Annotated in this window: 48 protein-coding genes and 3 tRNA genes (1 of these 51 only partly in view); 34 read left to right on the forward strand and 17 right to left on the reverse strand. The window is 56.0% G+C overall.

Annotation, left to right across the window (positions count from 1 at the left end; genetic code table 11):
• Positions 1-145 precede the first annotated feature (145 nt).
• The 8 genes from ACFQUU_RS04385 to ACFQUU_RS04420 all read left to right on the forward strand — a co-directional run bounded on the left by ACFQUU_RS04385 (position 146) and on the right by ACFQUU_RS04420 (position 9,023).
• Positions 146-1,522: a sigma-54-dependent transcriptional regulator gene (locus tag ACFQUU_RS04385; RefSeq protein WP_382243190.1), complete on the forward strand. Its 1,377-nt coding sequence runs from the start codon at positions 146-148 to the stop codon at positions 1,520-1,522.
• A 339-nt stretch (positions 1,523-1,861) separates the two neighbouring features.
• Positions 1,862-2,572 (forward strand): TonB family protein, encoded by a 711-nt coding sequence (locus ACFQUU_RS04390; RefSeq protein ID WP_382243193.1) that lies wholly within the window; start codon positions 1,862-1,864, stop codon positions 2,570-2,572.
• Between the two features lie 46 nt (positions 2,573-2,618).
• The gene (locus ACFQUU_RS04395) at positions 2,619-3,344 is read left to right on the forward strand and encodes a MotA/TolQ/ExbB proton channel family protein (RefSeq protein WP_382243196.1); all 726 of its coding nucleotides are present in this window, start codon (positions 2,619-2,621) and stop codon (positions 3,342-3,344) included.
• On the forward strand, positions 3,341-3,757 hold the full coding sequence (locus ACFQUU_RS04400) for an ExbD/TolR family protein (RefSeq protein ID WP_382243199.1): 417 nt from the start codon (positions 3,341-3,343) through the stop codon (positions 3,755-3,757). Before ACFQUU_RS04395 ends, ACFQUU_RS04400 begins: the two co-directional genes overlap by 4 nt.
• A gap of 42 nt (positions 3,758-3,799) precedes the next feature.
• Entirely contained in the window at positions 3,800-4,840 is a 1,041-nt protein-coding gene (locus ACFQUU_RS04405; protein WP_382243202.1) for an extracellular solute-binding protein, read from the forward strand.
• A 100-nt stretch (positions 4,841-4,940) separates the two neighbouring features.
• Positions 4,941-7,211, forward strand: coding sequence for a TonB-dependent receptor (locus ACFQUU_RS04410; protein WP_382243205.1), 2,271 nt, complete (start codon positions 4,941-4,943; stop codon positions 7,209-7,211).
• Between the two features lie 10 nt (positions 7,212-7,221).
• Positions 7,222-7,911 carry a Fe2+-dependent dioxygenase gene (locus tag ACFQUU_RS04415; RefSeq protein ID WP_382243208.1) on the forward strand — a complete coding sequence of 230 codons (690 nt, stop codon included), beginning with the start codon at positions 7,222-7,224 and terminating at the stop codon, positions 7,909-7,911.
• Entirely contained in the window at positions 7,908-9,023 is a 1,116-nt protein-coding gene (locus ACFQUU_RS04420; RefSeq protein WP_382243210.1) for an alpha-hydroxy acid oxidase, read from the forward strand. The genes ACFQUU_RS04415 and ACFQUU_RS04420 overlap by 4 nt, the downstream gene beginning before the upstream one ends.
• Before the next feature lie 20 nt (positions 9,024-9,043).
• Here the strand turns inward: ACFQUU_RS04420 and ACFQUU_RS04425 are convergent, their stop codons facing one another.
• From ACFQUU_RS04425 to imuA, 4 genes are all read right to left on the reverse strand, one after another.
• Entirely contained in the window at positions 9,044-9,760 is a 717-nt protein-coding gene (locus tag ACFQUU_RS04425) for a HugZ family protein (protein WP_382243213.1), read from the reverse strand.
• 47 nt (positions 9,761-9,807) lie between these two features.
• Positions 9,808-12,972 (reverse strand): error-prone DNA polymerase, encoded by a 3,165-nt coding sequence (locus tag ACFQUU_RS04430; RefSeq protein WP_382243216.1) that lies wholly within the window; start codon positions 12,970-12,972, stop codon positions 9,808-9,810.
• Positions 12,973-13,112: 140 nt separating this feature from the next.
• A complete protein-coding gene (locus ACFQUU_RS04435; RefSeq protein WP_382243218.1) occupies positions 13,113-14,579 on the reverse strand; it encodes a Y-family DNA polymerase in 1,467 nt (488 codons plus the stop codon).
• Positions 14,580-14,600: 21 nt separating this feature from the next.
• A complete protein-coding gene (gene imuA / locus ACFQUU_RS04440) occupies positions 14,601-15,377 on the reverse strand; it encodes a translesion DNA synthesis-associated protein ImuA (RefSeq protein ID WP_382243221.1) in 777 nt (258 codons plus the stop codon).
• A 141-nt stretch (positions 15,378-15,518) separates the two neighbouring features.
• Between imuA and ACFQUU_RS04445 the strand changes: the two genes are divergently transcribed.
• The 3 genes from ACFQUU_RS04445 (at position 15,519) to ACFQUU_RS04455 (ending at position 19,034) form a co-directional block, all read left to right on the forward strand.
• Positions 15,519-16,403 carry an endonuclease gene (locus ACFQUU_RS04445; protein WP_382243224.1) on the forward strand — a complete coding sequence of 295 codons (885 nt, stop codon included), beginning with the start codon at positions 15,519-15,521 and terminating at the stop codon, positions 16,401-16,403.
• An 82-nt stretch (positions 16,404-16,485) separates the two neighbouring features.
• The gene (locus ACFQUU_RS04450) at positions 16,486-17,091 is read left to right on the forward strand and encodes a hypothetical protein (RefSeq protein WP_382243227.1); all 606 of its coding nucleotides are present in this window, start codon (positions 16,486-16,488) and stop codon (positions 17,089-17,091) included.
• A 230-nt stretch (positions 17,092-17,321) separates the two neighbouring features.
• Positions 17,322-19,034 carry a diguanylate cyclase gene (locus tag ACFQUU_RS04455; protein ID WP_382243230.1) on the forward strand — a complete coding sequence of 571 codons (1,713 nt, stop codon included), beginning with the start codon at positions 17,322-17,324 and terminating at the stop codon, positions 19,032-19,034.
• A gap of 87 nt (positions 19,035-19,121) precedes the next feature.
• Here the strand turns inward: ACFQUU_RS04455 and ACFQUU_RS04460 are convergent, their stop codons facing one another.
• The gene (locus ACFQUU_RS04460) at positions 19,122-20,858 is read right to left on the reverse strand and encodes a RecQ family ATP-dependent DNA helicase (RefSeq protein WP_382243233.1); all 1,737 of its coding nucleotides are present in this window, start codon (positions 20,856-20,858) and stop codon (positions 19,122-19,124) included.
• A gap of 330 nt (positions 20,859-21,188) precedes the next feature.
• On the opposite strand from ACFQUU_RS04460, the gene ACFQUU_RS04465 reads away from it, so the two are divergent.
• On the forward strand, positions 21,189-21,392 hold the full coding sequence (locus tag ACFQUU_RS04465; RefSeq protein WP_057289375.1) for a cold-shock protein: 204 nt from the start codon (positions 21,189-21,191) through the stop codon (positions 21,390-21,392).
• Positions 21,393-21,671: 279 nt separating this feature from the next.
• Here the strand turns inward: ACFQUU_RS04465 and ACFQUU_RS04470 are convergent, their stop codons facing one another.
• On the reverse strand, positions 21,672-22,577 hold the full coding sequence (locus ACFQUU_RS04470; protein ID WP_382243236.1) for a LysR family transcriptional regulator: 906 nt from the start codon (positions 22,575-22,577) through the stop codon (positions 21,672-21,674).
• A 111-nt stretch (positions 22,578-22,688) separates the two neighbouring features.
• On the opposite strand from ACFQUU_RS04470, the gene ACFQUU_RS04475 reads away from it, so the two are divergent.
• The 3 genes from ACFQUU_RS04475 to ACFQUU_RS04485 all read left to right on the forward strand — a co-directional run bounded on the left by ACFQUU_RS04475 (position 22,689) and on the right by ACFQUU_RS04485 (position 24,634).
• A complete protein-coding gene (locus tag ACFQUU_RS04475) occupies positions 22,689-23,369 on the forward strand; it encodes a haloacid dehalogenase type II (RefSeq protein ID WP_382243390.1) in 681 nt (226 codons plus the stop codon).
• A 90-nt stretch (positions 23,370-23,459) separates the two neighbouring features.
• Entirely contained in the window at positions 23,460-24,218 is a 759-nt protein-coding gene (locus ACFQUU_RS04480; RefSeq protein WP_382243239.1) for a sulfite exporter TauE/SafE family protein, read from the forward strand.
• A gap of 44 nt (positions 24,219-24,262) precedes the next feature.
• Positions 24,263-24,634, forward strand: coding sequence for a hypothetical protein (locus ACFQUU_RS04485; protein ID WP_382243241.1), 372 nt, complete (start codon positions 24,263-24,265; stop codon positions 24,632-24,634).
• Between the two features lie 49 nt (positions 24,635-24,683).
• Here ACFQUU_RS04485 and ACFQUU_RS04490 read toward each other — a convergent pair whose 3' ends face one another.
• On the reverse strand, positions 24,684-25,283 hold the full coding sequence (locus tag ACFQUU_RS04490) for a MarC family protein (RefSeq protein WP_382243244.1): 600 nt from the start codon (positions 25,281-25,283) through the stop codon (positions 24,684-24,686).
• A gap of 97 nt (positions 25,284-25,380) precedes the next feature.
• Here ACFQUU_RS04490 and ACFQUU_RS04495 point away from each other — a divergent pair, with 97 nt between their 5' ends.
• Positions 25,381-27,636: a molybdopterin cofactor-binding domain-containing protein gene (locus ACFQUU_RS04495; RefSeq protein WP_382243246.1), complete on the forward strand. Its 2,256-nt coding sequence runs from the start codon at positions 25,381-25,383 to the stop codon at positions 27,634-27,636.
• Between the two features lie 66 nt (positions 27,637-27,702).
• On the opposite strand, the gene ACFQUU_RS04500 is transcribed toward ACFQUU_RS04495, so the two are convergent.
• Positions 27,703-28,137, reverse strand: coding sequence for a thioredoxin family protein (locus ACFQUU_RS04500; RefSeq protein WP_382243249.1), 435 nt, complete (start codon positions 28,135-28,137; stop codon positions 27,703-27,705).
• 91 nt (positions 28,138-28,228) lie between these two features.
• Positions 28,229-28,426 carry a YjfB family protein gene (locus tag ACFQUU_RS04505; protein WP_382243252.1) on the reverse strand — a complete coding sequence of 66 codons (198 nt, stop codon included), beginning with the start codon at positions 28,424-28,426 and terminating at the stop codon, positions 28,229-28,231.
• Positions 28,427-28,504: 78 nt separating this feature from the next.
• Between ACFQUU_RS04505 and tsaB the strand changes: the two genes are divergently transcribed.
• Genes tsaB through ACFQUU_RS04525 form a run of 4 tightly spaced genes read left to right on the forward strand, consistent with a single transcriptional unit; the run spans position 28,505 to position 31,488 of the window.
• On the forward strand, positions 28,505-29,203 hold the full coding sequence (gene tsaB, locus ACFQUU_RS04510; protein WP_382243255.1) for a tRNA (adenosine(37)-N6)-threonylcarbamoyltransferase complex dimerization subunit type 1 TsaB: 699 nt from the start codon (positions 28,505-28,507) through the stop codon (positions 29,201-29,203).
• Complete coding sequence (gene rimI / locus ACFQUU_RS04515) at positions 29,200-29,691, forward strand: ribosomal protein S18-alanine N-acetyltransferase (protein WP_382243258.1); 492 nt, start codon at positions 29,200-29,202, stop codon at positions 29,689-29,691. The genes tsaB and rimI overlap by 4 nt, the downstream gene beginning before the upstream one ends.
• Positions 29,688-30,530 carry a uracil-DNA glycosylase family protein gene (locus ACFQUU_RS04520; RefSeq protein ID WP_382243261.1) on the forward strand — a complete coding sequence of 281 codons (843 nt, stop codon included), beginning with the start codon at positions 29,688-29,690 and terminating at the stop codon, positions 30,528-30,530. The genes rimI and ACFQUU_RS04520 overlap by 4 nt, the downstream gene beginning before the upstream one ends.
• Positions 30,514-31,488, forward strand: coding sequence for a DUF1853 family protein (locus ACFQUU_RS04525; protein WP_382243263.1), 975 nt, complete (start codon positions 30,514-30,516; stop codon positions 31,486-31,488). Before ACFQUU_RS04520 ends, ACFQUU_RS04525 begins: the two co-directional genes overlap by 17 nt.
• Positions 31,489-31,698: 210 nt before the next feature.
• Here ACFQUU_RS04525 and lplT read toward each other — a convergent pair whose 3' ends face one another.
• Positions 31,699-32,961 carry a lysophospholipid transporter LplT gene (lplT, locus tag ACFQUU_RS04530; protein WP_382243265.1) on the reverse strand — a complete coding sequence of 421 codons (1,263 nt, stop codon included), beginning with the start codon at positions 32,959-32,961 and terminating at the stop codon, positions 31,699-31,701.
• A 157-nt stretch (positions 32,962-33,118) separates the two neighbouring features.
• Here lplT and alr point away from each other — a divergent pair, with 157 nt between their 5' ends.
• A complete protein-coding gene (alr, locus tag ACFQUU_RS04535) occupies positions 33,119-34,195 on the forward strand; it encodes an alanine racemase (RefSeq protein ID WP_382243268.1) in 1,077 nt (358 codons plus the stop codon).
• Between the two features lie 27 nt (positions 34,196-34,222).
• The gene (gene radA, locus ACFQUU_RS04540) at positions 34,223-35,593 is read left to right on the forward strand and encodes a DNA repair protein RadA (protein WP_057289363.1); all 1,371 of its coding nucleotides are present in this window, start codon (positions 34,223-34,225) and stop codon (positions 35,591-35,593) included.
• Positions 35,594-35,706: 113 nt separating this feature from the next.
• Here the strand turns inward: radA and hpnE are convergent, their stop codons facing one another.
• Genes hpnE through hpnC form a run of 3 tightly spaced genes read right to left on the reverse strand, consistent with a single transcriptional unit; the run spans position 35,707 to position 38,725 of the window.
• Positions 35,707-37,011, reverse strand: coding sequence for a hydroxysqualene dehydroxylase HpnE (hpnE, locus tag ACFQUU_RS04545; protein ID WP_382243273.1), 1,305 nt, complete (start codon positions 37,009-37,011; stop codon positions 35,707-35,709).
• Positions 37,011-37,844, reverse strand: coding sequence for a presqualene diphosphate synthase HpnD (hpnD, locus tag ACFQUU_RS04550; protein WP_382243276.1), 834 nt, complete (start codon positions 37,842-37,844; stop codon positions 37,011-37,013). Before hpnD ends, hpnE begins: the two co-directional genes overlap by 1 nt.
• Positions 37,845-37,882: 38 nt before the next feature.
• Entirely contained in the window at positions 37,883-38,725 is an 843-nt protein-coding gene (hpnC, locus tag ACFQUU_RS04555; RefSeq protein ID WP_382243279.1) for a squalene synthase HpnC, read from the reverse strand.
• Positions 38,726-38,872: 147 nt separating this feature from the next.
• Between hpnC and ACFQUU_RS04560 the strand changes: the two genes are divergently transcribed.
• The 11 genes from ACFQUU_RS04560 to ACFQUU_RS04610 all read left to right on the forward strand — a co-directional run bounded on the left by ACFQUU_RS04560 (position 38,873) and on the right by ACFQUU_RS04610 (position 52,799).
• Positions 38,873-40,078: an efflux RND transporter periplasmic adaptor subunit gene (locus ACFQUU_RS04560; protein ID WP_382243282.1), complete on the forward strand. Its 1,206-nt coding sequence runs from the start codon at positions 38,873-38,875 to the stop codon at positions 40,076-40,078.
• Positions 40,075-43,179: an efflux RND transporter permease subunit gene (locus ACFQUU_RS04565; RefSeq protein WP_382243285.1), complete on the forward strand. Its 3,105-nt coding sequence runs from the start codon at positions 40,075-40,077 to the stop codon at positions 43,177-43,179. The genes ACFQUU_RS04560 and ACFQUU_RS04565 overlap by 4 nt, the downstream gene beginning before the upstream one ends.
• A 204-nt stretch (positions 43,180-43,383) precedes the next feature.
• Positions 43,384-43,470: transfer RNA gene (locus ACFQUU_RS04570), tRNA-Leu, on the forward strand.
• A gap of 28 nt (positions 43,471-43,498) precedes the next feature.
• Entirely contained in the window at positions 43,499-44,848 is a 1,350-nt protein-coding gene (tig, locus tag ACFQUU_RS04575; protein WP_382243288.1) for a trigger factor, read from the forward strand.
• Between the two features lie 73 nt (positions 44,849-44,921).
• Positions 44,922-45,548, forward strand: coding sequence for an ATP-dependent Clp endopeptidase proteolytic subunit ClpP (gene clpP, locus ACFQUU_RS04580; RefSeq protein ID WP_382243291.1), 627 nt, complete (start codon positions 44,922-44,924; stop codon positions 45,546-45,548).
• A gap of 163 nt (positions 45,549-45,711) precedes the next feature.
• Positions 45,712-46,980: an ATP-dependent Clp protease ATP-binding subunit ClpX gene (gene clpX / locus ACFQUU_RS04585; RefSeq protein WP_057289356.1), complete on the forward strand. Its 1,269-nt coding sequence runs from the start codon at positions 45,712-45,714 to the stop codon at positions 46,978-46,980.
• A 246-nt stretch (positions 46,981-47,226) separates the two neighbouring features.
• The gene (lon, locus tag ACFQUU_RS04590) at positions 47,227-49,641 is read left to right on the forward strand and encodes an endopeptidase La (RefSeq protein WP_057289355.1); all 2,415 of its coding nucleotides are present in this window, start codon (positions 47,227-47,229) and stop codon (positions 49,639-49,641) included.
• 263 nt (positions 49,642-49,904) lie between these two features.
• Positions 49,905-50,195: an HU family DNA-binding protein gene (locus ACFQUU_RS04595; RefSeq protein WP_382243393.1), complete on the forward strand. Its 291-nt coding sequence runs from the start codon at positions 49,905-49,907 to the stop codon at positions 50,193-50,195.
• A gap of 333 nt (positions 50,196-50,528) precedes the next feature.
• Positions 50,529-50,604, forward strand: a tRNA-Val gene (locus tag ACFQUU_RS04600).
• Positions 50,605-50,631: 27 nt separating this feature from the next.
• A tRNA-Asp gene (locus ACFQUU_RS04605) sits at positions 50,632-50,708 on the forward strand.
• A 162-nt stretch (positions 50,709-50,870) separates the two neighbouring features.
• Positions 50,871-52,799: a SurA N-terminal domain-containing protein gene (locus ACFQUU_RS04610; protein WP_382243295.1), complete on the forward strand. Its 1,929-nt coding sequence runs from the start codon at positions 50,871-50,873 to the stop codon at positions 52,797-52,799.
• Between the two features lie 92 nt (positions 52,800-52,891).
• Here ACFQUU_RS04610 and ACFQUU_RS04615 read toward each other — a convergent pair whose 3' ends face one another.
• Positions 52,892-53,500, reverse strand: a complete 609-nt coding sequence (locus ACFQUU_RS04615; protein WP_382243396.1) for an arylesterase — start codon at positions 53,498-53,500, stop codon at positions 52,892-52,894.
• Positions 53,501-53,540: 40 nt separating this feature from the next.
• Here ACFQUU_RS04615 and ACFQUU_RS04620 point away from each other — a divergent pair, with 40 nt between their 5' ends.
• On the forward strand, positions 53,541-54,224 hold the full coding sequence (locus ACFQUU_RS04620; protein ID WP_382243298.1) for an ABC transporter ATP-binding protein: 684 nt from the start codon (positions 53,541-53,543) through the stop codon (positions 54,222-54,224).
• Here the strand turns inward: ACFQUU_RS04620 and ACFQUU_RS04625 are convergent.
• The 3 genes from ACFQUU_RS04625 to ACFQUU_RS04635 form a co-directional block, all read right to left on the reverse strand.
• Positions 54,196-55,149, reverse strand: a complete 954-nt coding sequence (locus tag ACFQUU_RS04625; RefSeq protein ID WP_382243301.1) for a DMT family transporter — start codon at positions 55,147-55,149, stop codon at positions 54,196-54,198. The two genes, ACFQUU_RS04620 and ACFQUU_RS04625, sit on opposite strands and share 29 nt — an antisense overlap.
• Positions 55,124-56,659 carry an NAD(P)H-hydrate dehydratase gene (locus tag ACFQUU_RS04630; RefSeq protein ID WP_382243303.1) on the reverse strand — a complete coding sequence of 512 codons (1,536 nt, stop codon included), beginning with the start codon at positions 56,657-56,659 and terminating at the stop codon, positions 55,124-55,126. Before ACFQUU_RS04630 ends, ACFQUU_RS04625 begins: the two co-directional genes overlap by 26 nt.
• 149 nt (positions 56,660-56,808) lie before the next feature.
• On the reverse strand, positions 56,809-57,671 hold the 3' portion of the coding sequence (locus tag ACFQUU_RS04635; RefSeq protein WP_382243306.1) for an NAD(P)/FAD-dependent oxidoreductase. Its footprint extends 274 nt past the window's final position; the window shows 863 of its 1,137 coding nt (coding positions 275-1,137); its start codon lies off the right edge, out of view; its stop codon occupies positions 56,809-56,811.

Here is a 57,671-nt window from a genome sequence, read left to right on the forward strand (position 1 = left end):
GAAATTACCGATTCCGAGAAATTGGGGTCATGCGGTGTAAGCTTGCGATATTGTTCCGGCATCAGCATTTGTGCGCTGATATCTGGGCACCGCCTTAAATTTGACGCTGAACTGGTAATACATGACACAGCAGAATGAAAACTTAATGAAGTCCCTGAATGTCCTGGTAGTCGACGATGAGCCGGCAATCAGGCAAATTCTGGCGATACGACTGGCTAAAGCAGGATGTGCGGTGGTGCAGGCGGCGAATGCCGGCGAAGCGCTTGAACAGCTTTCCACCGGACATTTCGATGTTGCAATCAGCGATATACAAATGCCGGATTTTGATGGCATAGAGTTGGTGCGGCGCGCGCGTGCAGCAGGAGTCGATACCAACTTCATCATGATGACCGCCTATGGGTCGGTCGATTCGGCGATCGAGGCGATCAAGGCCGGAGCGTCCGATTACATGATCAAGCCTGTCCGTCACGATGAGGTTCTGCACAGGGTCATCAAGATCGCGGATCTGCAGCGCCTGAGCAGTGAAAACAAAGTCTTGCGCAAGCTGGTGCTCAAATCGCGTGAAGCGGTGTTCGGCTTTGCCTCGGATTCAATGCGCGGGCTCGACCGACTGATTGCGAAAGTCGCGCCGACCGATAGCACCGTGCTGGTCACCGGAGAAAGTGGTACAGGCAAAGGTGTGATCGCCAGGCAAATTCACCAGCAGAGTGACCGTGCGGACGGGCCCTTCATTCCAGTCAACTGTGGCGCCATTCCTGAAAACCTGATGGAAAGCGAATTGTTTGGCCACGTCAAAGGTTCTTTCACGGGGGCCGATAAAGCACGGAAGGGCCTGTTTCTTGAGGCAGATAAGGGTACGATCTTCCTGGACGAAATCGGCGAGCTGCCGCTGGTGCTGCAAGTCAAGCTCCTGCACATCATCGAAGAGAAGACAGTGCGTCCCGTCGGCAGCGAACAGACGCGTCGCGTCGATGTCCGCATCATCGCCGCCACCAACCGTAACCTGGAGCGCATGGTCGCAGAGGGCAGGTTTCGTGAGGATTTGTATTTCAGGCTCACGGTTTTTCATCTGCATATTCCACCGCTGCGAGAGCGCCGGCAAGATATTCTGGGTCTGGTCCGTTTTCTCATGCAGCGGAGTTCGCGGCGCCTGAACTATGGTCCGGAGCCGGTACTCGATCCCGACGTGGAAAACATTCTTGCGTCCTATGAATGGCCGGGCAACGTCCGTGAACTCGAAAATGTCGTCGACCGTGCGCTCATTCTTGCTGAAAACGGGCGCATTACCCGCGCCGACCTGCCGCCGCAAATTGTCCGAACCGCTGCTCAGCCTGACACCGTTGTAGTCGGGCAGGGCGGAGAGGGCTTGCGCGAGCAGGTTAGGCGGTTCGAATGCAAAATCATCTCGCAGGCGATTACCGAGGCTGGCGGTGATCGTCGGGCCGCGGCGCAAAAACTTGGCATTGGGCTGTCCAGCCTGTATCGCAAGCTGGAAGAGTTCGACGCTGCCGGATTGCTGTAGAAACACGGTCAACCCTCTTCATCCTGGCAGGGGACGCAGCCTGCCTGATTCCTTCATGAATGCTGGCGGCCACATTCGTTTGGCCGCTTACTTTCGCGTTCTCTCCCTACTACCGCCTTTTTCTGCGCCGCTAGTCACAGAAAAAGCCAAGTTTTTGACTGAAAGGAAACAAATCGGCGTAATCGATACTACATTGCTTTCCTTTTCGAATGAGAATCGTTATCATTATCGTTAATATTGAGTCCGTTAATGTAATGCAGCAAGATCTGTAGTGAGTTGACTGGCTGAGCGGCGCAGATCCGATGGTCGACAGCGTTCAGCTTGAGAAAAATAATCCTTATGAATCAAACCCTTAATTCGCGAGCCAGCGTACTGACACTGATCGTCGGTGTACATGCTGCTGCCCTCTGGTTAATCGTCGCCGGATTACACCAGCAGAAGCTGGTTCCTCCGTCGCCTCTGCCAGCGGTCATGGTCGAGATGCTGCCAGCAGAGCGACCCGTCGTAAAAGAAGTAATCGAGACAAAACCGCAGCCTGAGCCGGTAAAGGAAATTCCCAAAGTACAGCCGAAGAAGGCGCAACCCAAACCGCAGCCGAAAAAGCCGTCACCGAAAACCACGACAAGTGACAAAGCCCTGACGGCGCCAAAGAGCGAGGCTGAACCAGTCCAGCAGGCATCCTCTGCGCCGGTCGAGCCCAGTCCGCCGCCGCCGGCCCCAGTGGCCGCTGCGCCGCGTGATGTAGCGCCAGCCCCCGCACCGGTACCGATCACGCCGCCGAGATTCAACGCCGCGTATCTCAATAATCCTGCGCCGACCTATCCACCAATGCTGCGAAGGGCGGGCGAGGAGGGCAGAGTCGTGCTGCGTGTCTTCGTGACGGCAGAAGGAACGGCGGGAGAGGTGCATGTATTGCGTCCAAGCAGCTCTCCGCTGTTTGATGAGGCGGCGCTGGCCGCCGTACGTAAATACCGGTTCGTTCCCGCTCGTCGGGGAGATACGGCAGTCGCGGAATGGGTACAGGTGCCCATCGAATTCAAATTGAATTAATCAGTAATCAAGACATTGAACCAGATATTTTTGCGAAAGAGCTTTCATGAATAATCCATACGGCATTGCCAACCTTTGGCAGCAAGGCGATTCCATCACCCGTGCTGTCGCCATCGTTTTATTGATCATGTCCGTTTTGTCCTGGTATGTCATGGCCTTGAAGGCCTGGAGCCTGATCCGCTTGCGCCGCCAGGCGACTGTCGCAGCTGAAAGTTTCTGGCATAGCAAAAGCCTGGAAGAGGGTATGAATATGCTGGCTCCGGACAGAAACAGCAATCCGTTTCGCGCGCTGGCCGAAGACGGCGCCAATGCGGCTTTGCACCACGAGATGAGCAAGGAGGACTTGCATGGGGCTTTGAACGTGAGCGAATGGGTGACAAGCTGCCTTCGCCGCTCCATTGAAAACATCACCGGCCGTTTGCAAAGCGGGTTGCAGGTACTTGCGTCCGTTGGCAGTACTGCGCCTTTCGTCGGACTGTTCGGCACTGTCTGGGGCATTTACCACGCCCTGGTCGGAATTGGCGTCAGTGGTCAGGCCAGTATCGACCGGGTTGCCGGACCCGTCGGCGAAGCCCTGATCATGACCGCGTTCGGCCTGATCGTCGCCATTCCGGCGGTGCTCGGTTATAACGCGCTCACCCGCAGCAACAAGGCGATCCAGTCTCAGTTGTCCAATTTCGCGCACGACCTGCATGCCTATCTGATTACCGGCGGTCGCGTCGGTCAGGCGCCGCATAACGTCGTCAGCCTGCGGAGCAAGGAGGAAGCATGAGCTTCGGCAATCCCGACAACGACGATGATGTAATGTCGGAGATCAACATGACGCCGCTGGTCGACGTCATGCTGGTCCTGCTCATCATCTTCATCATCACCATTCCGGTGATCAACCACGCGGTCAAGCTTGACCTGCCACGCGCCGCCAGTCAGCCCAACGATGTAAAGCCGCCTCATATCGATGTGTCCATCGATGCAAACGGCGTCGTCACCTGGAACGGCAATGCGGTCGACCAGCAGGCGCTGAAGGAAAACATTGCGGTCGCCTCTGCACAGTCGCCGCAGCCGGAGCTGCATCTTCGGGCAGACCGCAAGACGCCCTATGAGAATGTCGCTCAGCTGATGTCGGCAGCCCAGACTGGCGGTTTGAACAAGATCGGTTTCGTCACCGAACCTGATGCGTCTAGGTAGCCTACCCTCGTCAAATTCCACTCGCATTGGACAAGAAAATCCATGAAAGCCATACTTCGCAACGCCATAGCCGCAGCCCTTTCCCTCGTCGCCGTCGCTTCGGTGCAGGCCCAGGACAAGGTGCTGAACCTGTACTCCGCGCGTCACTACCAGACCGACGAAGAGCTCTACAGCAAGTTCACGCAACAGACCGGCATTCGCATCAACCGTATCGAAGCGGACGACGCCGCGCTGATGGAGCGCCTGCGCAACGAGGGCAAGAACAGCCCGGCCGACGTGATCCTGCTGGTCGATGCAGCCCGCCTGTGGCGCGCGCAGGTGGAAGGCCAATTCCAGCCGGTGCGTTCGAAAGTGCTGGAAGAGCGGATCCCCACCAATCTGCGCGGCGGAGACGAAGGGCAGGGCGCCCAGTGGTTCGGCCTGTCCACCCGCGCCCGCATCATCGTCTACAACAAGGTGCGCGTGAAGCGTGAAGATGTCGCCACCTATGAATCGCTGGCCGATCCGGCCAACAAGGGCAAGGTCTGCACCCGCTCCGGCGCTCACCCGTACATGCTCTCCATGATCGGCGCGATGATCGAGCGTAACGGCGAAGCGGCCACTGAAAAATGGGCGCAAGGCATGGTCGCCAATTTCGCGCGCCCGCCGCAGGGTGGCGATACCGACCAGATCAAAGGCGTAGCCTCGGGCGAGTGTGGCATTGCGGTAGCCAATTCCTACTACTATGCACGCCTGCTGCGCTCGACAAAGTCCGAAGACCGCGAAATGATGAACAAGGTCAGCTTCGTATGGCCGAACCAGGAAAGCTCCGGCACCCACATCAACGTTGCCGGCGGTGCAGTGGCCAAGTACGCGCCCCATCGTGAAGCAGCGGTGAAATTCCTTGAGTACCTGGCCAGCGATGAAGCCCAAGCCTATTTCGCCAACGGCAATAACGAATGGCCGGTGGTCTCCTCTGCGGTGGCGAAGAATCCGGTGCTGCAGCAGATGGGCAAGTTCAAGACCGAGAACATCTCCATCACGGCCGTCGGCAAGAACCAGATCGTCGCCCAGAAGATTCTGGATCGCGTTGGCTACAAATAATCATTTCCGCTTTTATTTTTCGCATCATTCATGTCGCAGCCAGCCAGTCCCTGTTGATAGCCAGCTTAACGATTAAATTTACTACCTACAGGGATACAAAATGAAGAAGAAATCTGCAAAACGCCTTGCGCCGGGGGCAGGGAAGCGCACGCGGCAAGTCCAGACCCCGGCACAGCCGGAGACGCGCCGTGCGTCCAGCCTGCCGCTCGGCGCACTGATGCTCGCAGCGTCGGTTTCCGCAACTGCGCAGAACGTCGCACAGGCGCCGGCTGCCTCAGACCAGGTGATGCCAACCGTGGAAGTGCAGGGCCAGCGCGAAACGCTGAGCAAGGAGTCGCTGCGCACGACGACCACCGGTATCGGCAAGGGCACCCAGCAACTGCGCGACATACCGCAGTCCGTGACGGTGATGACCGAGCGCCTGATCGACGACCGCAACCTCGATGATTTCCGCGAAGTGCTGCGCACCACCGCAGGCGTCACGTTCCAGGCCGGCGAAACGGGCGAAGAGGACGTACGCCTGCGCGGCTTTTCGCTAGGCCAGGCCGGCGATATCTACACTGACGGCCTGCGCGACGGCGCGCTGTACGAGCGCGATACCTTTAATAATGATCGCATCGAAGTGCTGAAGGGTTCGGCCTCGATGTTGTTCGGCAAGGGCTCCACCGGTGGCATCGTCAACCAGGTCAGCAAGATGCCGTTCCTGTTCAATCAGCACGAGGCGACCTATACCGTCGGCAGCGGCGACCTGCACCGTTTCACTGGCGACTTCAATATCAAGACAGGGGACGATGCAGCCCTGCGCCTGAATGCGATGGTGCACGATGCGGATAACTGGGGCGCCAAGCAGAAAAAGCTCGGCATTGCTCCGACCTATAGCTGGGGCATCGGGACCCGTGACGAGTTCACCGTAGGCCTCTTTCACCTTGATATCGACAGCCGTCCGACCTACAGCAATCCCTGGTTCCTTTCCGGCGGCAATCGCGGCACCATTATCGAGACGCTGCCGGCCAAGAACTTCTACGGTTTCGCCAGTGATTACCTCGATACCCGCGCCACCTACGGCACGCTGGCCCACGTGCATCGCTTTGATGACGGCAGTCAGGTCAAGACCCAGGTGCGTCATGGCCGCTACGAGCGCGACTTGTGGGCCAGCGTAATTCAGTTTGCCCCCGGCACGACGAGAGAAAACTTCAGTGACGCGACCGTCCTTCGCCGCGCCCCCAAGGGTCGTACGGCTGTCAGCGATACCACGCAACTGTCGAGCGACTACTCGGGCAAGTTTAACTTGGGCGGCCGCCAGCACGATCTGCTGGCGGGGGTCGATTTCTATCAGGAGGATGCCAAGCGGAACAACAGCTTCGCCGGTACCGCGAGCCCGCTGACGACCACGGTTGGCACGCCGAATGATGGCGACTGGCGCGCCGACACGCGCGGCAATCCGGTGTATAACGATTTCGACGCGCGCAACATCGGCCTGTATGCGCAGGACATGATCAGCATCACCGATACCTTCAAGCTGCTCGGCGGCCTGCGCTTCGACCACTTCACCGCCAAGTACAACACCGCGGCCGGTCTGAGCAATGACCGTAGTGAAAGCCTGTGGTCGCCCCGTGTTGGCGCGCTGTTCCAGCCGAGCGACTGGGCGTCGTACTACGTGTCCTACGGCACCTCCTACAACACGTCCGGTGATACCTACCAGTTCGCCCCGGCCGCACCGGCGCCCGGCTCGCAGGCTGAGCGCGACGCCAACACACCCGCTGAGAAGAGCCGCAACTTCGAACTGGGCGGCAAGTGGGAACTCTTCGAGAAGCGCACTTCGTTAGGTCTCGCCGCTTTCTACAGCGAGAAGTACAACGAGCGCAACACCGACCCGGACACCGCATCCGACCAGCAACTCCTGTCGGGCAAACGGCATGCGACGGGCCTAGAGTTCAACCTCGCTGGCCGTATCACGCCGAAGTGGGAAGTGTTCTTCAACCACACCTGGATCCCTCGTGCCAAGATCGACAAGAGCAATGTCGCTCTCAACGCCGCCGGCACCGGTGCGCAGGTGCAGGGCGACCGCCCGGGTTTGACGCCGAAGCATAGCGGCAGCCTCTGGACTACCTACCGCATCCTGCCGGAGCTGCGCCTTGGTGCCGGCCTGACCTACCGCGGCGCGCAGAACCCCGAGGGTGCACGGCACGTGACGGCGGACAGCTTTACCGTGGTTGACGCGATGGCCGAGTACACGATCAATCAGACGTGGTCCGCCAAGCTCAACATTACCAACCTGACGGACAAGCTTTATGCCGACTCCCTGTACCGCGGCTTCTATGCGCCTGGCGCGCCGCGTCGCGTGGAGCTGACGTTGAAGGCAATGTTCTAGGAAAGCACTGATGCTTCTGCACCTGAAGAACGTCCTCACTCGCAACGAACTGGAGACTGCCCGGGCACTGCTCGGGCAGGGTGCGCCGTGGGTGGACGGACGGGTCAGTGCGGGCGGCCAGGCGGTCGCCCGCAAGAACAACGAGCAGTTGGCGCAGGACAGCGACGTCTCGCGCCAGCTGCAGTCGCTGGTCTTAGCTGCGGTGCAGCGCGATCCGCTGTTTTTCTCCGCGGCCCTGCCGCGCAAAATTTTTAATCCGCTGTTCAATCGTTACAGCGGCGACAGCAATCATTACGGCGCGCATATCGATGGCGCCGTGCTTTACTCGCGCAACCCGGCACAATGGGTGCGCACTGATCTGTCCTGTACCCTGTTCCTGTCCGAACCAGACGAATACGACGGCGGCGAGCTGGTGATGCAGGACCCGCAGGGCGAACGCCGCATCAAGCTGCCGGCCGGTGACCTGGTGCTCTATCCGGGCACGACCCTGCACCAGGTGACACCCGTGACGCGGGGAACGCGCCTGGCAAGCTTCTTCTGGATCGAAAGCATGGTACGCGGCAGCGACCAGCGCCAACTACTGTTCGAGATGGACATGGCGCTACTGAAGCTGCGCGATTCCCTCGGCGAACAGGAACCGTCCGTGGTGCAGCTGACCGGCACTTATCACAACCTGTTGCGGATGTGGGCTGACACATGATCCGGATCCCCGCCGTCGAAGCGATCCCGCCAGGCATAGTCTCGCTGGCCGACCATGAGCAGCATGCGCGCAGTCGGCTCGACGACAACGCCTGGGCTTATTTCGCCGGCGGGGCGGCGGATGAGATCACATTGCGTGCCAACCGCGAGGCCTGGGACAACATCCTGCTGTCGGCGCGGGTATTGCGTCGCCTGGTCGGCGGGCATACACGGTTACAGTTGCTGGGGCGGACGCTGGCCCATCCCGTACTGCTTGCGCCGGTTGCGTTCCAGCGCATGGCGCATGCCGACGGCGAAATCGCTAGCGCTTATGCGGCCGCGATGCAGGGTGCCGGCCTGGTGTTGAGCAGCCAGGCCAGCATGCCGCTCGAGCAGGTCGCGCAGGCGATGCTGGGCGAGGCGACGCGCGGTCCCCTCTGGTTTCAGCTGTACTTCCAGCACGATCGCGGCTTCACAAGAGAGCTGGTGCAGCACGCGGAAGCTGCGGGATACGAGGCATTGGTTGTCACTGTCGATGCGCCAAGCAGTGGCGTGCGTGACAGGGAACGTCGGGTCGGTTTCAAGCTTCCCGAGGGAATTTCAGCGGTGAATCTGGCGGGCTTGCCGCCTCCGAAACCTGTCTCCCTCGCGCCGCATCAAAGCCGCATGTTTGATGCGCTGTTGACGTCGGCGCCAACCTGGGCTGACATTGAATGGCTGAAAGGCGTGACACGTCTGCCGATTCTATTAAAAGGAGTGATGCATCAAGATGATGCACGCTTTGCCGTAGTGAACGGTGCGGACGGTATTATCGTCTCCAACCATGGTGGGCGGACCCTCGATACTGTGCCCGCTACGGCACGTGTCTTGCCTTGCATCCGGGAGGCAGTGGGCAAGGCGTATCCTGTGTTGGTGGATGGCGGTATCCGGCGCGGCACGGACGTACTCAAGGCAATTGCGCTTGGGGCGAATGCCGTCTTGATCGGTCGTCCGTATGTGTACGGACTGGCGAATGCGGGCGCAATGGGTGTATCGCACGTATTGCGTTTGCTTCGGGATGAACTCGAGATTGCGATGGCCTTGTGCGGATGCGCGACCTTGGCCGATATCTCTGCCGATTCATTGTTCAACTAAAGAAGCTATTTGCAGTAGTGCTACAAGCTTGCCAGCAAGCGTTTGACCGTAGCGGCAATCTGATCCGCCGAGTGCAACATCGATGGAAATTTTTGCCGCTCCCGTTTGCCGAGGCGCTCCATGTCCATGCCATATCGGTCCAGGCCAAGCAGTCGAACGCCTGGTGGTAACTCACCCAGCAAGTCCTGGATCAATGCCGTTTCTTCCTCCAGCGGCAGCACATCCACATTCTCCCAGTCCGGTTGTTCCAGCCATCCCATTTGCGCGAACCCGCCGATGTGGCGAATCTTTTGCGGTGTCAGTCTGTAGAAGGCAAAGTCGGCAAGCGCCATGTATTGTTCAGCTTCAGGCTGGTAGCGCAGGAAGCGCGCCTGCAATTCATGTGGTGCGTTGATCATGGCGATGTGACCGAGAAGCGTCATCCGGGGATTTTCAAGGACTTGTTTTTCTGATGTATCGGCGACAAGAAAACCGACACGCGGATCGCTATGAATGTTCTTCGTGTGTTCAGCAAGGCGGCTTAGGAGAAAAACAGGGCAATGCTTCTCATCCGGCACAAAAGGCAGGGCAGTTGGAAAGGGATAATCCGGCAATTGAATGGATCGAGTTGCCAAGGTGCCGGAACGCAAACTATGCAACAGATGAAGTGCGGTTTCCAGATCGGGTTTCATTGGAGCGTGTTGCCGTTTTGGAAGAATTGGGTTTACCAGTGTACGGATTGCAACGGGGAATGCCATGAGAATCTTCAAGTTGTGGAAATCGCTTTCGAAACTACCTTGCGCATTCATGCGAAATCCCGGCTATGTGTAGTTAATTTTCCCAGCAAATGCGATAGGTCAACCAGACGGCTGGCGACCAGGTGGTGCACATTGTTTTCCGTCTGCCATATTCCATAGACGCCCAATAGTTGCGAGCCGAGCAGTTCCGCACGATAGCGTTCGATCAACCCTGGCCAGATGATGACGTTGACCAGGCCGGTTTCATCTTCAATGGTGACGAACATGGTGCCGTTGGCGGTCTGCGGCCTCTGGCGCACAGTAACAATGCCGCACCCGCGCGCAAGCTGGCGATCAGCAAAAGTATGCAGAACCTCGGCCGGCAAAAAACGCTTGGTGCTGAGCAGTGGGCGCAGCAAGGCAAGCGGATGCCGTCCGAGTGTCAGTCCGACAGAGTGATAATCGGCCACGATAGTAGCGCCTTCCGATGGCGCGGCAAGTTGAACAGGTTCTTCATGCATGCTGGCCTTCCTGAGTAGTCCCTTATCCGGTTCGCTGGCGACCGCCTGCCAGAGTGCCTGGCGGCGATGGCCGGCAAGGGGTTCGAGCGCATTAGCGTTGGCCAGCATTTGTAAATCACGACGTGTGAGTCCGGCGCGCAGTGCAAGATCCGTCATGCTGATAAATGCTTTGATTGCGCGTGCTTCTTCGATACGCCAGCCGGCTTCCTGTGACAGTCCGCGTACCATGCTGAACCCAAGGCGTACGGCGGGTTGTTGATCTGCAGCTAACCCCGTCGCCGGCTCCAGTGTGGTTTCCCAGTCGCTGTAACGGATATCCACTGGACGCACATCGACCTTGTGCCTGCGCGCGTCTTGCACGAGTTGCGATGGCGAGTAAAACCCCATGGGCTGGCTGTTGAGCAGGGCGGCAAGGAAAACCGCCGGCTCATGGCATTTGATCCAGGAGCTGGTATAAGCGAGCAAAGCAAAGCTGGCGGCATGGCTTTCGGGAAAACCATATTCGGCAAAACCTTGAATCTGGCGCACGATGGCGGAAATGAATTCGGCATCGTAACCATTCTTGCGCATTCCGGTCACCAGCTTTTCCTGAAATTTCCCGATGTCGCCCTTACGCCGCCAGGCTGCCATCGCGCGACGCAACTGGTCGGCTTCTCCGGCCGTGAACTCCGCGGCGAGGATGGCGATTTGCATCACCTGCTCCTGGAAAATGGCGACACCGAGTGTGCGTTCCAGTGCCTGCCTGACCCTTTCGCTAGGATAGGTGACAGGTTCCAGTCCCTGCCTGCGCCGTAGGTAAGGATGAACCATGCCGCCCTGAATAGGACCCGGGCGGACGATCGCAACCTGGATGACAAGGTCATAGAATTCCTTGGGGCGCAGGCGGGGCAGCATGGTCATTTGCGCGCGACTTTCGATCTGGAATACGCCGATGGTGTCCGCTCTTGAAATCATCTTGTAGGTGACCGGATCTTCTTTTGGAATGTCCGGCAGGCTGAACGGCTCACCGCGTAAATGAGTGATCAGGTCCAGCGCTCTGCGTATCATGCTGAGCATGCCGAGTGCAAGGATGTCCACCTTGAGCAATCCCAGCGCATCGATGTCGTCCTTGTCCCACTGGACCACGCTACGGTCTTTCATCGCCGCGTTTTCTATAGGGACCAGCCGTGAAAGTTTGCCGCGCGAAATGACGAAACCGCCCGGATGTTGCGACAGGTGCCGTGGAAAGCGCATCAGTTTCTCGGCCATGTCCGACCATTGCAGGGCTATCGGCGAATCGGCCTGCATGCCGCATTCGGTAAAGCGCTCCGACAACCCGGTCTTGCCGTCCCACCAGCGATGCGATTTTGCCACCTGGTCGACGATGCCAAGGTCGACACCCAGCGCCTTGCCGACATCGCGCAGGACGCTGCGTGGTTTGTAGCTGATGACCACCGCAGTGAGCGCAGCACGCAGCCTGCCGTACTTGTTATAGATGTACTGAATGATTTCTTCGCGTCGCTGATGTTCGAAATCGACATCGATGTCGGGAGGCTCGTTGCGTTCACGCGAAATGAACCGTTCAAACAGCAGGGTGCTGCGCGACGGATCAACCTCGGTGATACGCAGGCAGTAGCAGACTACGGAATTAGCGGCCGACCCTCGTCCCTGGCAAAGAATGCCGACACTGCGTGCATGGCGCACGATGTCGTAGACGGTCAGGAAATACGGCTCGTAGCACATGTCGGAAATGAGCTGCAGTTCGTATTCAAGCTGCTTTTGGATATCTGCCGGAACCCCGTCTGGAAAACGTGCCATGGCGCCGATATAGGCTTCGCTGCGGAGGTAAGCAGCCGGAGTCCATCCTGGCGGCACGAGTTCGTCCGGGTATTCGTAGCGCAACTCGTCGAGAGAAAAGCTGCATTGCCGGGCAATGTGTATGGTTTCAGCCAACGCGACTGCGGTATAAACGTTGGCCAGCCTCAGCCGTGAGCGTAAGTGCTGCTCCGCATTGGGAGACAGTTCGTAACCGCATTCGGCAATGGGTTTGCCGATACGGATGGCGGTAAGAGTGTCCTGCAGGGGTTTGCGCGAGCGTACATGCATACAGACATCACCGGTCGCCACCACGGGCAACGCGTATTCGTCAGCGACTGCAGTGACGAGCATGCGGTGCTGATCATCGCGCGGATGGTGCAGCAAGGTCAGCGCAATCCATGCACGTCCGGGAAAGGTCTTCACCATCCATGCGGCTTGGGTGGCAAGCTGTTCGGATGCAATGCCAAGGGCAGGAGTGAGGATGGCGAGGCAGTCCGGCATGCCGCGCAGATGTGCATATCCGTCTTCGGGCGATATAAAGTCGCGTGGAGTGACACGATAGCTACCTTTTTCAACGCGGGTCCGTGCAAGGGTAATCAGTTCGGTGAGGTTGCCATATCCCTCGCGGTTTTTCGCCAGGAAGATGAGCGAGAAGGCTGGGCTATTGTCCTCGTTGACCAGGCTGAACTGGCTGCCGATGATCAGGTGCAGGCCGCGTTGCTTTGCTTCAGTGTGGGCACGGACCACGCCGGCCACGGAGCATTCATCTGTCAACGCCAGTGCCGCATAACCGAGTTTTGCTGCCCGCATGACAAGCTCTTCAGGATGCGAGGCACCACGCAAAAAGCTGAAATTGGATGCACACTGCAACTCTGCGTAGGCAGGGAGATGATGTATGGAGGAAGACGTAGACACGTTAGCTGTTTCGAATACCGTGTAAAAATACTGTACAAAAATACAGTATAAACAGAAAAATGCATTTTTGCTAACGGGCTTTTACAAATAAATTTGTTGACTCATATCCTTATCCCGCGCTCCAGGATAAAAGTGCTTGGTCAGGCGAATAAGCCCTGCAAGTACCAGCAAATTTCTTCCCCGTGACGCTCACGGTAGATCCAGTAGAGCACTGCCGTCTCCCCTTGGGCGATGAAATAGTCACGCATGATCAAGCCGCCATCCCACCATCCGCATTCGATACGTTCCGGTCCCTTGATCAGGCGTAGCGGTGATCCGTAAAACGGCCGGTTGTCGCGCAGGATCAGTTCGACCGGTTGTAGTAGCAGCCAGAAGGGTCTTTCCGCCAACCGGTCCAGAGGAAGATCGACCGGATTTGCCGTGGAGGTGGGTGCCCATCCGTTGCAAATTTCAGGGCGATGGTCTGCACGGGGAGCGGGAACGAGGACGTTCTGTTCGCCAAGCCTTGCGGTCAGTAATTCAAGCAGGCGGTGAAAATCCATGGGCATGCCGCCGGGCTCGGGAAACAGCGATTCTGTAGGCGGCAGCATCGCGCTGACATGGTCTGCTTCCAGGCGCGCCGCGATGACCGGAGCTATCAGTTCGATGCGGCCAAGCCGCTCCTTCAACAGGCGGGTCAGGTGCTCTTCATGCCAGGTCGGTTCGGCGAGTGCGATGTCGATGGGCGTGGGTGGAATCGCCGTACGGCCGCGCTCATGCTCCAGCAGCAGCACGAAGCGCGCAACCGCAAGTTGCTGCGCAACCAGCCAGCCGGTCAACTGCAAAATCAGACGGCGTGCGGCAAATAATGCCGCTTCCGCATGCTCGATGCGGTCCGGTAATTCCAGTTTGGCTGAAAAGCTTTTCGGTGCCTGAACCCAGTCAAACAATTCCGGGGCTTCACCGTAGGCGCGGTCCAGCGCATCCAGCATCTGCTTGTCGCAGCGTCGCTGCAGTCCTGCCCGCGGCAGCTTGCGCATATCGGCAAAATTCATGCAACCTATCCCTTCCAGCCAGTCCAGATAAGGCCGCGCCTCCGACAGCAGCGTACAGGGCAGGGTGTCGAGAAGGTGTCTCATGCTCTCCATCCGTATTACACGGCGACGGGGCCCACGTATGCCCTCACAGCAGGATAAAAGCCAGGCGCCTTGTGCCGTCGGGGCCATCCCCACTTGCAGCGTAAAACCGAGCACACGCACACTCTCTCGCACTAGCCGGCATAGCGACAGTCGTCCGCCGAATGCACGCAGGCTGGCGGTCACATCGAGCAGCAGACTGTCTTGATGGGCGAGCGCGACTTCGGGTGTGTAACGCAACAGGGCAAGCGCGATACTGTTGAGCGCTTCCTGTTCGCGCGTGAAGTCGCGCTCATGCAAGCTTGAATCCGGGCACATGGCTTGCGCGCCGGCGCGCCGCATGCCGATACGGACGCCATCCTGCGCAGCTTGCGGGCTCATGGCAACTACATACTCGCGGTCGACAATCACATGCTTGCCAGGATCGCTCCAGCGTGGCCTGATGGCCTCGAGTGGTAATAGCGGTAGATGTACGCTTATCCAAGAGCGCATAAGGGGATCGCCGCCGCTCAGTCAGGAATTAAGGGGGTAGGTAGAGGTTTCCACCGGAGCGGATGCGGACGTCTGCGCAGCCGTCTGTCTTGCCGGTCCAGAACGCGGAGTTCCAGGCAGCTGAGTCAAAACCGATAGGGATGCCGGAGATAGCATGTCATCCATTGGCACGTGCAAGGGATCATCGCGTCGGGGGCCGCGTCGCTTGACGATATCAATGCAGATGCCGTCATGTGCCGGGCGCAGCGCCAGCCGCAACGGCGCTGGTGAGGCATCCTCTGTGCAGGCAAGCGGACGCATCATCCAGAACAGGATATCGCTTCCCTGTGCGGCCAGATGTAGACGGCGCAGCGATTCGGTACGCACATGCGACTGCCAGAAAAGCAGGGCGCCACAACTGCCGTTGCGCAGAATCTGTTCCGCACTCCACAAGGCGTCGGCACTGCGCGTGGTCTTGATCCAGATAAGGCTATCCACCGGCAGTCCCCATCCCACCCAAGCGGCAATCTGTGGCATGTAGGGTGGCTGTACCAAAGCGATGCGGCGTTTCGGGCTGACTGTCTCGAAAGCAGGACGCAGCAAGCGCATTTCACCAATGCCGGGTTGTTGTATCAGCAATTCAATCAGCGAGGCTCTCGGCCATCCACCATTTGGCAGTTCCTGGTCAAGCACCGGATAACCGCTGGTGGTGACTGCAGCCTGACAGGAGCCCATCTGGTCGGCTTTCCAGACGGCATGGGTCAATGTAAGGATATTGGATTCACCTGATTGGGAAATGGTGGAAACTATTCTGGACATCCAGGCCTCCTAGTATTCTTTTCTGTGATGCTTGTGATCAATTTATACTGTACAAATATACAGTAAAATTCCAGGGCTGCTTAGCCAAATTTGTCGTGTGATTGATCTGCCTTCTTACTTCTCCAGTTTCTATTGCCTTTCATGCAACCCCGTGTCACCTCAGTCGGCCTGCTGATCAAGCCTAATCCCGCCGACAGCTTTGAATACCCGCACCATATCGATCGCGCTAGTCTCGATGCATTACCGTCCAGGCCGGGCATTTATATTTTTCGCGATGACAAGGACCGGCCTCTTTACATTGGCAAGAGCATCAACATTCGCACCAGGGTGCTGTCACATTTACGGACTCCGGAAGAGGCCCGCATGCTGCAGCAGAGCAGTTACATCGAGTTCAGGCGCACCGCTGGTGATATCGGTGCGCTGCTGCTGGAGTCGCGCCTGATCAAGGAACTGCAGCCGCTACATAACAAGAAATTACGCCGCACGCGGGAAATGTGTACGTTGCGTCTTGGACCAGGCATCAAGTCGATACCGGAAATTGTTTATGCACGTGACCATGACTTTGCACGCACCGTCGACCTCTACGGACTGTTCGCTACACGCAGGGCTGCGCAGGACAAGTTGCGCGAGATCGTGGAAATGCAGATGCTGTGTCCCGCATTGACCGGGTTGGAAACTGCTGTACACGGGCGCGCCTGTTTTGCGCGGCAGATTTCACGTTGCCTTGGTGCGTGTATCGAGGCAGAGCCCGTGCAGGAACATTACCGGCGATTGAAAGCCGCGCTCAACGATATGCGCATCATGGTCTGGCCTTATGTGGGCGCGATGGGGATTGTCGAAGAGTGCGACGGTTGGAAACAGACGCATGTGGTCGATCACTGGTCCTATCTCGGATCAATCGATCACGCTCCAGGAACGCCGCCGGTCAAGCGTGCGGCCAAACGGGCCTTCGATGTGGATACTTACAAAATTCTGGTGAAGCCTATGCTGCGAGGCGAATTAAGGATAGAGGCGGTCGATATGTGAGGAGGGTAAAAGGGACAGAAGATGCAACGAGCGGGTTTATAAATACAACAAGCCGTGCCCCGGCGTGAAATCGGGACACGGCTTGTTCAAGTTGAATAAGCCGGAAGCTTATTTCGAACCGCTGGCGGAGCCGCCTGCACCGCCGGAAGGAGTCGTAGCGCTGCCAGTTGCACCCGGTGTCGCACCCGGTGTTGACGAGCTGCTGGAACCTGCTGTGCCGCCAGTACTGCCAGAACCAGCGGTACCACCTGCGCTGCTGCTGGAGGTGTCGCTGGAACTGCCCGCAGTACCGGTGCCACTGGTGCCGCCACTGCTGCCTGGAGTGCTGGCGCTTGGTGTGCTGCCTGTTGCACCTGTTGCTCCTGTCGAGCCTGCTGCTCCTGCGGAACCGGTTGAGTCTGTGCTGCCCCCAGCTGTGCCGCCGCTTGCGCTTGGAGTGCTTCCTGCTGCGCCTGTACTGCCAGACGAACCGGCATCGGCGCCGCTGCTGCTGCTGGAAGTGCTGCCTGTACTGCCGGTAGCACCGCCAGCAGTGCTGCCTGTGCTACCGGCGCTGCTGGGGCTGCTGCTGCCGTCGGCGCCAGCTGTACCGGCGTCTTTCTTATCGCAGGCACCCAAGGTCAACGTGGCGACAAGTGCCGCGAGCAATACGGAATATTTCATACTGGTTCCTCTCAAGAAAATATAGTTGTAGGTAAGTACTCAGCCAATTGGAGAAATTTAACTGGCGTAAGTGCCTGCTGTGTTTTTGATAAATATCAATCTAGATGTGCTTTATTCAATAAACAAAGTCAATTCAATAATTGCTTGGTAACAATTGTTTCCTTGTGGATATATAATCATTCTGATGTAGAAATTGATACAGAAAGTAATAGCAGCAGAGGGCGGCTCTTCCGTCATATTTATTTCTGAGAAAGCATGCGCAGCACCTCCTTACGCCGACAACTGGTTCTGCCCTATGTGTTGCTCGTTGTATTTGTCTCGACCGCCGTTGCCCTGGTCTCTTATCGCGCTGGCGAAGATGCAGTACAAGAATTGACCCGACGCGTTGTCACAGACATGGTTGATCGGATTGGCAGCGCAACCGAAAAACATCTCGCCGGCGCCCTGACAGCGCTCAATGCTGTTGATCCCGATTCGCGCATGCTGCCGCGTCCCCAACCCTTCGATGACAGCATTCCATCACTGGAACCTCGCCTGTGGATGGCAAGCGGCTTGTTCATTGATGCCAGCAACTATGTCTATTTTGGTGGCGTGGATGGCCGCTTCATTGGGGTCAACCGCATCAGCCGCGATTTTGTCGAACTTTACCTTCGCGAACCCGGTGCGGCCAAAAGGCAGGTTTATGCTGTTGCACAAGCGGGCGACCGCAGCCGTGTGCTGCGAACCGACACCTACGATCCACGCAGTCGACCGTGGTATCAGGCGGCAGCGGCGCAACAGCGTCCGGTATGGTCGCCGGTTTATAACGATTTCACTTCGCACGAACCTACCATTACGCTGACCAAACCGGTCTATCGCGGCGACCGCATCTTTGCAGGGGTTCTCGCCACCGATGTCACCCTCAAGGTCCTGACCGATTTCATGCGTGGTCTGACGGTGAGCGAGCATGGTGCCGCCTTTGTCATGGATGCGGAAGGTTATTTGATTGCCACCTCCACGCAAGATATTCCATTCAAGACAGGTGGGCCCGTGGTCGAACGCATTCATGCTACCGACATGCTTTCACCACAACTTCGAGAAGCGGCCACCCAGGCTCTCGCCTGGAGAAAAGGCCAGCAGTCCGGTGGAGTACTAGTAAAGGCCAGTGTGCTCTCATCCGGGGATACTGAAATTGCAGCGGCGCGCCTTGGACATCAATATGGGCTCGACTGGATTACTGTTGTCAGCGTGCCGCGTGGCGATTTTATGGGTGGTGTAGCACGCAGCATCGGCCAGGCTCTGTTGATTGGCATTCTCTGTGTCGCCATTGCATTGGCTCTTGGCTTGTCGCTTCTTGATCGTGTGTTGCGGGATCTGCGCCAATTAACGATGGCCGCCAAGAAGGTGGGAAGCGGCGAGCCGCTCCCCTTGCTGAATATCCAGCGGCATGATGAGATCGGACAGCTTGCCATGTCATTCTCGGAAATGGAGCACAATCTGCGCATTGACAAGCTGACTGCAGTCTTCAATCGCGCATCGCTGATTGCGCAGATCGCCATCTTGCGCAGGCAGCTTGAACATCGCAGCGGCGAGCGTCCCAGTTTCGCGCTGTTGTTCATCGACCTCGATCATTTCAAGGCAATCAACGATCACTACGGGCACGATGCAGGAGACAAGGTGCTGGTGACCGTGGCCAGTCGATTGCGGGAATCGGTTCGTGTGACTGATGTGGTGGCGCGTTATGGCGGTGATGAATTTGTCATTCTGTTGAAAGGCGTCACCGATGCGGACGATGTCATCAAAACGGAACAAAAAATACGTGAGGCTGTGGAAACCCCCGTGCCGCTTGCACACGGTACAGCACAGGTAGGCGCATCCATCGGCTGGGCGCTGTTTCCCGAGGACGGTGAAGACGTCGACGCCTTGCTGAGGATCGCCGACGTGCGTATGTTCGACACGAAGAAAAGACGTAAGGCAGCACAGTCATAGCCGTCCAAGTCTACGCTCGCATTTTCTGCTTCAACGTCGCGTGATCTAAAACACAGAGACACCTTTACCGAGGTGTCTTGCCTGTCTCTATAGCGGCTTTACAAAATCCCGCAAAAATGTTTTCTTCTGGCTGTCTGGGAAAACAATAGTGACTTGGTCGCCTGCCGCGGAAACTACGCGTCCCTCACCATATTTAGGTACCGTGACCGGTGTTCCCGCGTCGGGTGGAGGCAACTTCTCCTCCTTTATAGATGGCGGTGCATGATCACGGATGTGTTCAGGAGAGAGAGTCTGCTCCGGCGGCTCGCGGCAATTGTCGCAGCTACCGCAATGCTCCCAGTCGGCCGTCTCATCAAAGTACTCCAGCAACACCTTCCATCGGCAAAAACCGGTTTGCGCATAAAACACCATCCGCTCCAGCGCTTCATGGTCGCGGGCGCTTTTATCGCGATAGGTTTCTACCAGTTGCTCAAGCTCTTTGGATTTTGCGCCAGCGCGAGTAACGCAATATTCGAGATTGTCGTCCTGTTCCACAAGGCCGCCATCCCGTAATAGTTTCAGTGAGACCTGCAATCGTGTCTCCGACACCTCATCAAGTGTTTCATGCAAGCGGCTGTATGAAATACGTGGATTTTGCGCGGCCAGTTCCTGCATCGCAGAGTAGACCGCACTCAGGTCGTCCACACCCGGATAGCGGCGTGCCAGGAAAAATTGCTGTACCTGTCGATCCTTCGCGTGATATAGCAATACACAATCGGCCGGCTCGCCGTCACGGCCTGCGCGGCCGGATTCCTGATAGTACGCTGCAAGATTGCCTGGCACTTGATAGTGAACGACGAAACGAATATCCGCCTTGTCGATGCCCATGCCGAATGCATTGGTGGCGACCATGATACGGCTCTCGCCGTTCATGAAGGCGTCCTGGTTCTGTGAACGCACTTTCGCAGAAAGCTGGCCATGATAAAAGGTCACGCTTTCGCCGGCGGTATGTAATGCCTCGTACACTTCTTCGACCGCTTTTACCGTTGCCGCATAGATGATGCCGGAACCCTGTTCTTCGCGTACAAGCTGCATGACGTGCATGAGTTTTTCGGAATCATCAGTGAGCGCCATGACACGATAGTGAAGATTTGACCGGTAGATGCCGGTATTAATGACATGCATGTCCTCGAGTCCGAGCTGCTTGCTGATATCCTCAATGACTTCATCCGTAGCCGTGGCTGTCAATGCCAGCACAGTGGGATTGCCAAGCGCATTGATGGTTGCACCCAGTTGCAGATATGCAGGGCGGAAATCATGTCCCCACTGTGAAATGCAATGCGCTTCGTCGATGACAAAGAGACTCACGCGGTTTTGCTTAAGTGTTTCGACAAACTCCGGATCGGACAGGCGTTCTGGCGTAGCAAAGACAAATTCATGATCAGCCTGTTTGATGCTTTCAAGAATGGACGCTTCCTCTCGCATACTCAGTGTGCTATTGACCTCAGCCGCTCCCACACCCGCATTTTCAAGCTTGGATGCCTGATCCTTCATCAGGGAGATCAACGGTGAAACGACAACGGTTATGCCCGACATCTTCAATGCGGGTAATTGGTAGCATAGCGATTTGCCCGCGCCTGTCGGCATGATGGCAAGCGTATTTTCACGGCGCAGTACGTTGTCGATCACTTCATGCTGGCCAGGACGAAGTTGATCAAGACCGAATGTTTCGCTTAAGGTCTCATGTAACTCATCTTTGGAGACGCGATGGCGGCGTTTGCGCAGTAACGGCGCAGGTCTTTGGCTGCCACTCGCTGGAGCGGGCAACGTTGTTTGGATGGACATGGAAAATAATTTTTTGGATTTACGTGATTCCATGTCGATGCAGCATTCATGCCAAGCACTTGATAATCAACTGGCAGCTTGGTTTGTTTGGATTGACATTTGAGCTAGGGAAATAAACGCAGCAATGAAATGCAGCGATGCAGGTTTCCGTCATGCACTAAGTTATTACTAAAAGCGTTAAAAATTAATTCAACGGTTGATACCTACATGGGTTACAATGGGCTACCGATTGAAGTTTGAGCTAGTAGTGCAGTATTTGTCTGTCATTTCTTTCTTGCTTCAAAGGTTCTACCGGGCATATGCCCAATTCACTGATAGGAAATGTAAGTAATGGCAACAGGCACTGTAAAATGGTTCAACGACGCTAAAGGTTTTGGTTTCATCACTCCGGACGAAGGTGGTGAAGATCTGTTCGCGCACTTCTCCGCGATCGAATCCAATGGCTTCAAGTCGCTCAAAGAAAATCAGCGCGTTTCGTTCGAAGTCACGACTGGCCCGAAGGGCAAGCAGGCTTCCAAGATCCAGCCGCAATAAGCTGAATCTTACGCTCTAAAAAATCCCCGGCTTGCCGGGGATTTTTTTCGCCTCTTACTTCTATTGCTTGCTTCATTCGCAATGCTGGAACGAACGCTTTTACCCTGACTGAGTCAGGCGAGGCCAAGGCGATATGTTTGTGGAACAAGGCGCTGCCGCGACGACGCGGTGCCACAGGTAAAGTATCCGGCATCGACAGTCCAGTCAGAGCGAACGCTGTAGTGCTCCATCCCCACAAATTCGGGTCCCAACAAAAATGAGTTGAGTCTTATCTACAACTCACACTTTCCGCCAATAGTCGGTTTGCGCATAGGCATGGCGTAGGAAGTCGACAAAAGCGCGTATCCGTAAGGGTAAGTGACGTCGCTGGGCAAATACCGCGTAAATATCGTTGCCAGGCGCCGCATACTCATCAAGAATTGTCACCAATTGGCCGGCTTCGATTGCGCCACCAACTTCCCACATTGAGCGCCACGCCAGACCTTTCCCGGAAAGCGCCCATTCATGCAACACGGCACCATCATTGCACACCATGTTGCCGACCACTTTCAAAGTAACGTTTTTTCCATTCTGTCGGAAAGTCCATCCTCGCTGACTGCCTTCGCTGCTCATCGCCAGGCAATTGTGGCGCGCAAGGTCGTCCAGTGACATCGGCGTACCATGGCGTTTCAGATAGGCGGGCGATGCCACGACGACGCGTTTGTTGTCTGCCAGTTTTACCCCGATCAGGTTGGAATCCGACAATGCTGCGATACGAATTGCGACGTCAATCCCTTCGCCGATCAGATCCACCACCCGATCATTCAGGTTCAGCGTAACCGAGACATCGCGATGCTCCGCCAGAAATGAAGGGATCAATGGGGCAACATGTTGTCGGCCAAATCCGGCAGGTGCAGAAATCAATAAATGTCCACTGGCCCGTGCACTTCGTTCCGACACGGCCGATTCCGCATTTTCAAGATCGGCGAGAATCTTTTGGCAATCCTCAAGGAATGCAACGCCTTCATTGGTTAATGCAATCTTCCGCGTGCTTCGCTGTAACAACTTGACGCCAAGTCGTTCCTCGAGCGCATCCAGGCGACGTCCTATCATCGCAGGAGCAATACCTTCGGCGCGCGCAGCAGCCGACAAACTGCCTTTGGCGGCGACATCGACAAAGGTCGAAATCTGTTTGAATTGATCCATGGCGAGAAACTAGGGCGGTTTAAACTAAAGCGCAATAATAAAGTGATTATTGTTCTGGTTTATATGGATTTTTATTGAATATACTTGGGGTCTTATAGAAGACTGCATTTCATCAAGATGATACAAGCTATTGCTTTCGATGCGTATGGGACACTTTTCGACGTCTATTCGATTGGCGAACTCGCGGAGAGAATTTTTCCAGGGCAGGGGGCACAACTGGCCGATTTGTGGCGAGAAAAGCAACTTGAATACACGCGCTTGCGAACCTTGTGCTCGACGTACAAGCCATTTTGGGAAGTAACACAGGATGCCCTTGTGTTCACCTGTCGGAGACTCGGACTCGAGCTGACGCTGGATGCACAGAACCGGTTAATGGGTCAGTACGCAAAACTACAGTCTTTTCCAGAGAACCTGGGGGTACTGCGGAAACTGAAGGAAATGGGCTTGAAGATGGCGGTGCTGTCCAATGGCAATCCGCACATGCTTGAATCGGCTGTTGAAGCCGCTGGCATGCGCAGCTGCTTCAGTCATGTCTTGTCCGTCGACGCTGTAAAAAAATTCAAGACGGCACCTGAAGCGTATCAACTGGCTCAGGATATATTCGGCCTGCCCGCAAAAAATATTCTCTTCGTGTCCAGCAATTGCTGGGATGCCTGTGCTGCCACCTGGTTTGGCTACACGACCTTCTGGGTTAACCGCAGCCACGCCCCGCTCGAAGAACTGGACGTCACGCCGGACGCGACCGGTACCGACATGACGTGCCTGCTTCAATTCATATACAACCGCACATAACGGACATAACGCTCTGAACGAGCATAACGGTCGCGATAGTGATAACGGCGACACCAGTAACAACAATCTTAACAATAAGGAAAACAATCCATGAGCGCCTGGCAAATCGCAATGGTAGGAATAGCTGCATTCTGTGCAGGTGCAATGAACTCGGTGGCCGGCGGCGGCACTTTCTTCTCGTTTCCGGCACTCCTGGCTGCAGGCGTGCCGCCAGTTGCGGCAAACGCCAGTAATTCGGTGGCGCTCTGGCCGGCCAGTCTCTCAGGAGCATGGGCATATCGCCGCGAATTGTCCCGCTATAAGCGTTACCTGATTCCTATGGGCATCGTATCCCTCATCGGCGGCATTTGCGGCGGCTTGCTATTGCTGGCTACCAAAGATGCAATGTTTTCTAAATTAATCCCTTGGCTCCTGCTGTTTGCGACAGTGCTGTTCGCGTTTTCCGGAAAAATCTCCGCATGGCTGCGCGGACCTGAATCCGGCAAACCAAACAACAGCGTGACCGCACTTGCTGGGCAAGCGGTCGTCTCTGTGTATGGTGGTTTCTTCGGTGCCGGCATGGGCATCCTGATGCTCGCCAGCCTGGCAATGGCAGGGCACGATGATGTTCATGAAATCAACGCGATCAAGAATCTCTTGTCGGCGGTCATTTACAGCGTTACGGTTCTGACCTTTGTCATCGCAGGAGCCGTCAGCTGGCCTTACACTCTCATCATGCTAATCACGGCGACCCTGGGCGGCTATTGGGGCGCGACCATCGCCCGCAAGATTCCTGCGCTCTGGTTGCGTCGTTTTATCATCGCTATTGGCTTTGCGCTTACCGCGTTTTATTTCTACAAGACCCTCTGATCGCCTGTCGGGCGTCCTTGGCAAGCTTATGATGAAAGGACTAAATGAACCTGCGCTCCATCGACGCCGAGGCTTTGCTCATCGCTTACCTGGATAACGTCGGCGACGTCGCCACCGAGCCGGCATACGACAGTAGCCGGCTCCAGGCGGCCCTGCTGTACCCGGCTCACATTGCGGCATCAGGCAAAGCCGATGTGGCCGCGATGACAGTAGCGTATGCACGTGGCATCGTCGAACACCAGCCTTTCCGGGACGACAATACGCATGCGGCGCTGGTGGCCATGGAGCTTTTCCTAGCATTGAACGGGTGGGCCGTAACGGCACCGCGCGACGCCTGGGAGCACATCGTCACGCGGTTCGCCCAAAACTTGTGTACGCACGAAGAACTTGCAAACTGGCTACGCGTGAACCTGTAGTTGCCTTTATCAATTCACGCTTGCGCATTGTTTTTCGTTTGTCCGCGCCTTACAAAGACTTGACGTAAGCCCGAATCCCGGCCAGCAGCATCTCCACCGCCATCGCCGTCAGTATCAGTCCCATCAGACGCTCGAATGCCGTCATCACTCTTGGTCCCAAAGCGCGTTGCATACGTTCGGCACTGAGCAGGACGACGAGCCAGACGATTGCAACGGCCGACAGCACGGCAACGTGCAACATCGTCTCGGTGGTACTGTTGGAAGAGAACAGCAGTACCGTAACCAGTGCAGAAGGCCCAGCCAGCGCCGGAATCGCCAATGGCACAATAAACGGTTCGCCCGATTCATCTCCGTCTCCGAACACCCCGCCGGGCTGCGGAAACACCATGCGCAACGCAATCAGGAACAGGATGACCCCACCACCGATGCGTAGTGCGATATCGGTCAGCTGCAGAGCATTCAGGAAATGCCGCCCGAAGAACATGAACAGCAGCAGAAGCAGGAAGGCAATCGTGCATTCCCGCATGATGACTCGGCCACGCCGCTCCGGAGGCACATGTGCTAACGCGCTGGCGAACAGCGGTACGTTGCCGAAAGGATCTGTGACAAGCAAAAGAATGATGAAGGATTGAAAAAAGTTTTGGGTCATTTTTTTATAGAGGAATGTCTCGGGAACCAGCAACGGAAATATCACCGCATTTCGCGTAGCATGCCACAACGCCCGCAAAACAAAATACGGAGGAGACATGTCTTCAACCGAACCAAAAAGGAAATCCCGCCGACGTTTCATCCTTGGTGGTCTTGGTCTCACAGGTGCATTGGTGATCGGATGGGGCGTCATGCCGGCGCGACAGCGCCTGCACATATCCCATCCCTTGCCCGCAAAGGATGGGGAGGTCATGCTGAACGGCTGGATACGGATTGCCCGTGACGGCAGTGTTACCGTCGCCATGCCGCAGTGCGAAATGGGGCAAGGGGTGTTTACCGTGTTGCCGATGCTGGTTGCCGAAGAACTCGACGTCCCGCTCTCGACGGTCAGGATTGAACAGGCGCCGATCGACAAGATTTTTGGCAACATGGCCGTGCTCACCGATGGATTGCCGTTCCATCCCGACGGCGCCGGCACCTTTAAGGAGGCCACACGCTGGCTGACCGGCAAGGCTGCACGTGAGTTGGGCCTGATGATTACCGGTGGCTCCTCCTCGGTTAAAGATATGTGGATGCCGATGCGTGAAGCTGGGGCGACCGCACGGGCCATGCTGATTGCCGCCGCCGCAAAGGAATGGAAGGTGTCGCCCGCCGAATGTACGACCGAAGCTGGTGCCGTATGCCACCCAAGCGGCAAGCGAGCCGCTTACCCGGAACTCGCGGAAAGAGCAGTGGACAGTACACCTTCCGGTATCCAGCTCAAGCAGCCGCAAGAATTCAAACTGATCGGCAAGTCCGAGCCGCGTCGCGATTCAGCGGCCAAGGTCAATGGCAGCGCAGGCTTCGGCCTCGATGCGAGGCCGGAAGGACTGCTCTATGCGGCGGTGAAGATGGCTCCGACGATAGGTGGCACGATACAGCGTGTCGACAAGGATGCAGTCAAGGCGATGCCTGGCGTCGTGTCCGTGATCGATTTTACCGGGGCATTTTCCGGCATGGCCGGACTTGCCGTGTTGGGAAACACATACTGGCAGGCAAAGCAGGCGGCAGCAGCATTGCCGGTCACATGGAACCACGGACCCAATGCCAACCTGAGCACCGAGGCTGTTTTCGATCAGTTGGCCAAACATATCGATGCAGAAGCTGGCTTCATGTATCACCAGGCTGGCACACCAGACCCGGCGCGCGCGGTCAACCATCTCAAAGCGGAGTACAAGGCGCCATTCCTTGCGCATGCAACCATGGAACCCATGAATTGCACCGCACAGGTCAAGGATGGCAAGGTCATCTTATGGGCGCCAACGCAGGTTCCCAGTCTTGCCGTCAGCACCGCAGCTACCGTCGCCAAGGTCGACAATGCAAATGTGGTTCTGCATGTCACTTACATCGGCGGCGGCTTCGGACGCCGGCTTGAAGTTGACATGATCGCGCAAGCCGTCGCTATCGCGATGCAGGCTGACGGTGCCCCCGTTCAGGTCATCTGGAGTCGCGAAGAGGATATGACGCATGACGTCTACCGCCCGGCTGCGATAGCACGCTTTGCCGCAGGGCTGGACAATGCCGGAAATGTCGTCGTCTATGAGAACAAGCTTGCGTCAGGCGCAATTACGCATCAGGTCTTGGCGCGTACCTTCGGCCTCAAAGGTGTCGGCCCGGACAAGACGACGGCGGAAGGCGCATTCGACATGCCGTATGAGTTCGTCCATCAAAGCATCGCCCATGTCACTGTGCCGACGCCCGTGCCGATTGGCTACTGGCGCTCCGTTGGTCATTCGCATAATGCGTTTTTCAAGGAGAGTTTTGTCGATGAACTTGCCCATGCAGCGAGCAAGGATCCGGTTGAATTCAGGCGTGGCGTGCTGAAACGCCATCCGCGCCATGTTGCCGTGCTTGATGCAGCGGTAGCACGTGCCGGAAAGCCGGCGGCGGGTCGTGCCCATGGCGTCGCGCTGCACCACTCCTTCGGTTCGATTGTCGCCCAGGTAGCCGAAGTCTCGGTCGAGGGCAGCGAGATCCAGGTACACAAGGTAACGTGCGCAATCGACTGCGGCATTGCGGTCAACCCCAACATCATTGCTCAGCAAATGGAGTCTGGCGTGATATTCGGGTTGAGCGCAGCCCTATTTGGCGAGGTGACGATCAAGAACGGAAAGGTCGAGCAGCAGAATTTTCATCACTATCCGGTCCTGCGCATGAATCAGGCTCCCGAAGTGGAGACCATTGTAATCAAGAGCGCCGAACCACCTGAAGGCGTCGGCGAACCTGGCACGCCACCCATCGCGCCTGCAGTGGCGAATGCGGTATTTATTCTGACAGGGAAGCGCCTGCGCAGCCTGCCGTTGCGGCTTGCGTAAAAGATACGATGAGCGATGCGCTGAGCCTCTGACTAAACAGAAGAGGCAGTGGACGCTTGGATTAGTTTAGCTTGCGGCCGCATCCAGCAAGACATGAAGATTGCACACACGCTGCCATGTCTGGCGTTCCGGCGAGGCGATGGATTCTGCCTTCAGTTGTTCATCTGATTTTTCAGACTGTGACCGTACGAGCCGGTCAGCAAGCTTGAGATCGGGTAGCACCGTGCCGAAAAACGCGACAGACTCGCCTTTCTGCATTAGCAAGGTAGGAAAGTTTTCAACGTCGATATCGCCGATGAAATCGGACTGATCCTCGATATCGATCCAGGCGAAACGTTTATCGGGATGCAGCGCAGCCAGCTTTTCAAAACTGGCGCGGTATGCCTGACAAGTGTCGCACCAGGCGGCGCACAGGCAGGCGATGACCCATGCGTCCTGTCCCAACCATTCAGCCAGTTGAGCGCGATTGTTGTTGTCGAGTGTGAAGCCGGTCCAGGACATGGAAGCAGGGCAGCAAGTGCAAGTCGGAATCGGTTGCTATTGTAAGGGAAGCGCGCTGCCGCTGCTCGCGGGATAGTTCGCGCTCCTTACTTCAAGCAGTTGTGTTGACGTTTTGGCCAAGATGCGGCGGCAGATTCTGGCTCGAGACCGAAGGAATCGCTGCCAGCAGAGCAGACGCGTTGTCTGACTGGATATCCATCGCTTTTTTTAACACGGCAACACTGACCGCATCCGTTGTTGCTGTGCTCGACATTGTGGTGGCAATACTGGCGATCGTGGACACGTCCATGGATTTTCCTTTGTCTGATGTTCCGTTATCGGCACGACTTGCCACTTCTTTAGCAGCATTGGCGCGGTAAAATACCGTATGCGTACTATTCTTGCCATCGAAACATCTTCCGAACTTGCCTCTGCGGCCTTGTCGTATCAGGGCGAGGTCATTGCGCGCGATACCAGCGGAGTGCAAACTCATTCCCAGTCCGTACTGCCCATGGTCCAGGGAATCTTGGCCGAAGCCGGAATTTCCCTGGCGCAATGTGACGCGATTGCCTTTGGCGCGGGACCGGGATCGTTTACCGGAGTCAGGACCGCATGCGGCGTTGCGCAAGGCTTGGCCTTCGGAGCGGACCGTCCTGTTGTTCCGGTCAGTACCTTGCAAGCAATGGCCCAAGCCTGCCGCGATGCCACAGGCGCTTCGGACGTGCTGGTATTGCTGGATGCACGTATGGAAGAAGTCTATTGGGCGCAGTATCGCTTTGATAACGGGTGGAAGACTCTCATTGCACCTGCTCTATCGGCTGCCGCGGCCGTTACGCCTGACAGCAAAAATGGTAATGTACAAGCCTGTGGGAACGGGCTTGCCGCGTATGCTTCCGTATTCACCGCCATGCCATTTGCGGCAAGCGGACTCAGCGACATCATGCCGCACGCCGCCCAAATTGCGGTGCTGGCTCAACATGAATTTTCGATGGGGCACGCCGTCCATGCCCGCGATGCCCAGCCGGTTTACCTGCGCAACAAGGTTGCGCTGACTACGGCCGAACGTGCCGCAAAGGTCCACGCATGAGTGCCGTGTACAAGGTGACGGCGCAATCTCCCGCTTTATCCAGCCTGCGATTTGCGCCGATGCAGATGAACGATATTCCCGACGTGCTGGCCATTGAAAACGATGTCTATCCACATCCATGGACACGTGGAAATTTTCTTGATTCGCTATACAACGGTTACGAAACCTGGACTTTGCGTGAAGAGTCCGGTCCGCTCGCCGGTTATTTTTTACTGATGATGGCGGTTGATGAAGCCCATCTGCTTAACATCAGTGTGCGCCGCGACCTGCATGGTCAGGGCGTGGGCCGCATGCAACTCGACAAGGTGGTCCAGCGCGCACAGGAAAACGGAATGCAATCTGTCCTTCTTGAAGTCAGACCATCCAACCAGCGCGCCCTGGCCGTTTACCAACGTTATGGCTTTCTTGAAATTGGTCGGCGCAAAGGCTACTATCCGGCCGCGAACGGGACGCGAGAAGACGCCATCGTCATGAGGTTCCATTTATGAGCAGTAACGCGGGCCGCCGTGCGGTCTTTCTGGATGAAATGGGTGTTGGGCCACTCTGGACGCGTCGCGATGCACATGTCGGAGGAGCCGAGGACACGGCCGCTTCAGCAAATGCAAACTCATCCGATACAGGAACCACGGCTGACCAGTCTCGCACAGATCCGACCATAGCGATGCCGCCAACGGTCAACATGGACGATCTGCCATGGACCGACGTGCAACTCGATGGGCCACCCAAGGCACCGTCCGCACCGGAAGTGGCGCAGATGAACTGGATACAGCTCAAGGCCAGTGTCGCGGGTTGTGTCAAATGCGATTTATGCCAGGGACGAACGCATACCGTTTTTGGCGTCGGCGATGAAAAGGCAAAATGGTTGTTCATTGGCGAAGGGCCCGGTCGCAACGAGGACCTGCAAGGTGAGCCTTTCGTCGGCCAGGCGGGCAAACTGCTCGACAACATGCTGCGAGCCATCGGTCTGCAGCGTGGCCAGAATGCCTACATTGCCAACATTGTTAAATGCCGCCCCACCGACGCCAGTGGCAAGGACCGGCCGCCCACCGCGCAGGAAACCGAAGCCTGTCTTCCCTATCTGGAACGCCAGATCGCATTGATTCAACCAACCGTGCTGGTGGCGCTTGGCAAGACGGCCGCGTTTACCTTGCTTGGGCTGGATCCCGACACACCGGTATCGCGCCTGCGCGGAAAAGTCCATCGCTATGCGGACCGACCTCTGATCGTTACTTACCACCCAGCCTACCTGCTGCGCAACATGCCCGACAAACGCAAAGCCTGGGAAGACCTGAGCCTGGCCATGCAGACCTATGCAGGCGCCGACTGACGTGTCGGCCCAAGGGCCTGAAAGCCACCAGGAACAGTTTCACCGTCGCTGGAATCATCTTGACGACCAGCATGTTCGCACTCTGGCATGGTTGCTGGACGCGCCTGACCTGCTCGATGCGGGTGCAAGGGAGTGGGAAGGGCGGGTTGCCAGCTTCGGGCCTGTCGAGGTATCAACTACGCAGTGGCTTAGTACGCTCGACCAATCTCCTCAGCCTCTGCATGACTATTTGGGCAAACATCCTTTTGCGCGACTTGGGCGCTATGCAGAACAGTTGGTCGCCTTTTATCTTGCACATTGCGATTTGCTGTTCGCCCACGGCGTGCAAGTACGTGCCGGCAAGAACGATACGATAGGCGAATTCGATTTCCTGCTGCGTCGCGACGATGCACTGATACATTGGGAATTTGCCACCAAGCTGTATCTGCTTGAAGCCAATGGACACGGCCAGCAGGCCGACTATTTTGTCGGTCCCAACCTTGCCGATACCCTGGGCGCAAAAGTGCGCAAAATCATGGACCAGCAGTTGGCATTGTCACAGCATCCCGCTGCGCAGGCCCATCTGCCGTTACCGATCGCAGCCGCCCAGGCTCTGGTAAAAGGGTGGCTGTTCTATCAGGGGCGAACACCCTTGCCAGCGCATCCACCAGGCATCTCTGCCGCGCATTGCCGGGGTTTCTGGTGCGCTCTCAAGGATGTCGAAAAGCTCGATGCCGTCCATTACCTGGTACTGCCAAGACTGTCCTGGCTGGCCCCAGCGAAAGCAACTGAGGAAAAGGTACTCGACCGTGCCGGATTACGTAAGGTGCTTGAGGAACATTTTTTAGGGAATGCATCGCCGGTCCTGGTCGCCTTGCTAACCCCGCAAGGCAAGTGGCTGCTGGAGAAGGATCGGGGGTTTATCGTGCCCGATGACTGGCAAAGCCGGGCGGAAGTGCGTATCAGACGGATGGCCTGAGCGACACTCTGTGCTTTCACCGTGACCCTTATAAAGGGGCCAACAAGTCTTCTTAGAGCGGATTTTACATTGGTGTGCGGGGAAGCGGCTCGTTTTGGCGTGCAGGGCAAGGCGCGCGGAGCGCTGTGTGGCGGGCCACACAAGCGACAAGCAACGCTGCCCTGCGCGTCAAAACGAGCCGAGGCGACAGTACACTAATATGAAATCCCTCTAATGCTTGTGCTCGCCAATCAGCGCGAGCGAGTCATGCTCCCGCTGATTGGCCGCATGCTTGCGCATGGCGAGGAACATGGTGCCCGAGACGAAGAGGCCGAACAACACAATAACGATGTTGATGTCGAGATTCAGCTTCACCATCAGCGCATACAGCATCAGCATGGTGAGAACAGACAGGTTCTCGTTAAAGTTTTGTACAGCGATCGAATGTCCAGCACTTAACAGCACGTGTCCACGATGTTGCAGCAAGGCGTTCATTGGTACGACAAAGTAACCAGACAATACACCTACCAGGATCAGCAAGGGATAAGCAAACCAGACGGAATGCACCAGGGTCATTGCGATCACGATCAGGCCCATTGCAACGCCGAGCGGCATGACGCTGAGTGAGCGCTTCAGTGGCACAAAGCGTGCAGCAGCGGTAGCGCCCACAGCAACACCCACGGCAAACACTCCCTGCAGAATTGCTGCCTTGTCGAGCGGCATATTGAGGGATTTTTCAGCCCATTTCAGCACGATAAACTGCAAGGTCGCTCCGGCGCCCCAGAACAGAGTGGTGACGGCCAGGGAAATCTGCCCGAGCTTGTCTTTCCATAGCGTGGTAAAGCAGACAGAAAAATCGACAATCAGCTTGATGGGGTTACGTTCCTGATGCGGATAGCGTGCGCCAGTATCGGGAATTTTCAGATTAAAGCCTGCGGCGACGAAATAGGTCACCATGATGACTGACAGTGCGGCTTCCGCTGCAGTATCGATGCCGGTATGGACTAATGGAAAATCGAATGCAAGCAGGGCGTCCGAAATTTGTGTATTGACCAAGGCGCCGCCCATGACGGTGCCAAGGATGATCGACACAACGGTCAAGCCTTCGATCCATCCATTGGCAGCAACCAGTTTTTCAGGCGGCAGCAACTCGGTCAGGATGCCGTACTTGGCGGGCGAGTAAGCCGCTGCGCCGAAACCAACGACCGCATAGGCAAGAAGGGGATGGACATGGAAGAACATGAGGCCGCAACCCACGATCTTGATCAGGTTGGTCACGAACATGACCCGACCTTTTGGCAGCGAATCCGCAAAGGCGCCGACGAACGCGGCCAACAATACATATGACAGCACAAAAAACAATTTCAGCATCGGCGTCATCCATGCCGGAGCCTTCATACTTGTAAGGAGTGCAATTGCTGCGATCAGGAGAGCATTGTCGGCGAGCGATGAAAAAAATTGCGCCGCCATGATGGTGTAAAAACCGCGATTCATCCGCATATTGAGGTGTACCCGTGTTTCCCGTATGTCTCCGGCTTGCTTTATACCATGAAAATATCGGCCAGAAGCGGATTTGATGACCGGCGTCAATAAGCCCTCCGGTAAAATGTGGCGTCGCAGTAGTGCAATTTTGTTTCCGTTGATTACATATATGCCTAGACCGCTTGTCGCAACTATTCATTCCTCAGCATTGCGTCACAATCTTTCCGTCGCTCGAAACGCCGCGCCGCAATCCAAGGTATGGGCCATCGTCAAAGCGAATGCCTATGGCCATGGACTAGCTCGCGGCATGCGCGCATTCTCGCAGGCGGACGGTCTGGGACTGATCGAAGTCGATGCTGCCTTGCGACTGCGCGACATGGGCTGGACCAAGCAGGTTCTGTTGCTGGAAGGATTCTTTGATGAGTCCGATTTGCCCGAACTGGCGATGCATGATATCCAGTTTGCTATCCATTGCAGTGAGCAAATCGATATGCTTGCCAAGGCAGTGCTGCCATCAACTGTTCATGTGCATCTGAAAATGAACAGTGGGATGAACCGGCTCGGCTTTGTGGCTGAAAAGCTGCACGACGCTTACCGACGCTTGAGAGCCATCCCGCAGGTCAGGCAGATCACACTGATGACGCACTTCGCCAATGCGGACGATAGTAATAATGCGCATATGCCGCTTGCCGAACAGGTCAGGCGCTTTCATTCGGCGACGCAAGGGCTGGTCGGCGAACGCAGTCTTGCAAATTCCGCCGCGGTATTGAGTCATCCCGATGTGGCGGCGGACTGGGTCCGACCAGGAATCATGCTGTACGGCGCAACCCCGGGCGGCAAGACCGCTGTCGAATTTGGCTTGCAAGCCGCCATGACACTTAAAAGTGAAATTATTGGCATGCAAACAATCAAGCCCGGAGATGCCATCGGTTACGGCAGCCGTTTCGTTGCTGAAAAGGCCATGACCATCGGGGTGGTGGCCTGCGGTTATGCCGACGGCTACCCACGTCATGCGCCGGCAGGTACCCCTGCCATGGTCGATGGCATCCGCACCCGAATTGTCGGTCGGGTATCGATGGACATGCTCAACGTGGATATTACCGATGTACCCGGTGCACATGTAGGCAGCAAGGTTGAACTCTGGGGGAAACATGTGCCGATCGATGAGGTCGCGAATGCCGCCGGAACGATAGGCTATGAGCTGATGTGCGCGGTTGCGCCACGTGTAGCCGTTGTCGAAGACTAAACCAGCAGATAAAGCAGCTTAATAAATATGGCTAAACAGAAAACCAATTACACCTGTACCGAATGTGGTGGCGTGAGCAGTAAATGGGCTGGTCAGTGCCCTTCATGCGGGCAGTGGAACACACTCGTCGAAACCGTCGTCGAAAGCGCCGGAAACCGTTTTTCCGGTCAGCATCAGGGGCTGGCACAGACCTCGCCGGTACTGAGCCTGGCGGACATTGAAGCGATCGACGTGCCGCGTTTCGGCACTGGCATTGAAGAATTCGACCGCGTGCTTGGCGGCGGGCTTGTTCCCGGTGGTGTTGTACTGATTGGCGGTGATCCCGGTATCGGCAAGTCGACCTTGCTGCTGCAAGCGCTTGCCAATATGTCAAAGATCAAGAAGACTCTGTACGTCAGTGGTGAGGAATCCGGTTCGCAGATTGCCTTGCGTGCAAAGCGCCTTGCGGTCGACGCAAAGGATTTGCAGCTACAGGCCGAGATCCAGCTTGAAAAAATTCTCAATACGCTGGCCGAGCATAAGCCGCAGGTAGCGGTGATCGACTCGATACAGACAATCTATTCGGATGCACTGACGTCGGCGCCGGGCTCGGTTGCCCAGGTGCGTGAATGTGCAGCACAACTGACCCGGGTTGCCAAACAATCGGATATCACCATCATCATGGTTGGCCATGTCACCAAAGAGGGTGCATTGGCCGGTCCGCGCGTGCTGGAGCATATCGTCGATACCGTGCTGTATTTCGAAGGCGATACGCATTCGAGCTTCCGCCTGGTGCGTGCATTCAAGAATCGCTTCGGCGCGGTCAATGAACTGGGCGTGTTCGCGATGACGGAAAAAGGACTCAAGGGCGTGTCCAATCCATCAGCCTTGTTCTTGTCCCAACATGACAATCAGGTCCCTGGTTCCTGCGTGATGGTTACCCAGGAAGGCACCCGGCCTCTGCTTGTTGAAATTCAGGCGCTGGTCGATACCTCACATGTGCCGAATGCACGACGCTTGTCGGTCGGTCTTGAGCAAAACCGTCTTGCCATGCTGCTTGCGGTGCTGCACAGGCATGCATCAATAGCTGCCTTCGATCAGGACGTCTTTATCAATGCGGTAGGTGGCGTCAAGATTACGGAACCGGCTGCCGACCTCGCGGTATTGCTGGCAATTCATTCGTCGATGCGCAACAAGCCTTTGCCGCGTGGCCTGGTGGTCTTCGGGGAAGTAGGTCTTGCGGGAGAAATCCGTCCTGCACCACGTGGCCAGGAGCGCTTGCGCGAAGCCGCCAAGCTTGGTTTTTCCATAGCGTTGATACCGAAGGCGAACGCACCCAAGCAAAGTATTGAAGGCTTGAAGGTCATCGGGGTGGAGCGTATTGATGAAGCACTCAATCGGGTAAGGGATGAGGTTTAGCCAGGTACCGAAAAGTCCTTGCGATGTGCGTCCTGCTAGCTTGAGTGAGTGATTCGTAGGATCCGTGCCACCCGCGCCAATCACTGTCGCAGGACAACACGGATCAAGCTAACCTAACCCAGTTTGATTGCCCGACCGGCCTGCACACCGCTGCGCACTGCCGCTTCAAGCGTAGCCGGGTAATCGCTGGCAGTATAATCGCCTGCCAGTACCAGGCCATCAAGTCCAGTAACGTTCGGCGGGCGTTGCAGTCCGGGCGTACACGAAAAGGTCGCACGTTTTTCCGATATCACTTTTGTCCACTGTGGAGTTGACAGTGCAGGGCGTGCGAATACCTCGGCAAGGTGCCGTGCAATCGAATCTGCAAGGACATCGTGTCCCATTGCAATCGCTTCTGTTGAAGTACTGACGACAACTGCCAGCAAGCCAGCCTGTGCTGCATCGAGTTGACCGCGGTCGAACACGAATTGACCCCATCGCTTCAAGCGGGCATCGTCTACCAATGCATAGAAAGCATGGTCCAGCGCTACGCCAGGATCGTACTGCAGATAGCAGGTTGTGATTGGCTCATAGTTGAATGCTTCCAACTCGACGGTATCGATCAGGCCGTTCAGGAGCCGTGCCGCTTGCGCAGCGGGAATTGCTACCACCGTTGCGTCAAATTCTTCTTTAATATCCTGCACCGAGACGGCCCATCTCCTTCCTTCGGTGTGCAAGCCGGTCACCATGCTGCCGCAGACAATCCGCCCGCCATGGGCTTCAATATGGTGCGCCGCCTTGGTCGGAAAAAGTCTGCTGAGATCCACCTTGGGAATGAGCATGTCGGATGCAGCGCGACGTGCGCCAAGGCTGTCCCGGAGGACATTGAGAAAGACCTGCGCGGAAGCGCGTTCCGGTGGCGTATTCAAGGCCGCGATGCATAACGGACGCCACATCAGTTGCACAAGCGTAGCGGTCTGATCGAAGCGATTCAGTAGTTCGCTCACACTGCAATCCGTGTTTATCCGCCAGTCCATCCAGCGCGCCGTCGTCGAAAACCGTGCTAGCGAAAGTTTGTCCTCGCGCCGCAAACCCTTCGCCCTGAATAATCCGGCCAGCATATGCAGAGGAGCAGGCAAACGTGGTGTGACAAAGTCCATCCCACTGCCGTTCGGGTAGCGCATTTGCAGGGGCAGGTGAAGCAATGTGTCATTGGTGTCGACGCCGACGCGTTTGAGCAGCTTAAGCGTTTCACTGTAGGCGCCAAGAAGGATGTGCTGGCCGTTGTCCAGCGGGACTCCATTCACCTCGACCATGCGGGCACGCCCACCCAGGTTACGCGCAGACTCGAACAAGGTGACCGTAGCGCCGCGATCAGCCAGCTCCACCGCAGCCGCGCAACCGGCCCAGCCACCGCCAATAACCGCAACCTTATGCATCAGCCGCGCACATAGGTTTTCCACGCCAGCCACAACTTGCGAATTGGCGTCAGTGAGGTTTTCTGCTCCAGCACATGGAAATTGTCACGCTCGATTTCGTCCAGCAGAGCGCGGTAGATTGACGCCATGATCAAGCCTGGACGCTGAGCACGCCGGTCCTCGGCGGGGAGCAGAGCAAAAGCTTCTTCGTACAAGGTCTTGGCACGGGTGGCCTGGAAACGCATCAGCTTTTCAAAGTTTTCGCTGTGCCGTGCATTGAGAATATCGGCAGCGGTTACGTTGAACTGCTGGAGTTCGCTGACAGGCAAATAAATACGGCCTTTGCGCGCGTCTTCACCGACGTCCCGGATGATATTGGTAAGCTGGAATGCCAATCCCAGCTTCTCCGCATATTGCAGCGTCTCGGAGCGCGTCACGCCAAAGATGCTGGCCGACAGGATGCCGACGACGCTGGCGACATGCCAGCAGTAACGCTTAAGCCCTGCATAGTCGAGATAACGTGTCTGATCCAGATCCATTTCCATGCCATCGATGATCGCCTGCAGGTGTTTTCCTTCCAGCGCATACGTGGCCAGATGCGGCTGCAGCGCCTTGGTCACGGGATGAGTCGGCGCGCCATCGAGCATCGCCTGGATTTCACGGCGCCACCAGGCTAGCTTGTTGCGCGCGATGGAAACATCGGTGCATTCATCCACCGTATCGTCTACCTCGCGACAGAACGCGTAAAGCGCAGTGATGGCGCGACGGCGCTCGCTGGGAAGAAACAGAAAGCTGTAGTAAAAGCTCGAGCCGCTTTGGACGGCTTTTTGTTGGCAGTATTCGTCGGGAGACATGAAAAGAGCGTGACTCAGGGTAATCGGAAGCCGCTATGCTAGCCGACATGCGCCATGTGCGACAAACTGATTTTCATGCGGCTGGCCCGCCATAGCATGCAACCCCAGTCGGCGAGACCCAAACGAGGTCGATGGTTGAAAACATCGTAGTCGGCGGCTTCGATACGTTCGAGGATACGTAGTCCACCTTGGACCACCATGCGTAACTCCCAGCCGATGCGGCCGGGCAGGCGTAAGGCGAGCGGGGCGCCTGCCAGCATCAGGGTGCGGGCGCGGCCAACTTCAAATCTCATGAGTTCCTTCCACGCCTGGTTTGTGCTGGCATCTGCAATTTGTCCTTCGGTGACACTGAAGCGGCGCAAATCTTCCAGCGGCAAGTAGATACGCGACTTTTTCCAGTCCACAGCAACGTCTTGCCAGAAATTGATCAATTGCAGCGAAGAACAGATGGCATCGGAATCGCGAAGATTGCGCGCATCGGCCGCGGCATACAACTCCAGCATCAGCGTCCCTACCGGATTGGCGGAACGTCGACAATAATCTAGAAGGTCCTGGAAGCTTTCATACCGCACCGTGACCACGTCCTGCTTGAATGCGGACAACAGATCGTAAAAGGGCTGCATCGACAGACGGTATTGCCGGACAACACGCGCCAATTTATGAAATAGCGGTGGAAGATCGGGGCGCTCGGCTTCTATGCCAATGAGCCCCTCTTCATAAGCATGCAATGCCGCAAGACGCTCATCGGGCGTGGCGTCTCCCTCATCGGCAATATCATCCGCGCTTCGCGCAAAGGCATAAATCGCTTCGACGGCAGGACGCAAACGGCGGGGCAGGAGCACCGACGCCACGGGAAAGTTTTCATAATGTTCAACTGGCATGGCACTCTAATTGACCAAAAAGTCATATGCAACGGCAAACGATCTGCTTATAATTACTAACCGCTCGGTCAGTAAAAAATTGATTACAGGAAATGCCGCAGCTACCCCAGGCAATTCAGTAATAGCCCGAATACTAAAGGAAAAATCGTGGCCGCTTTGACAAATGGACGCCAAATGACACCTCATGAATTCACATTCGGCCGGGCTGCGCTGGTCGCTTGTACCGTGCTGGCACTACTCACCGGTTGTTCCAAGCCTGTAGAAAAAACCGAGGATATCCGTCCGGTAAGGACTATTCAGGTCGCCGCTGACAATGTCGATGTGGTGGCCGAATTCTCCGGCGATGTTCGGGCGCGCTACGAGTCCAGGCTTGGGTTCCGCGTTGGAGGCAAAATCGTGTCCCGTAAGGTCGATGTCGGGACCGTGGTCAAGCGTGGTCAGTTGCTGATGCAACTGGATCCTCAGGATCTGAAACTCGCCCAGGCACAGGCAAATGCCGGCCTGCAGGCGGCCGAAAGCAACCGTGACCTGGCCAGGGCCGAGTTGAAACGTTACCAGGATTTGCGTGAAAAGAATTTCGTGAGCCAAGCCGTTCTGGACAGCAAGCAAACCGCCTTCAAGGCCGCTCAGGCCAGTTATGACCAGGCGCTCGCCGCATACCGCAACCAGTCCAATCAGGCTGGTTATTCGGCATTGATTGCTGACGTTGACGGCGTTGTCACCAGTATTGATGCTGAAACCGGACAGGTTGTTTCCGCCGGGACGCCAGTCGTGCGCGTTGCGCAACTGGGTGACAAGGAAATTGTGATCGGCATACCCGAAGATAGGGTTGACGCATTACGCAGGGTCAGCGATGTGCGCGTGCGGACATGGGCCAAGCCTGACGTCATCATTCCGGGCAAGGTTCGTGAGGTCTCTCCGGTTGCTGATACGGCGACGCGTACCTACACAGCCAAAGTATCCATTCCCGAGTCTGCGGATGTGAAACTCGGCATGACCGCCTATGTTTCTTTCGCAGAAAAGAGCGCCAATCCGGCCATCAAGCTGCCGATGACTGCGCTGCACAGGGACAAAGCCAATACTGCAGTGTGGATAGTCGAAAATGGCACTGTCAAGCTGGTGCCTGTACAAATCGCCGGTTCTGTTGGCAATGACATTCTGGTGGCTGGCGGTGTCGCCCCCGGGCAGACGGTTGTGACCGCAGGCGTCAACTTGTTGCAACCAGGGCAAAAGGTCAAGATACTTGGCGAAGAGGTTGCACTTGCCGAACGCCAGACGCAAGCCAAGCCGGCTGCCACACTGCCGGCCGTTGAGCAGGGAGCTAATGCCCAAGCAGGAGGAGCGACCAAATGAAGGGTGGCTTCAACCTGTCGCGGTGGGCGCTCGAGCATATCCCGCTTACCCGTTATCTGATCGTTGCTTTGCTGATCGGCGGCATCATGAGTTACGGCCGTCTCGGCCAGGACGAGGACCCCCCGTTTACCTTCCGTGCCATGGTGGTGCGGGCGATCTGGCCAGGCGCCACCTCGCTGCAGATGGCGGAGCAGGTCACCGACAAGCTGGAAAAGAAGCTGCAGGAAACGCCTTACATCGACAAAATTCGCAGTTATTCGAAGCCGGGTGAAACACTCATCATTCTGCAGCTGCGTGAATCAACGCCGCCGAAAGACGTTCCGGGCGCGTGGTACCAGGTCCGCAAGAAGATAGGCGATATTCGCAACACCTTGCCGGCCGGAGTTCTCGGTCCATTCTTCAACGACGAATTCGGCGACACCTACGGTTCGATCTTCGCCGTATCCGGCGACGGCTTCAATTACGCAGAGGTCAAGGACTACGCCGACTTCGTACGACAGCAGTTCTTGCAAGTGCCCTCGGTATCCAAGGTCGAAATGTTCGGCGTGCAGGACGAAAAGATCAACATCGAGTTTTCGCACAAAAAATTCGCCCAGCTCGGGATTCCCTTCGAATCGATAGTCAATCAGCTGAACGCGCAAAACTCGGTGGAGTCTACCGGCGTACTTGTCACCCCGACCGACAATCTGCAAGTCCGCGTGACGGGCGCCATGAAGTCACCGAAGGATTTCGAATCGCTGGAATTACGAGCCAATGGAACGACCTTCCGCCTGGGCGATTTTGCGAAAGTGAAGCGCGAGTACAAGGATCCGCCGCAGGACAAGATGCGTTTCAATGGCAAGGAAGTTATCGGCCTCGGCATTTCCATGGAAAAGGGCGGTGACATCATCCAGCTCGGGGAAAATCTGGAAAAGACTGTTGGCGATCTCAAGGCCAAGCTCCCGGTAGGTATTGAGTTGCAGCGCGTCTCGGACCAGCCAAAAGCGGTAACGTCTTCAGTCCATGAATTTCTGCAGACATTGGCGGAAGCAGTTCTGATCGTGCTCGCCGTCAGCTTCGTCGCGCTCGGCCTGCACACCAAACCTTTACGCCTCGACGTGAGGCCCGGCCTCGTGGTGGCACTGACCATACCGTTGGTACTGGCCATCACTTTCCTGTTCATGAGTATCCTCAGTATCGATCTGCACAAGATCTCGCTCGGCGCGCTGATCATTGCTCTCGGCCTGCTGGTCGATGATGCCATCATCGCCGTTGAAATGATGGTGCGGAAAATGGAAGAAGGCTTCTCGCGCTTCGACGCGGCGACCTTTGCCTATACGTCGACCGCGATGCCGATGCTGACCGGAACCCTGATTACCGCTGCTGGCTTCCTGCCAATTGGTCTTGCCAAGTCGGCAGCGGGAGAATATACCTTTTCGATGTTTTCCGTAAACGCACTGGCGCTGATCATTTCATGGTTCGTGGCTGTCCTGTTCACACCGTACATCGGGTACATACTGCTTAAGGTGAAACCTTCCTCGCACGCGGACGGTCAGCATGAATTGTTCGACAGTCCGTTTTACTCGCGCTTCCGGCGTGTGGTCAACTGGTGCGTGGAATGGCGCAAGACGACGATTCTGCTGACTCTGGGCGTATTTGCACTCGGTATCGTCGGATTCCGTGTCATCGAGCAGCAGTTCTTCCCTGATTCGAGCAGGCCGGAGCTCATGGTCGAACTCTGGATGCCGGAAGGTAGTGCGTTTGCCGCTACCGAGGCACAGGCGAAGAAGTTTGAAAGCTTTATTCGCAAGCAAGATGGTGTTGAAAGCATTACCACCTACGTCGGTACCGGCAGTCCGCGTTTCTACCTGCCGCTGGATCAGATTTTCCCGCAGACGAACGTCTCGCAAGTCGTCGTGCTGGCGAAGGATTTGAAGGCAAGGGAAGCCCTTCGATTGAAAATTGTCGATGTCTTCAAGAATGATTTTCCGGGTGTGCGAGGGCGCGTCAAACTGCTGCCAAACGGGCCTCCGGTACCGTATCCGGTCCAGTTCCGCGTCACCGGTTATGAAGTCGATAAGGTGCGTGCAATCGCCGATCAGGTCAAGGAAGTCATGCGCGTCAACCCGAATGCAGTCGGCGTCAATGACAACTGGAACGAATCGGTCAAGGTATTGCGACTCGATCTCGACCAGGACAAGCTGCGCGCCCTTGGGCTGAGTTCACAAACTGTGATGCGTGCCGCAAATACTGTTCTCACCGGAACGACAATTGGTCAGTATCGCGAGGACAACAAGCTGATCGATGTCGTGGTCCGCCAGCCGGTGGAAGAGCGCTCGACAATTACTGCGCTGAACGAGGCCAGCCTCCAAACTCCCAGCGGCAGGGCGATTCCCTTGTCGCAAGTGGCGCGTGTCCAGTTCGTGTGGGAGCCGGGCGTTGTCTGGCGCGAGGGAAGGGAATGGGCGATCACCGTGCAGTCCGATGTCGTGGATGGCATTCAGGGACCAACCGTGTCGAGCCAGATCAGTCCACAACTCGACAAGCTGCGTGCTGCTCTGCCTGCCGGTTACCGCATCGAGCTTGCCGGTGCCGCGGCTGACAGCGGCAAGGCGCAGGAATCGATTGCGGCCAACGTCCCACTGGTAATTTTTATCATCTTCACACTGCTAATGCTACAGCTGCATAGCTTTTCGCGTGCTTTGCTGGTTTTTCTTACCGGACCCTTGGGCGTGGCTGGCGCAGCGATGGCCTTGCTGCTTTTGCAGCGTCCCTTCGGTTTTGTCGCGCAGCTTGGTGTAATTGCATTGTTCGGTATGATCATCCGGAATTCGGTCATCCTGATCGACCAGATCGAGCATGACATCCGCGAAGGCATGCCGCCATGGAATGCCATCGTGGAATCCGCGGTACGCAGGTTCCGACCGATCATTCTGACCGCTGCGGCAGCTGTACTGGCGATGATTCCCCTGTCACGGTCCGTGTTCTGGGGCCCGATGGCGGTGGCCATCATGGGCGGGCTGATCATTGCGACTGCGCTGACCTTGCTATTCTTGCCGGCGCTATATGCCGCATGGTTCCGCGTGAAGAAACCAGAGCCTGAAGTTGCGGTGATTCCGTAAAAGGACAGGGGCCGCAAAGCGGTCCCTGTCTGGATGTACTTGCAGGACTCATGAAAAATCGGGACAGCCGGACCAAAAATCCAGTAAAATGCCGGGTTGAAGTTGAAGAGCTACTAACAATGGCATTTTAGGGCGACCAGATATTCACTTCATGGTCGCCCTTTGCTTTTGTGCAAAACATCGCGAATCAGCAAGCAAATTCCCGCGAGGATGGCGAAATTGGTAGACGCACCAGGTTTAGGTCCTGACGCCAGCAATGGTGTGGGGGTTCGAGTCCCCCTCCTCGCACCACAGAATATTTATTTTTTGGACGATTCACATGGCAACTGCAGTCGAAACTTTGGAAAAACTCGAGCGCCGCATCACCATCACAGTGCCGCTGGCCGACGTACAGGCAGAAGTGGAAAAGCGCCTGAAAATCCGCGCTCGCACAGCGAAGGCACCTGGCTTCCGTCCAGGCAAAGTACCGATGAAGATGGTCGCCCAGCAGTACGGCTACCAGGTTGAGACCGAAGTGTTGAATGATAAGGTCGGCCGCGCATTCAGTGAAGCCGCGAGCGAGAACAACTTGCGTGTTGCCGGTTATCCGCGTATCGAGCCGAAGAATAGCGAAGGCGCCGCTGAAGGCACAGTCGCATTTGACGCGACCTTCGAAGTCTATCCCGAAGTGAAGATCGGCGATCTCGCTAGCGCTGAAGTCGAAAAGGTCACAAGCGAAGTGACCGACGCCGAGATCGACAAGACTATCGACATTCTGCGCAAGCAGCGCGTCCACTACCATACTAAAGGCGAGCAAGGCGCGCATGGCGATGGTGGTGCAGACCAGTCCGCACAGAACGGCGATCGCGTCACCGTCGACTTCGTCGGCAAGATTGACGGCGTCGAGTTCCAGGGCGGCAAGGCGGAAGACTATGCCTTTGTCCTGGGCGAAGGCCGCATGCTTCCTGAGTTCGAATCCGCAGCGATCGGTTTGAAAGTTGGCGAGTCCAAGACTTTCCCATTGCCGTTCCCGGAGGACTATCATGGTAAGGACGTAGCAGGTAAGACTGCCGAGTTCACCATCACCATGAAGAAAATCGAATGGGCGCACATGCCGGAAGTCGATTCTGAATTCGCGAAATCGCTCGGCATCGAAGACGGCGACCTGAACAAAATGCGTCAGGACATCAAATCCAACCTCGAGCGTGAAGTCAAAGGTCGTGCCAAGGCCAAGACCAAGGACAGCGTGATGAACGCACTGATCGCCGCTGCCGAACTCGACGTGCCGAAGGCACTGGTCGACCAGGACGTCGAGCGCCTGATCGAAATGGCACGCCAGGACATGGCGCAACGTGGCATGAATGTCAAGGATATGCCGTTCCCGCCGGAACTGTTCACCGCGCAGGCAGAACGTCGCGTCCGCCTCGGCCTGATTCTGGCTGAAGTGGTGAAGGAGAATAAACTTGAAGCGACGCAAGACCAAGTCAAGGCACAAGTGGAAGAATTTGCACAAAGCTATGAAGATCCGCAGCAAGTGCTGAAGTTCTACTACAGCGACCGTCGTCGTCTTGCTGAAGTGGAGGCTCTTGTTTTGGAAGAAAACGTCGTTAACTACGTACTTGGCAAGGCGAAGGTTACCGAGAAGTCGGTAGGCTTCGACGAATTGATGGGCAATAACGCGCAAGGCTGAAACGGGTAAGGGATGGGCATGCCCATCCCTCGTTAAAATGTCCGCTCTCTTGCGCACTCCTTAAGGAAAGCACATGTCAGGCATGATTAAAAATTCGGCACTCGATACTGAAATGCTCGGTATGGTGCCGATGGTGATTGAACAGAGCGGCCGCGGTGAGCGCGCGTATGACATCTACTCCCGCCTGCTGAAAGAGCGTGTCATTTTCCTGGTAGGTCCGGTCAACGACCAGTCAGCTAACCTGATCGTCGCTCAATTGCTGTTCCTCGAGAGCGAAAATCCGGACAAGGATATCTCGCTGTATATTAACTCCCCAGGTGGCTCCGTATCTGCCGGCATGGCGATTTACGATACGATGCAGTTCATCAAACCAGACGTTTCGACCTTGTGTACCGGCCTGGCCGCGTCCATGGGCGCGTTCCTGCTGGCTGCCGGCGCCAAGGGCAAGCGTTTCTCGTTGCCGAATTCGCGGATCATGATCCACCAGCCGCTGGGCGGAGCCCAGGGACAGGCCAGCGACATTGAAATCCAGGCACGTGAAATTCTCTATCTGCGCGAGCGACTGAACGGCATTCTGGCGGAAAAAACTGGTCGGAGCGTGGAACAAATCAGCAAGGATACAGACAGAGATAATTTCATGTCTGCTGCGGAAGCGGCCGATTATGGCATGATTGACAAGGTGTTGACCAATCGGGCCTGACACCACTCGTCCAAGCGAAAAACGCCCGGGCGGTCATGCGTTCGGGCGTTTCGTTCTTCTGGCGACGAATTCCCCTCAGAATTCTCAAATTATTGAGCGGCGTCGTGACGAACACCGAATTCGCGGGTAATATCGAATCAATTCTCCACCCACACTTTGCTCTATGTCTGACAAAAAATCCTCCAGCGGCGAAAAATTGCTTTACTGCTCCTTCTGCGGTAAGAGCCAACACGAGGTGAAGAAACTTATCGCAGGTCCGTCGGTTTTCATCTGCGACGAGTGCATTGACCTGTGTAACGACATCATTCGCGACGAGGCGTCGAGCATCGAGTCCGTCGCGGGTCCAAAGTCGGATCTCCCGACTCCCCAGGAAATCTTCGAACTTCTCGGACAATATGTTATTGGTCAGGAAACTGCCAAACGCATTTTGTCCGTGGCTGTCTACAACCATTACAAGCGACTCAAGCATCTCGGCAAGAAGGACGACGTTGAACTGGCAAAGAGCAATATTTTGCTGGTCGGTCCCACCGGCTCAGGTAAAACTCTGCTGGCGCAAACACTCGCCCGGATGCTGAATGTGCCTTTCGTCATTGCTGATGCGACCACCTTGACCGAAGCTGGTTATGTTGGCGAAGACGTCGAGAACATCATTCAGAAGTTGCTGCAGAACTGCAACTACGAGGTTGAGAAGGCCCAGAAGGGTATCGTCTACATCGACGAAATCGACAAGATTTCCCGTAAGTCCGACAACCCATCCATTACCCGCGATGTGTCCGGCGAAGGCGTGCAACAGGCATTGCTGAAACTGATCGAAGGGACGATGGCTTCGGTGCCCCCTCAAGGTGGTCGCAAGCATCCGAATCAGGACTTCGTGCAGATAGACACGACAAATATCATGTTTATCTGCGGTGGCGCTTTTGACGGCTTGGCAAAGATTATTTCCAATCGTTCCGAGAAGAGCGGCATTGGCTTCTCGGCCAGCGTAAAAAGCCAGACTGAACGTAATGCGAGCGAGGTATTGCTTGATGCTGAGCCCGAGGATCTGATCAAATTCGGTCTCATTCCGGAGCTGGTTGGACGTCTTCCGGTCGTCGCCACGCTGAGTGAACTAAACGAGGAAGCCTTAATCCAAATCTTGCTTGAACCCAAGAACGCCCTGATCAAGCAGTATGCGAAGCTGCTGCAAATGGAAGGCGCGGAACTTGAAGTTCGGCCAGCAGCATTGCACGCAATTGCCAGAAAGGCGCTTGAACGCAAGACTGGTGCACGCGGCTTGCGCTCTATCCTGGAACATGCGTTGCTCGAGGTGATGTTTGAATTACCGAGTCAGCAAAATGTCGCCAAGGTGGTGATCGATGAGAACACCATCGTTAATGGAGCGAAGCCATTGTTGATCTACCACGAGCAGCCAAAAGTTTCCGGAGCTAAATAATTGAGTATCCGTAACAGGCAACCATGGTTGTAAGCCCGTTTTTTTCCTAGAAGCAGTACAATTTGAATTACAGGAATCACTTCAGGCTTCCACAGTAAAGCCACCCGAGGGAGACTTCGTGTGTGGCTTTTTTTATTAGGAAACCTGAATGTCGATAATATGACAAGTGATTTTTGTTGCTGCTTGGACTTGAGTTTTAGGCTGTTCGTGCCTACATCATTAACAAGCTCTTAAATAAGGTTCGCCATGACGACTTCTACAACATTAACCGAACAAACCCAACTGCCGTTGTTGCCGTTGCGGGACGTTGTTGTCTTCCCGCATATGGTGATCCCGCTATTCGTTGGTCGCCCAAAGTCGATCAAGGCTCTTGAAGCAGCAATGGAGCAGGGCAAGAGCATCATGCTCGCCGCCCAGAAAGCCGCCGCCAAGGATGAACCTTCCGCTGACGATATTTACGAAATCGGCTGCGTGGCCAATATCCTGCAAATGCTCAAGTTGCCGGATGGTACCGTCAAGGTCCTTGTGGAAGGTGCACAACGTGCCCGTATCCATAACATCACAGAACTCGACACGCATTTCGTCGCGGAACTGACTCCGGTTGAATCCGAGTCCGGTGACGAATCCGAAGTGGAAGCGATGCGTCGCGCGATCGTTCAGCAGTTTGACCAATACGTCAAACTCAACAAAAAGATCCCGCCTGAAATCCTGACTTCTCTTGCTGGAATCGATGATGCCGGTCGTCTCGCCGATACTATCGCAGCCCACCTTCCGCTGAAGCTGGAGCAGAAACAGGTCATTCTTGAGATTTTCAACGTTGCCAAGCGTCATGAACATCTGCTCGGACAGCTCGAAGGCGAGCTTGACATTCTGCAAGTGGAAAAGCGCATCCGTGGCCGCGTCAAGCGCCAGATGGAAAAGTCGCAGCGCGAGTACTACCTGAACGAGCAGGTCAAGGCGATCCAGAAGGAACTTGGTGAAGGCGAAGAGGGTGCCGATCTCGAGGAACTCGAGAAGAAAATCATCGCTGCCAAGATGCCGAAAGAAGCACGCGAAAAAGCACAGGCCGAACTGAAAAAACTCAAGCTGATGTCGCCGATGTCCGCTGAAGCGACAGTCGTCCGTAATTACATCGACACCATGCTCAGTCTGCCATGGCGCAAGAAATCCAAGGTCAACAACGACTTGGCCAATGCAGAGAAAGTTTTGGAAGGCGAGCATTACGGCTTGGACAAGGTCAAGGAACGCATTCTTGAATATCTTGCCGTACAACAGCGCGTTGACAAGGTAAAAGCACCGATCCTGTGCCTGGTTGGGCCTCCTGGTGTCGGTAAGACGTCGCTCGGCCAATCGATCGCTCGTGCGACTAACCGCAAGTTTGTGCGTATGGCGCTGGGTGGTGTACGCGATGAAGCGGAAATCCGTGGCCATCGTCGTACCTATATTGGTTCAATGCCTGGCAAGATTCTGCAGAGCCTTGCAAAGACCGGCGTGCGTAATCCTCTGTTCCTGCTCGATGAGGTAGATAAGCTCGGTCAGGATTTCCGCGGTGATCCGTCCTCGGCACTGCTTGAGGTGCTGGACCCGGAGCAGAACCATACATTCTCGGACCACTACATCGAAGTTGATTTCGACTTGTCCGATGTGATGTTCGTCGCGACGTCCAACTCGCTGAATATTCCGCCGGCACTGCTTGACCGTATGGAAGTGATTCGCCTGTCGGGATATACCGAAGACGAGAAGACCAACATTGCGACGCGTTATTTGCTGCCGAAGCAGATTACAAACAATGGCCTCAAGGAAGATGAAATCAACGTTGCCGAATCGGCGATCCGCGACATCATTCGTTACTACACGCGTGAGGCTGGTGTCCGTTCGTTGGAGCGCGAGATCTCCAAGATTTGCCGCAAGGTCGTGAAGATGCTGCTGCTGAAAAAGCAGGATCGGAAGATCATTGTTACGTCCAAGAACCTGGATAAGTTCCTCGGTGTCCGTCGTTACGATTTCGGCATGGCCGAAAAAGAAAATCAGGTCGGCCAGGTGGTCGGTCTTGCATGGACTGAGGTGGGCGGCGATCTGCTGACCATTGAAGCGATGACTATGCCGGGCAAGGGCGACGTGATACGCACCGGTACATTGGGCGATGTGATGAAGGAGTCGATCGAAGCAGCGCGTACCGTCGTGCGCAGTCGTGCAAAACGCCTCGGCATCAAGGCAGACTTGTTCGGCAAGAGCGACATCCATATTCACGTACCGGAAGGTGCGACACCGAAGGACGGGCCGTCCGCCGGTATCGCCATGACAACCGCACTGGTCTCTGTGCTCACCGGTATTCCGGTGCGTGCTGATGTCGCGATGACCGGCGAAATCACCTTACGTGGTGAAGTTCTTCCGATCGGTGGTCTGAAGGAAAAGTTGTTGGCTGCACACCGTGGCGGCATCAAGACTGCATTGATTCCCGAGCAGAACGTGAAGGATCTTGCAGACATTCCAGACAACGTGAAGAACAAGCTGGAAATCATTCCGGTGCGCTGGATTGACAAGGTGCTGGAAGTCGCGCTCGAGCGGCAACCTGAACCTTTGTCGGATGTTGACGCGCCAGTTGATACGGCAGTTGCGCAAAGCACCGGCCAAGCGGATCCGAACGTGGTAAAGCATTGATGTCTTAGTCGGGTAAACCGACGGTACAGCAGGAATAAAAAACGCGCTTTTCGAAGCGCGTTTTTTATTATCTGATCAGTTTGAGTGTCTTGTTTCTAAACACTCTGAAGTGTAATGCAACCAATTGTGTGGAATCAAAGGGAAACCGCTTGACACAAGGGTTTGCCGCTTGTTAAATAGTCCCCGCAGAAGTTTCTCATCTGCATTTTCTCGTCCTTGCCTGCAGTGTAAAAATCTAACAAATATGCAGAGCATGTTCCAACATCCAAGAGGGGGCACTAGTGAACAAAACTGAGTTGATCGATCATATTGCGGGTAATGCAGACATCTCAAAAGCTGCCGCAACACGCGCGCTCGACGCATTGATCGGTGCGGTCAAAACCACCCTGAAGAAAAACGGGTCTGTAACACTGGTGGGTTTCGGTACTTTTACGGTAGGCAAGCGCGCCGCACGCACTGGACGCAACCCGCGCACTGGTGATGCCATCAAAATCAAAGCGGCCAAGGTCCCGAAGTTCCGCCCCGGTAAAGGCCTCAAAGACGCGCTCAACTGAACGACATAGGTTGCAATTGCTTAATGCATAGAGTGGCAGAGATGGCTATTGATCCCAAGCCATAACGAAAAATGAAATCGCATCTTTTCTCGCCTGACTGCACTGTAGTCAATAGCAATGCTATCGATTCCTCTTGCGTATTGTCAGCCCAGAAATCCATCGATGTCATTCGGTACCTTACAAATAGCATTAGGGAAAAGCGGGTTAAGTTGTACGGTGAGAAATGCAGGAAGTTTGCATTTTCTAGTGCAACGAAATAAAAGATCCTATATAATCTTGTTTTTCTCGACGTGGTGACAAACGTCTGGGAAGTTTGGCTGACTAAGTGGATCCGGGTGCTTAGCTCAGTTGGTAGAGCGGCGCCCTTACAAGGCGTAGGTCGGGAGTTCGAGCCTCTCAGCACCCACCAAAACAGCCAAGCACGCAGCAAGTATCAGGAGTGGTAGTTCAGTCGGTTAGAATACCGGCCTGTCACGCCGGGGGTCGCGGGTTCGAGTCCCGTCCACTCCGCCAAAAACCGAAAAAAGGCGAACGCGAGTTCGCCTTTTTTCATATGTGGCAATGCTTTTTGCAAAGTGCGGCAAATGCTGCTTTCCCTGCCATCCGGCCAGGCCGTATCAAGCGGTACGAACGGTGCAAATGGTATTTCCGCAATCCGTATTTTATGGACTGAATATGTTTGAATTCATTCGTACGCATCGGCGCCTCATGCAATTCGCGCTTCTGCTGTTTATCTTCCCATCTTTTGCATTTTTCGGTCTCGAGGGCTATACGAGTTTTCGCGAGGGAGACAATGCGATTGCCAAAGTGGCTGGACAAACCATCACTCAGCAAGAATTCGAAAACGCACAGCGCGAGCAGATGGAACGTCTGCGCCAAATGTTTGGTGGACAGTTCGATCCCAAACTTCTGGATACGCCTGAAGCGAAGCAAAATATCCTCGATGGCTTGATTGCGCAGCGTGTGATCGCAGCAGAGGCCGCCAAGAATAACCTTTCGGTCAGCGATCAGGCTCTCCAGCAGAATATTCTCGCGATCCCCGGACTGACCGGCGCAGATGGGAAATTCGATGTCGAGCGTTACAAGTCCCTGCTGGCCACACAAGGCATGACTCCCGCAATGTATGAAGCGCGGTTGCGCCAGGACTTGAGCCTGCAGCAGATAAGCGGTGGGGTGCAGGGAACTGCGTTTGCGCCGAAGACCGTCGCGAATCGGCTTTCGGATTTGAACGACCAGCAGCGCGAAGTTCAGGAAATCCTGTTCAAGGCATCGGATTTTACCTCCCAGGTTAAAGTGACCGAAGAGATGCTGAAGGCATACTACGAAAAGAATGCCAAGCAGTTTGAAATTCCGGAGCAGGTCAAGGCCGAGTACGTCGTGCTCAATAGTGATGTCGTCGCTTCGCAAATCACGGTAAGTGACGCGGACATCAAGTCCTACTACGATCAGAATGCGTCCCGCTATAGCGAAGAAGAGCAGCGCCGCGCCAGCCATATCCTGATCAAGGCTGACAAGAATGCTTCTGCTGCCGACAAGGCTGCCGCGAAAGAAAAAGCCGAGAAACTGCTGGCTCAGGTCCGGAAAAATCCAGCGGACTTTGCCAAGGTTGCCAAGGAAAATTCGCAGGATCCCGGTTCCGCCGAGCGTGGTGGTGATCTCGACTTTTTCGGCAAGGGCATGATGGTCAAACCATTCGAGGACACGGTCTTCAAGCTCAAACAGGGCGAGATCAGCGACGTTGTCGAATCGGATTTCGGCTATCACATTATCCAGTTGACGGCTGTGAAACCCTCGACCGCCAAGACATTGGATGAGGTGAAGGAGCAGATCGCTGCTGACATCAAGAAGCAGCTCGCTGCAAAGAAATTTACTGAACTTGCCGAGCAGTTCAACAATACAGTTTACGAACAGGCAGATAGTCTTAAACCGGTTGCGGACAAGCTCAAGCTGAAGATCGAAACGGTTAGTGGATTGACACGTACTCCCAATCCGGCAACTGCTCCGACCGCGCCTTATAATAACCCCAAGTTTCTCGCGGCATTGTTCTCTGATGAGGCCATCAAGAACAAGCGCAATACTGAGGCCGTTGAAGTCGCGCCGAACACCCTGATTGCAGGCCATGTCATTGAGTACAAGCCGGTGACACGCCGTCCATTTGAAGAAGTTCAGGCTGCCGTTCGCGAACGCGTTGTGCAGGAAGAAGCTGCAGCACTCTCCAAAAAGGCTGGGGAGTCGAAGCTCGCGAAATTGAAATCAGGTGACGATGCCGCAGGTTTTGGCGAGACCAAGGTCGTGTCGCGTACCAAGACACAAGGTATTACACCCGCGGCTATTCCGGTTGTCATGAAGACTGATACCACCAAGCTGCCTGCTTTTGTCGGGGTTGACCTTGGCGCACAAGGATATGGCGTCTATCGTATTACCAAGGTGTCTCAGCCGGCCACAACCGATACAGCGCGCCGCCAAGGCGAACAGCAGCAGATTGGGAATGCGTTGGCACAGCAGGAAGCGCTTGCCTATCTAGAAGCCTTGAAGAAAAAGTCGAAAGTCGAAATTCTGAAGCCGGTCGGTACCACGCCTGCAGAGGGAACGGAAACCAAGTAAGCGAAAATTGCGCTTTAGCGTACCTTTGCAAAAGCCGCCTTATAAAGGCGGCTTTTGTTTTGTGGCATAACAGTTTTCACATCCGCTCAACATTACTTACTTAACAGCGGTTTCAAATATGGCCACACATTGTCGAGCATGATGGGTTGTGCTTCCGCCACGGGGTGGATCCGGTCCGATTGGAACAGCTTAGGATCATCTGCTACTTTCTGGAGTAGAAAGGGCGCTAGTCCGATCTTGTTTTCCTTCGCCAGTTTTTCATACATCCCGGTAAAGCGCTGCGTGTACTCTCGCCCGTAATTTGGCGGTATCTGCATCCCTATCAGCAGTACTTCGGCATTCGTAGATTTTGAAGCTTTTATCATGTCACTCAGGTTACGTTCAGCAGACGCGACGGGTAATCCGCGCAAACCGTCGTTGGCTCCAAGTTCAATCACGACCACATCAGGTCGGTGCTGGGTCAGCAATGCGGGAAGGCGCGCCTTTCCTCCACTGGTCGTTTCTCCGCTGATACTGGCGTTGATAACGTTCACATTGAGTTTTGATTGACGGATTCGCTGTTCGAGAAGGGTAACCCAGCCGCTACCACGTGCAAGACCGTATTCGGCAGAAAGGCTATCGCCGAGCACGAGCACTGTTTTTGATGCAGAATAAGCACCGGTGGTGAACAACACGAGCGATAATGCCGCCAACCACCGCATGCTTGCGGCCCCGATTCCATATTTCTTCCAGTTATCCTGCATGCCCGGTCCTTCTTCCTTGTCAGCTGCTATTGAAGTCATTCGATTGAGCAAACGCGTCGCCGATGCGACTGGCGAACTTACCATCCTCCGTGAAATCGATTTTACCGTGCAGCCGGGAGAGACGCTGGCGATCGTCGGCGCATCGGGGTCCGGCAAGTCGACCTTGCTTGGATTGCTTGCTGGACTTGATACCCCTTCGGAAGGGACCGTCAAGCTGGATGGTGTCGATATCTTTGCCTTAGACGAGGATGGGCGTGCAGGGTTGCGTCAAGCCAAGCTGGGATTCGTATTCCAGTCGTTTCAGCTACTGGCACACCTCACCGCCCTGGAAAATGTGATGCTTCCATTGGAACTGCGGCGCGATGACGAAGCGAAACAAAAAGCGGAAGCGATGCTTGGCCGCGTGGGCCTGTCCAGCCGCTTGCGTCACTATCCCAAGTACATGTCGGGCGGCGAACAGCAGAGAGTGGCGTTGGCCCGTGCTTTCGTGACCGCGCCGCCTTTACTGTTTGCCGACGAGCCTACCGGCAGTCTGGATGCTGCGACAGGTGACTCGGTGATCAAGCTCATGTTTGAACTGAATGAGGAACGCGGCTCTACACTGGTCCTTGTCACGCACGACCCATCGATCGCGGCACGCTGCAAGCGCACGATCACGATTGCGGCTGGTCGCCTGAGCTGACTGGGAGTTCAGCGGTTCCGGCGCGTTGTGGGTGGTTGCGCCGATGCTCGACATAGGCAATGCCCATGCCGCTCGCACAAATGATGCCGATGCCGAGTGCAGTCAGACTATCCGGTAACTGATGGAACACCAGCCAGCCCATGGCGGTGGCAGAAATAATCTGCAGATAAAAGAAGGGTGTGAGCAATGACGCTTCTGCATGCTTATAGGCGCTGTTGACGAAGTAGTGCCCGATGGTGCTGGTGATCCCCGTCGACGCAAGGATCAGCCACTCCCGTACGGTCGGCATATGGGAGGACCAGAAAAACGGCACAATCAAGCTACTGACGATCATGCCTACCAGACCGCCATAAAACAGCGTCACTAAAGGATGATCGGTCTGGTTGGTTTTGCGGCTCAGTACCGAGACGCCGGCGAAGATGACTGCGGAGGCTGCGCCAAGCAACACGCCTGCAGGGACGATCCCGCCCCCCGGGCGCATCACGATCAGCATCCCCATGAAGCCGACTGCCACGGCGACCCAGCGCGAGGGGTAGGATTTCTCTTTCAGTAGCCACGGCGATACAGCCAATACAATCAACGGTGCGCAAAAATTCATTGCCGTCCCTTCGGACAAGGGTACGATCTTCAAGACCGAGAAAAACACGATCGTGGAGAGCAGCAGCATGGCCGCGCGAAATATCTGCAAGCCCGGTTGTCGAGTCGCCAGGATGCTACGTCCGGTCTTGTGCCGGTAAAGCGGCGCCAAGGTCACCGCCATGAAAACGGTGTTGATCGTGTAACGCATCCACGCAATCATTACCACGTGATATCCGGCCTGTGCCAGAAGCTTCCCCGCGGTATCGAGCAGGGAAAGCGTCCACTGACCGGCGACCAGACAGGCAATTCCAACCCAGAGGCTAGCGCGGGTTGTCGCGCTGTGCATGCTGCTCCGTGAGCTGGTTAAGAATTTGACGTGCCGCCGGGATCAGTTCACCCGCCGTCAGGCCGATTGGCCCCACGCCTTGCACCACCAATGCGTCGGCCGTATGGCCATGCAGCCACGTGGCCGCCAGTGCTGCTTCCCGGCAGGGAAGCGATTGCGCCAGTAATGCGCCACACATTCCTGCCAGAACATCGCCACTACCAGCAGTGGCGAGTGCCGGATTGCCGGTGGGATTGATCACCAGCGATCCGTCCGGGGTGGCAATGATGCTGCCCGACCCCTTCAGAATAACGACTGAATTGCACTGCTGCGCCAGTGTCCTCGCAGCGATCAGCCGGTCTGCCTGAATCTGATGCGTGTCGGATTGCAGCAGGCGGGCCGCTTCCAATGGATGTGGCGTTAGCATGGTAGGGGCGGCACGTTGCGAAACCACTGTGATCAAATCACGATGCCGCGAAAGCAGGTTGAGCGCGTCCGCATCGAGCACCAGCGGGCAATCACTCTGCAGGATGCGTTCGAGAACTGATCGTGCCTCGTCGGATGTGCCGAGGCCGGGACCGGCGACCACGACACCGGTATGAAATTCAAGTTGTGCGGCGTCGCGATACATCAATTCCGGATGCAGGAAGTCATATGCGGGCGGGTTATGCAGGAAAGCCGTGAAGACGCGGCCCGCGCCGCAGTGTGCCGCAGCACGTGATGACAGAACCGGTGCACCGGCCATCCCTTGTGCACCACCCACCACCGTCACATCGCCGTAGCTTCCCTTGTGCGAGCTATGGCGACGCTTCCTGAGATGGCGCAGGAACAGCCGCTCGCTGCCAAGGAAGGCCAGTGCAGGAGCAAATGTACTGAGATCAATATCAAGGCCTGCTACCTGTACTTCGCCCGCATGATCCCGGCCTTCGTTCGTATGCAAGCCAGGCTTGTTGCCGATAAAGGTCAGGGTATGCGTGGCGACCACGGCGACGCCATCGTCACCGCCGACGACGCAGCCATTGTCGGCGTCGAGCCCACTGGGGATATCCAGCGATAGCACGGGACAGCGCAGTGCATTGATCGCTTCGACCAGAGCCACAAGAGGGCCGGAGATGGCGCGCGTCAAACCGATGCCGAACAAGCCGTCGACCACCAGATCCCAATCCACCGGAAAACGGATGGCTTCGGCGCTGGGAGCAATCAACCGGATGCCGACCGCCTGCGCGCGCTCCAGTGCGCGCTGCGCATCTTGCGGCTGGCGGGCAGGATCGGCGCAGACCATCACGGTTGGATGCAGGCCGGCATCAGCCAGCAAGCATGCCATGATAAGCGCATCACCTCCGTTATTACCTGGACCGGCAACGAGCAACACCTTTGCCGATCCAGGTGGTGGCTTCAAAAGCGAGAGGGCCATTGAAGCGGCTGCCTTCGCGGCGCGCTGCATCAGGGTACCCGGCGGAATGGAGGACAGGGTTTCGCGCTCGATGTCGCGAATCTGCGCCACGGTATACAGCGCTGTGGGGTCATGCATGGGGGAACTGCCGGCGCCGTTGGCAATATTAGCAACGCGAGTGCTGGGCAAGTGGTCTGTCATGCGATCTATGAATAGGTTATCAAACGAAGTAGTGGCCTTTGTCGCGAGGCTTTATAACCGATTATTGCGAAGGGATACACCTTCATTTACGTGCTCCCGGCCATTGTCATTATATGTTTTGCAATGGCAAGCGATGCGGTGAGGCCGGGCGATTCGATGCCGTACAGGCCGAGGTAATGGCGGCTACCGTGACTGGCGAATACGAAGTCGGCCGCAGGCTCATCGGGGCCGCTGATCTTCGGGCGAATGCCGGAGTACGCAGGTTGCAGGGCATTGTCAGGCAGGGCTGGCCAGTAAGCGCGAATCTCACGGTAAAAATTGTCAGCGCGCCGTGGGTCGACCTGGTAATCGATGGCTGTGATCGCTTCGTCCAGCCATTCGACGTCAGGGCCAAAGCGTGCCTGTCCGCCCAGATCCAGTGTCAGGTGAACACCAAGGCCTCCGGCCTCGGGCACCGGGTATACAAGACGTGAAAAAGGCGCCTTGCCTGCGAGCGAGTAGTAGTTCCCTTTGGCAAACCAGGCGCCTGGCGTTACGCTCTGGTCCAGCCCTTGAATTGTCCGCGCCAGGCGTGGTGCCCACAAGCCTGCACAGTTCACGACGAGCTTTGCATGCAATTCAATCTCATCTCGTATCCCATTGCTATTGCTGCCACTGTCGCTGCTCACTCGTACAACCATGCCTTCTTCACGCAAGGCGGCGCCAGTTACCTTGCTTCCAAATGCAAACAAGGCACCTGCGTTTTCTGCATCGCCTTGCAGAGCAAGCATATACGCATGGCTGTCGATGATGCCCGTATTCGGTGAGGAGAGGGCAGCGACACAATGAATCTCAGGCTCCAGGCGGCGCGCCTCGTGCGCAGAAAGGGATACCACTTCGGGGCAGCCATTCTCATGCGCCTGAGCTAGAATCGCGGCGAGTTTGACAGACTGCGTTTCTGACGTGGCAA

This window comes from Herbaspirillum sp. GCM10030257 (assembly GCF_042666555.1).
Classification (GTDB): domain Bacteria; phylum Pseudomonadota; class Gammaproteobacteria; order Burkholderiales; family Burkholderiaceae_D; genus Noviherbaspirillum.

Coding starts and splice junctions, on each gene's coding strand:
- ACFQUU_RS04620 (WP_382243298.1), top strand. CDS start 53,541: ATGCCCGGTCCTTCTTCCTTGTCAGCTGCTATTGAAGTCATTCGATTG.
- hpnE (WP_382243273.1), bottom strand. CDS start 37,011: ATGCATAAGGTTGCGGTTATTGGCGGTGGCTGGGCCGGTTGCGCGGCT.
- ACFQUU_RS04525 (WP_382243263.1), top strand. CDS start 30,514: ATGCAGGCGCCGACTGACGTGTCGGCCCAAGGGCCTGAAAGCCACCAG.
- ACFQUU_RS04460 (WP_382243233.1), bottom strand. CDS start 20,858: ATGTCCATCCAAACAACGTTGCCCGCTCCAGCGAGTGGCAGCCAAAGA.
- ACFQUU_RS04400 (WP_382243199.1), top strand. CDS start 3,341: ATGAGCTTCGGCAATCCCGACAACGACGATGATGTAATGTCGGAGATC.
- radA (WP_057289363.1), top strand. CDS start 34,223: ATGGCTAAACAGAAAACCAATTACACCTGTACCGAATGTGGTGGCGTG.
- ACFQUU_RS04610 (WP_382243295.1), top strand. CDS start 50,871: ATGTTTGAATTCATTCGTACGCATCGGCGCCTCATGCAATTCGCGCTT.
- ACFQUU_RS04520 (WP_382243261.1), top strand. CDS start 29,688: ATGAGCAGTAACGCGGGCCGCCGTGCGGTCTTTCTGGATGAAATGGGT.
- hpnD (WP_382243276.1), bottom strand. CDS start 37,844: ATGTCTCCCGACGAATACTGCCAACAAAAAGCCGTCCAAAGCGGCTCG.
- lplT (WP_382243265.1), bottom strand. CDS start 32,961: ATGAATCGCGGTTTTTACACCATCATGGCGGCGCAATTTTTTTCATCG.
- ACFQUU_RS04625 (WP_382243301.1), bottom strand. CDS start 55,149: ATGCACAGCGCGACAACCCGCGCTAGCCTCTGGGTTGGAATTGCCTGT.
- ACFQUU_RS04415 (WP_382243208.1), top strand. CDS start 7,222: ATGCTTCTGCACCTGAAGAACGTCCTCACTCGCAACGAACTGGAGACT.
- ACFQUU_RS04630 (WP_382243303.1), bottom strand. CDS start 56,659: ATGCATGACCCCACAGCGCTGTATACCGTGGCGCAGATTCGCGACATC.
- ACFQUU_RS04480 (WP_382243239.1), top strand. CDS start 23,460: ATGAGCGCCTGGCAAATCGCAATGGTAGGAATAGCTGCATTCTGTGCA.
- hpnC (WP_382243279.1), bottom strand. CDS start 38,725: ATGCCAGTTGAACATTATGAAAACTTTCCCGTGGCGTCGGTGCTCCTG.
- ACFQUU_RS04445 (WP_382243224.1), top strand. CDS start 15,519: ATGCAACCCCGTGTCACCTCAGTCGGCCTGCTGATCAAGCCTAATCCC.
- ACFQUU_RS04455 (WP_382243230.1), top strand. CDS start 17,322: ATGCGCAGCACCTCCTTACGCCGACAACTGGTTCTGCCCTATGTGTTG.
- ACFQUU_RS04390 (WP_382243193.1), top strand. CDS start 1,862: ATGAATCAAACCCTTAATTCGCGAGCCAGCGTACTGACACTGATCGTC.
- imuA (WP_382243221.1), bottom strand. CDS start 15,377: ATGTCCAGAATAGTTTCCACCATTTCCCAATCAGGTGAATCCAATATC.
- ACFQUU_RS04410 (WP_382243205.1), top strand. CDS start 4,941: ATGAAGAAGAAATCTGCAAAACGCCTTGCGCCGGGGGCAGGGAAGCGC.
- ACFQUU_RS04490 (WP_382243244.1), bottom strand. CDS start 25,283: ATGACCCAAAACTTTTTTCAATCCTTCATCATTCTTTTGCTTGTCACA.
- rimI (WP_382243258.1), top strand. CDS start 29,200: ATGAGTGCCGTGTACAAGGTGACGGCGCAATCTCCCGCTTTATCCAGC.
- ACFQUU_RS04470 (WP_382243236.1), bottom strand. CDS start 22,577: ATGGATCAATTCAAACAGATTTCGACCTTTGTCGATGTCGCCGCCAAA.
- clpX (WP_057289356.1), top strand. CDS start 45,712: ATGTCTGACAAAAAATCCTCCAGCGGCGAAAAATTGCTTTACTGCTCC.
- ACFQUU_RS04395 (WP_382243196.1), top strand. CDS start 2,619: ATGAATAATCCATACGGCATTGCCAACCTTTGGCAGCAAGGCGATTCC.
- ACFQUU_RS04500 (WP_382243249.1), bottom strand. CDS start 28,137: ATGTCCTGGACCGGCTTCACACTCGACAACAACAATCGCGCTCAACTG.
- alr (WP_382243268.1), top strand. CDS start 33,119: ATGCCTAGACCGCTTGTCGCAACTATTCATTCCTCAGCATTGCGTCAC.
- clpP (WP_382243291.1), top strand. CDS start 44,922: ATGTCAGGCATGATTAAAAATTCGGCACTCGATACTGAAATGCTCGGT.
- ACFQUU_RS04505 (WP_382243252.1), bottom strand. CDS start 28,426: ATGGACGTGTCCACGATCGCCAGTATTGCCACCACAATGTCGAGCACA.
- ACFQUU_RS04465 (WP_057289375.1), top strand. CDS start 21,189: ATGGCAACAGGCACTGTAAAATGGTTCAACGACGCTAAAGGTTTTGGT.
- ACFQUU_RS04420 (WP_382243210.1), top strand. CDS start 7,908: ATGATCCGGATCCCCGCCGTCGAAGCGATCCCGCCAGGCATAGTCTCG.
- ACFQUU_RS04615 (WP_382243396.1), bottom strand. CDS start 53,500: ATGCGGTGGTTGGCGGCATTATCGCTCGTGTTGTTCACCACCGGTGCT.
- ACFQUU_RS04425 (WP_382243213.1), bottom strand. CDS start 9,760: ATGGCATTCCCCGTTGCAATCCGTACACTGGTAAACCCAATTCTTCCA.
- ACFQUU_RS04435 (WP_382243218.1), bottom strand. CDS start 14,579: ATGCGCTCTTGGATAAGCGTACATCTACCGCTATTACCACTCGAGGCC.
- lon (WP_057289355.1), top strand. CDS start 47,227: ATGACGACTTCTACAACATTAACCGAACAAACCCAACTGCCGTTGTTG.
- tig (WP_382243288.1), top strand. CDS start 43,499: ATGGCAACTGCAGTCGAAACTTTGGAAAAACTCGAGCGCCGCATCACC.
- ACFQUU_RS04485 (WP_382243241.1), top strand. CDS start 24,263: ATGAACCTGCGCTCCATCGACGCCGAGGCTTTGCTCATCGCTTACCTG.
- ACFQUU_RS04565 (WP_382243285.1), top strand. CDS start 40,075: ATGAAGGGTGGCTTCAACCTGTCGCGGTGGGCGCTCGAGCATATCCCG.
- tsaB (WP_382243255.1), top strand. CDS start 28,505: ATGCGTACTATTCTTGCCATCGAAACATCTTCCGAACTTGCCTCTGCG.
- ACFQUU_RS04405 (WP_382243202.1), top strand. CDS start 3,800: ATGAAAGCCATACTTCGCAACGCCATAGCCGCAGCCCTTTCCCTCGTC.
- ACFQUU_RS04495 (WP_382243246.1), top strand. CDS start 25,381: ATGTCTTCAACCGAACCAAAAAGGAAATCCCGCCGACGTTTCATCCTT.
- ACFQUU_RS04385 (WP_382243190.1), top strand. CDS start 146: ATGAAGTCCCTGAATGTCCTGGTAGTCGACGATGAGCCGGCAATCAGG.